Source organism: Pseudooceanicola marinus, from assembly GCF_002786295.1.
Classification (GTDB): Bacteria; Pseudomonadota; Alphaproteobacteria; order Rhodobacterales; family Rhodobacteraceae; genus Pseudooceanicola; species Pseudooceanicola marinus.
On the sequence record NZ_PGTC01000009.1, the window covers coordinates 109480 to 166360 of the forward strand.

Annotated in this window: 51 protein-coding genes (2 of these 51 running past the window's edge); 31 read left to right on the top strand and 20 right to left on the bottom strand. The window is 67.8% G+C overall.

The genetic code is table 11. The features are described 5' to 3' along the window. A protein-coding gene (locus CVM50_RS01790; protein ID WP_085886400.1) for a hypothetical protein crosses the window boundary here: on the top strand, positions 1–781 show its 3' portion. Its footprint begins 248 nt before the window's first position; the window shows 781 of its 1029 coding nt (coding positions 249–1029); its start codon lies beyond the left edge, outside the window; the stop codon is at positions 779–781. A gap of 85 nt (positions 782–866) precedes the next feature. On the opposite strand, the gene CVM50_RS01795 is transcribed toward CVM50_RS01790, so the two are convergent. Then, positions 867–1847, bottom strand: coding sequence for a polyprenyl synthetase family protein (locus tag CVM50_RS01795; RefSeq protein ID WP_085886399.1), 981 nt, complete (start codon positions 1845–1847; stop codon positions 867–869). 106 nt (positions 1848–1953) lie between these two features. On the opposite strand from CVM50_RS01795, the gene CVM50_RS01800 reads away from it, so the two are divergent. The 3 genes from CVM50_RS01800 to CVM50_RS01810 all read left to right on the top strand — a co-directional run bounded on the left by CVM50_RS01800 (position 1954) and on the right by CVM50_RS01810 (position 3280). Continuing rightward, on the top strand, positions 1954–2169 hold the full coding sequence (locus CVM50_RS01800) for a putative signal transducing protein (protein ID WP_085886398.1): 216 nt from the start codon (positions 1954–1956) through the stop codon (positions 2167–2169). Beyond that, entirely contained in the window at positions 2166–2954 is a 789-nt protein-coding gene (locus tag CVM50_RS01805) for a tRNA1(Val) (adenine(37)-N6)-methyltransferase (RefSeq protein ID WP_232618124.1), read from the top strand. The genes CVM50_RS01800 and CVM50_RS01805 overlap by 4 nt, the downstream gene beginning before the upstream one ends. A gap of 155 nt (positions 2955–3109) precedes the next feature. Further along, positions 3110–3280 (top strand): YdcH family protein, encoded by a 171-nt coding sequence (locus tag CVM50_RS01810; RefSeq protein ID WP_085886397.1) that lies wholly within the window; start codon positions 3110–3112, stop codon positions 3278–3280. Between the two features lie 242 nt (positions 3281–3522). Here the strand turns inward: CVM50_RS01810 and phbB are convergent, their stop codons facing one another. From phbB to CVM50_RS01825, 3 genes are all read right to left on the bottom strand, one after another. Continuing rightward, on the bottom strand, positions 3523–4245 hold the full coding sequence (gene phbB, locus CVM50_RS01815; RefSeq protein ID WP_085886396.1) for an acetoacetyl-CoA reductase: 723 nt from the start codon (positions 4243–4245) through the stop codon (positions 3523–3525). 185 nt (positions 4246–4430) lie between these two features. Beyond that, positions 4431–5606 (bottom strand): acetyl-CoA C-acetyltransferase, encoded by a 1176-nt coding sequence (locus CVM50_RS01820; protein WP_085886395.1) that lies wholly within the window; start codon positions 5604–5606, stop codon positions 4431–4433. A gap of 166 nt (positions 5607–5772) precedes the next feature. Then, a complete protein-coding gene (locus CVM50_RS01825) occupies positions 5773–6594 on the bottom strand; it encodes an EAL domain-containing protein (RefSeq protein ID WP_085886394.1) in 822 nt (273 codons plus the stop codon). Between the two features lie 62 nt (positions 6595–6656). Between CVM50_RS01825 and CVM50_RS01830 the strand changes: the two genes are divergently transcribed. From CVM50_RS01830 to CVM50_RS01885, 12 genes are all read left to right on the top strand, one after another. Beyond that, on the top strand, positions 6657–7244 hold the full coding sequence (locus CVM50_RS01830) for a DNA-3-methyladenine glycosylase I (RefSeq protein WP_085886393.1): 588 nt from the start codon (positions 6657–6659) through the stop codon (positions 7242–7244). Between the two features lie 152 nt (positions 7245–7396). Next, positions 7397–8782: an aspartate aminotransferase family protein gene (locus CVM50_RS01835; protein ID WP_085886392.1), complete on the top strand. Its 1386-nt coding sequence runs from the start codon at positions 7397–7399 to the stop codon at positions 8780–8782. A 516-nt stretch (positions 8783–9298) separates the two neighbouring features. After that, positions 9299–10996, top strand: coding sequence for a glucan biosynthesis protein (locus CVM50_RS01840; RefSeq protein ID WP_085886391.1), 1698 nt, complete (start codon positions 9299–9301; stop codon positions 10994–10996). Then, positions 10993–11190: a hypothetical protein gene (locus tag CVM50_RS01845; RefSeq protein ID WP_085886390.1), complete on the top strand. Its 198-nt coding sequence runs from the start codon at positions 10993–10995 to the stop codon at positions 11188–11190. Before CVM50_RS01840 ends, CVM50_RS01845 begins: the two co-directional genes overlap by 4 nt. Before the next feature lie 8 nt (positions 11191–11198). Then, the gene (gene mdoH / locus CVM50_RS01850) at positions 11199–13049 is read left to right on the top strand and encodes a glucans biosynthesis glucosyltransferase MdoH (RefSeq protein WP_085886389.1); all 1851 of its coding nucleotides are present in this window, start codon (positions 11199–11201) and stop codon (positions 13047–13049) included. An 87-nt stretch (positions 13050–13136) separates the two neighbouring features. Further along, the gene (locus tag CVM50_RS01855; RefSeq protein ID WP_085886388.1) at positions 13137–14036 is read left to right on the top strand and encodes an alpha/beta hydrolase; all 900 of its coding nucleotides are present in this window, start codon (positions 13137–13139) and stop codon (positions 14034–14036) included. A 136-nt stretch (positions 14037–14172) separates the two neighbouring features. Next, positions 14173–15327, top strand: a complete 1155-nt coding sequence (locus CVM50_RS01860) for an ABC transporter substrate-binding protein (protein ID WP_085886387.1) — start codon at positions 14173–14175, stop codon at positions 15325–15327. Positions 15328–15412: 85 nt separating this feature from the next. Further along, the gene (locus CVM50_RS01865; RefSeq protein ID WP_085886386.1) at positions 15413–16336 is read left to right on the top strand and encodes a branched-chain amino acid ABC transporter permease; all 924 of its coding nucleotides are present in this window, start codon (positions 15413–15415) and stop codon (positions 16334–16336) included. After that, a complete protein-coding gene (locus CVM50_RS01870) occupies positions 16333–17331 on the top strand; it encodes a branched-chain amino acid ABC transporter permease (RefSeq protein ID WP_085886385.1) in 999 nt (332 codons plus the stop codon). Before CVM50_RS01865 ends, CVM50_RS01870 begins: the two co-directional genes overlap by 4 nt. Next, positions 17324–18076, top strand: a complete 753-nt coding sequence (locus CVM50_RS01875; RefSeq protein ID WP_085886384.1) for an ABC transporter ATP-binding protein — start codon at positions 17324–17326, stop codon at positions 18074–18076. Before CVM50_RS01870 ends, CVM50_RS01875 begins: the two co-directional genes overlap by 8 nt. Further along, on the top strand, positions 18076–18768 hold the full coding sequence (locus tag CVM50_RS01880) for an ABC transporter ATP-binding protein (protein ID WP_085886383.1): 693 nt from the start codon (positions 18076–18078) through the stop codon (positions 18766–18768). The genes CVM50_RS01875 and CVM50_RS01880 overlap by 1 nt, the downstream gene beginning before the upstream one ends. 274 nt (positions 18769–19042) lie before the next feature. After that, complete coding sequence (locus CVM50_RS01885) at positions 19043–19282, top strand: Lrp/AsnC ligand binding domain-containing protein (protein WP_085886382.1); 240 nt, start codon at positions 19043–19045, stop codon at positions 19280–19282. Positions 19283–19483: 201 nt separating this feature from the next. Here the strand turns inward: CVM50_RS01885 and CVM50_RS22230 are convergent, their stop codons facing one another. After that, complete coding sequence (locus CVM50_RS22230; RefSeq protein ID WP_408634043.1) at positions 19484–19612, bottom strand: hypothetical protein; 129 nt, start codon at positions 19610–19612, stop codon at positions 19484–19486. Between the two features lie 208 nt (positions 19613–19820). Between CVM50_RS22230 and CVM50_RS01895 the strand changes: the two genes are divergently transcribed. From CVM50_RS01895 to CVM50_RS01950, 12 genes are all read left to right on the top strand, one after another. Further along, positions 19821–20756, top strand: coding sequence for a siderophore ABC transporter substrate-binding protein (locus CVM50_RS01895; protein WP_085886381.1), 936 nt, complete (start codon positions 19821–19823; stop codon positions 20754–20756). Between the two features lie 14 nt (positions 20757–20770). After that, positions 20771–21709, top strand: a complete 939-nt coding sequence (locus CVM50_RS01900; RefSeq protein WP_085886380.1) for an ABC transporter permease — start codon at positions 20771–20773, stop codon at positions 21707–21709. Then, positions 21702–22727, top strand: coding sequence for an iron chelate uptake ABC transporter family permease subunit (locus CVM50_RS01905; RefSeq protein ID WP_232618125.1), 1026 nt, complete (start codon positions 21702–21704; stop codon positions 22725–22727). Before CVM50_RS01900 ends, CVM50_RS01905 begins: the two co-directional genes overlap by 8 nt. Next, complete coding sequence (locus CVM50_RS01910; RefSeq protein ID WP_085886379.1) at positions 22724–23476, top strand: iron ABC transporter ATP-binding protein; 753 nt, start codon at positions 22724–22726, stop codon at positions 23474–23476. Before CVM50_RS01905 ends, CVM50_RS01910 begins: the two co-directional genes overlap by 4 nt. Before the next feature lie 323 nt (positions 23477–23799). Continuing rightward, a complete protein-coding gene (locus tag CVM50_RS01915) occupies positions 23800–24936 on the top strand; it encodes a MotA/TolQ/ExbB proton channel family protein (protein ID WP_232618126.1) in 1137 nt (378 codons plus the stop codon). 20 nt (positions 24937–24956) lie between these two features. Beyond that, positions 24957–25343, top strand: coding sequence for an ExbD/TolR family protein (locus CVM50_RS01920; protein WP_085886378.1), 387 nt, complete (start codon positions 24957–24959; stop codon positions 25341–25343). 4 nt (positions 25344–25347) lie between these two features. Next, positions 25348–25761, top strand: a complete 414-nt coding sequence (locus tag CVM50_RS01925; RefSeq protein ID WP_306372300.1) for an ExbD/TolR family protein — start codon at positions 25348–25350, stop codon at positions 25759–25761. Further along, the gene (locus CVM50_RS01930) at positions 25758–26762 is read left to right on the top strand and encodes an energy transducer TonB (protein WP_085886377.1); all 1005 of its coding nucleotides are present in this window, start codon (positions 25758–25760) and stop codon (positions 26760–26762) included. The genes CVM50_RS01925 and CVM50_RS01930 overlap by 4 nt, the downstream gene beginning before the upstream one ends. A 535-nt stretch (positions 26763–27297) precedes the next feature. Continuing rightward, complete coding sequence (locus CVM50_RS01935) at positions 27298–27798, top strand: type III secretion system chaperone family protein (RefSeq protein WP_085886376.1); 501 nt, start codon at positions 27298–27300, stop codon at positions 27796–27798. A gap of 38 nt (positions 27799–27836) precedes the next feature. Continuing rightward, positions 27837–28652 carry a pyrroline-5-carboxylate reductase gene (gene proC, locus CVM50_RS01940; RefSeq protein WP_085886375.1) on the top strand — a complete coding sequence of 272 codons (816 nt, stop codon included), beginning with the start codon at positions 27837–27839 and terminating at the stop codon, positions 28650–28652. After that, positions 28645–28986 carry a tRNA-binding protein gene (locus tag CVM50_RS01945; protein ID WP_085886374.1) on the top strand — a complete coding sequence of 114 codons (342 nt, stop codon included), beginning with the start codon at positions 28645–28647 and terminating at the stop codon, positions 28984–28986. The genes proC and CVM50_RS01945 overlap by 8 nt, the downstream gene beginning before the upstream one ends. Beyond that, positions 28986–29945 (top strand): 2-hydroxyacid dehydrogenase, encoded by a 960-nt coding sequence (locus tag CVM50_RS01950; protein ID WP_085886373.1) that lies wholly within the window; start codon positions 28986–28988, stop codon positions 29943–29945. The genes CVM50_RS01945 and CVM50_RS01950 overlap by 1 nt, the downstream gene beginning before the upstream one ends. Before the next feature lie 129 nt (positions 29946–30074). Here CVM50_RS01950 and CVM50_RS01955 read toward each other — a convergent pair whose 3' ends face one another. The 5 genes from CVM50_RS01955 to CVM50_RS01975 form a co-directional block, all read right to left on the bottom strand. Further along, a complete protein-coding gene (locus CVM50_RS01955; protein WP_157792116.1) occupies positions 30075–31136 on the bottom strand; it encodes an alpha/beta hydrolase in 1062 nt (353 codons plus the stop codon). A 100-nt stretch (positions 31137–31236) separates the two neighbouring features. Then, complete coding sequence (locus CVM50_RS01960) at positions 31237–31824, bottom strand: thymidine kinase (RefSeq protein WP_085886371.1); 588 nt, start codon at positions 31822–31824, stop codon at positions 31237–31239. A gap of 138 nt (positions 31825–31962) precedes the next feature. After that, complete coding sequence (locus CVM50_RS01965) at positions 31963–32442, bottom strand: pyridoxamine 5'-phosphate oxidase family protein (protein WP_085886370.1); 480 nt, start codon at positions 32440–32442, stop codon at positions 31963–31965. A 312-nt stretch (positions 32443–32754) separates the two neighbouring features. After that, the gene (gene carB / locus CVM50_RS01970) at positions 32755–36045 is read right to left on the bottom strand and encodes a carbamoyl-phosphate synthase large subunit (RefSeq protein WP_085886369.1); all 3291 of its coding nucleotides are present in this window, start codon (positions 36043–36045) and stop codon (positions 32755–32757) included. A 262-nt stretch (positions 36046–36307) separates the two neighbouring features. Continuing rightward, positions 36308–37591 carry an SAM-dependent methyltransferase gene (locus CVM50_RS01975; protein ID WP_085886368.1) on the bottom strand — a complete coding sequence of 428 codons (1284 nt, stop codon included), beginning with the start codon at positions 37589–37591 and terminating at the stop codon, positions 36308–36310. 593 nt (positions 37592–38184) lie between these two features. On the opposite strand from CVM50_RS01975, the gene aspS reads away from it, so the two are divergent. Then, positions 38185–39966: an aspartate--tRNA ligase gene (gene aspS / locus CVM50_RS01980; protein WP_085886367.1), complete on the top strand. Its 1782-nt coding sequence runs from the start codon at positions 38185–38187 to the stop codon at positions 39964–39966. A 325-nt stretch (positions 39967–40291) separates the two neighbouring features. Here aspS and CVM50_RS01985 read toward each other — a convergent pair whose 3' ends face one another. Further along, entirely contained in the window at positions 40292–41218 is a 927-nt protein-coding gene (locus CVM50_RS01985) for an electron transfer flavoprotein subunit alpha/FixB family protein (RefSeq protein WP_085886366.1), read from the bottom strand. Next, positions 41218–41976, bottom strand: coding sequence for an electron transfer flavoprotein subunit beta/FixA family protein (locus CVM50_RS01990; RefSeq protein ID WP_085886365.1), 759 nt, complete (start codon positions 41974–41976; stop codon positions 41218–41220). The genes CVM50_RS01985 and CVM50_RS01990 overlap by 1 nt, the downstream gene beginning before the upstream one ends. 381 nt (positions 41977–42357) lie before the next feature. Here CVM50_RS01990 and CVM50_RS01995 point away from each other — a divergent pair, with 381 nt between their 5' ends. Then, a complete protein-coding gene (locus tag CVM50_RS01995; RefSeq protein WP_085886364.1) occupies positions 42358–44853 on the top strand; it encodes a GcvT family protein in 2496 nt (831 codons plus the stop codon). 190 nt (positions 44854–45043) lie between these two features. Here CVM50_RS01995 and CVM50_RS02000 read toward each other — a convergent pair whose 3' ends face one another. The 8 genes from CVM50_RS02000 to CVM50_RS02035 all read right to left on the bottom strand — a co-directional run bounded on the left by CVM50_RS02000 (position 45044) and on the right by CVM50_RS02035 (position 55184). Then, the gene (locus tag CVM50_RS02000; protein ID WP_085886363.1) at positions 45044–46141 is read right to left on the bottom strand and encodes a BMP family ABC transporter substrate-binding protein; all 1098 of its coding nucleotides are present in this window, start codon (positions 46139–46141) and stop codon (positions 45044–45046) included. 56 nt (positions 46142–46197) lie between these two features. Continuing rightward, complete coding sequence (locus tag CVM50_RS02005) at positions 46198–47118, bottom strand: ABC transporter permease (protein ID WP_085886362.1); 921 nt, start codon at positions 47116–47118, stop codon at positions 46198–46200. After that, the gene (locus CVM50_RS02010; protein ID WP_085886361.1) at positions 47118–48200 is read right to left on the bottom strand and encodes an ABC transporter permease; all 1083 of its coding nucleotides are present in this window, start codon (positions 48198–48200) and stop codon (positions 47118–47120) included. The genes CVM50_RS02005 and CVM50_RS02010 overlap by 1 nt, the downstream gene beginning before the upstream one ends. Before the next feature lie 117 nt (positions 48201–48317). Beyond that, entirely contained in the window at positions 48318–49835 is a 1518-nt protein-coding gene (locus CVM50_RS02015; RefSeq protein ID WP_085886360.1) for an ABC transporter ATP-binding protein, read from the bottom strand. Continuing rightward, a complete protein-coding gene (gene xdhC / locus CVM50_RS02020) occupies positions 49832–50770 on the bottom strand; it encodes a xanthine dehydrogenase accessory protein XdhC (protein ID WP_085886359.1) in 939 nt (312 codons plus the stop codon). The genes CVM50_RS02015 and xdhC overlap by 4 nt, the downstream gene beginning before the upstream one ends. Next, a complete protein-coding gene (gene xdhB, locus CVM50_RS02025) occupies positions 50763–53198 on the bottom strand; it encodes a xanthine dehydrogenase molybdopterin binding subunit (protein WP_085886358.1) in 2436 nt (811 codons plus the stop codon). The genes xdhC and xdhB overlap by 8 nt, the downstream gene beginning before the upstream one ends. Continuing rightward, a complete protein-coding gene (gene xdhA / locus CVM50_RS02030) occupies positions 53195–54562 on the bottom strand; it encodes a xanthine dehydrogenase small subunit (RefSeq protein WP_085886640.1) in 1368 nt (455 codons plus the stop codon). Before xdhA ends, xdhB begins: the two co-directional genes overlap by 4 nt. Positions 54563–54719: 157 nt before the next feature. Continuing rightward, a complete protein-coding gene (locus tag CVM50_RS02035; protein ID WP_198431834.1) occupies positions 54720–55184 on the bottom strand; it encodes an SRPBCC family protein in 465 nt (154 codons plus the stop codon). Between the two features lie 100 nt (positions 55185–55284). Here CVM50_RS02035 and dnaE point away from each other — a divergent pair, with 100 nt between their 5' ends. Continuing rightward, positions 55285–56881, top strand: the 5' end (the start) of a protein-coding gene (gene dnaE / locus CVM50_RS02040) for a DNA polymerase III subunit alpha (RefSeq protein ID WP_085886357.1). 1916 nt of this gene lie beyond the right edge of the window; the window shows 1597 of its 3513 coding nt (coding positions 1–1597); it begins with the start codon at positions 55285–55287; its stop codon lies off the right edge, out of view.

Below are 56881 nucleotides of genomic sequence, written 5' to 3' on the forward strand. Positions count from 1 at the left end.
GGCCGCGCGTTCGGCCCGGGTCATGCGCGAGGAGAGCCTGCGGCTGCGCACCGCCATCGACGCGATCCGCCAGGCCTATGTCAGCCAGAACCAGAAGGGGGGCGACGCCTCGATCGCGCGCAAGCTCGACGAGATCGCCATGGCACAGCGCAAGACCGAGACGGCGCTGCTGACCTTCTCCTCGATCCGCGATCATTCCGCCCCGGCAGATGCCGCGCCGCAGCCGGCGCTGGCGACGCCCGCGCCCAGGCCGCAGGATGCGGACCAGGCGCCGCTTCCCCTGGGCACGCCGGAAGAGGCGCCGCAGGTGCCGGTGGTGAAGGACGATTTCGTCCGCGCCCTGAACTTCCCCGAAACGGCGGAGGACGAGGAAGGCTTCGCCGCGCTGCGCAAGGCGCTGAAGGACCGGCAGACGGCCCTGCTGATCCAGGCGGCGCAGGACGTGCTGACTCTGCTCAGCCAGGACGGCATCTACATGGATGACCTGCGCCCCGACACCGCGCGGTCGGAAATCTGGCGTCGCTTCGCCGCCGGGGAACGCGGCCGGCAGATCGCGGCCCTGGGTGGCATCCGCGACCGCAGCTCGCTGGCGCTGGCGGCGGGCCGGATGAAACAGGATCCGATCTTCCGCGATGCCGCGCATCATTTCCTGCGCCGCTTCGACAAGATGTTCGTGGAGTTCGAGAAGACCGGCAGCGACCAGGACATCCAGGACCTGGCCGACACCCGCACCGCCCGCGCCTTCATGCTGCTGGGACGGGTGGCCGGGATCTTCGACTGATCCCGCTTGCAGGAGACATGAAAAAGGCGCGTCCGGGACAGCCGGCGCGCCTTTTTCGCATCCTGTGGGCCGATCGCTCGCTGGCTCAGTTCAGCCGGGCGACCACATAGGCGGCGAGGTCCGACAGGGTGTCGCGCAGCTCGCTCTGCGGCAGGACCTGCAGGGCGCGTCGGGCTGTCTCGGACCAGTCCAGCGCGGTCTGGCGGGTGCTTTCCAGCGTGTCGTGCTTGGCGAACAGCGCCATGGCCTGATCCAGGTCGCCTTCGACCTGCTTGCCGCGGGCGATGGTGCGGGTCCAGAAGGCCATTTCCTCCTCATCCGCCGCCGCTATGGCGCGGATCACCGGCAGGGTCATCTTGCGTTCGCGGAAGTCGTCGCCGACGTTCTTGCCGGTCTGGCCGCTGTCGCCCAGGTAATCCAGCAGGTCGTCCGCCATCTGGAACGCGATGCCCAGGGCGTCGCCATAGGTATAAAGCGCCTCGATATGCTCTTCCGGCGCCTCCGCCAATACGGCGCCCGATTGCGTCGCCGCCGAGAACAGCGCGGCGGTCTTGCCGCGCACCACCGTCAGATAGGTCTCTTCGGTTGTCTTCAGTTCCTGCGCCACCGACAGCTGCAGCACCTCGCCCTCGGTGATGACCGCCGCGGACGACGACAGGATGTCGAGGACGCGCAGGTTGCCGGGCTCGACCATCATCTGGAAGGCACGGGCAAAGAGATAGTCGCCGACCAGCACCGAGGACTGGTTGTCCCACAGCAGGTTGGCCGTGGGCCGGCCGCGCCGCTGCTGGCTTTCGTCGACCACGTCGTCATGCAGCAGGGTGGCGGTGTGGATGAATTCCACCGTGGTGGCCAGATGGATGTGGTAGGGGCCGGTGTAGCCGCACATTTTGGCCGCAGCCAGCACCAGCATCGGGCGCAGGCGCTTGCCGCCGGCCTCGATCAGGTGCGCGGTGACCTCGGGGATGCGGGGGGCGTGTTTCGACGCCATGCGCTCCTTGATGAGGGTATTCACTGCGTCCAGCTCGGCCGACAGGGCGGCGGCCAGTGCGTCGTTGGGTTTCATCTCGGCTTGGCTCACCCAGGCTCTCCCGTCATTTCATGGCCCCGGTGGGGCGGCTGGCCCGTCAAGAAACTGGCGTTCGGCGCAGGGCTTCTGTAGGGCTGGGCGCATGAAAGAGCTTCTGCGCAGTACCGATCCGACACAAATGGCATTCGCCCAGGCCCTGCTTCAGGGGGAGGATATAGACTGCTTTGAAATGGACGTAAACATGAGCGTTCTGGATGGTTCGCTCGGCATTTTGCCGCGCCGTCTGATGGTGCGCGATGACGATTTTGACGCCGCGGCAGAGGTGATGCGGGACAACGGCCTGCCGGTCACGTCGTGAGCACGCCGGAGGCCGTCGCAGGGGGCTGGCCCGAGGCCGAACTGAGTGCCGACAAGTTCCTGGGCGGGCGGCTGGTGTTGCGCCAGCCCCGCAAGGGCTATCGCGCCGGGGCCGATCCGGTGCTGCTGGCGGCCGCGGTGCTGGCCCGGCCGGGCGAAAGCCTGCTGGACCTGGGCTGCGGCGCGGGCACGGCGGCGCTCTGTGCCGGAGCGCGAGTGCCGGGGCTGCGCCTGGCGGGGCTGGAACGTCAGCCCGCCTATGCCGAGCTGGCCCGGCGCAATGCCCGCGAGAACGGGCTGGAGATGACGGTGACCTGCGGTGACCTGACGGTGATGCCCGAGGCGCTGCGCCAGCAGCAGTTCCACCATGTCATCGCCAATCCCCCCTATTTCCGCCGCGACGCCTCTGTCCGCGCCCGGGCCGACGACCGCGAAGGCGCCCTGGGCGAGGAAACCCCGCTGGCCCTCTGGGTCGATGCCGCCGCGCGCCGCTGCCGGCCCGGAGGCACCGTCACCTTCATCCACCGGGCCGAACGATTGCCGGATCTGATGACGGCCTTCGCCGCGCGACTTGGCTCGCTGGAGCTGAAACCGCTGGTGCCGCGCGCAGGACGCGAAAGCCAGCTTGTGCTGCTGCGCGGGCGCAAGGGCGGGCGCGCCGCCTTCCGCCTGCACGCGGGTCTTCTGCTGCATGAGGGGGAGGCGCATTCGGAGCTGGGCAGCGATTACACGGATGAGGCGAGTCGCATCATGCGGGCTGCCGCGCCGCTGGAGTTCGCCGTCTAGGCGAAAAGATGCGGGCGATTTGCGCCTTTCCCCCGCCCAAACCCGCACATTTACGCCGGTTTAAGCGCTTGGGAAGGATGCTTCATCGTGGTGCGTGACAGAAATATGAAAATGTGCTGCACTGAAGATGTTCACCATAGAGAGGAGTGTCCCCAATGAGCCTGTCTTCCCATGTTGAGGAACTGAAGAAGAAACATGCCCACCTCTCGGCGGCCGTGGATGAAGCCCAACGGTCGCCCGGCGTCTCGTCTTCCGAGATCACCGCAATGAAGAAGCAGAAGCTTCGCCTGAAGGAAGAGATTACCCGCCTGGCCCCCGCGCACTGAGCGTGACCCGGGTGTGACGATCACCCTGACCGTCGTCGGCCAGGGTGCCACGACCGAACACCTTCCGAAAATCCCCCCAAGACCCAGGGCGGCGAGCATCAGGCTTCGCCGCCCTTTCATTTGCGGCAGCGCGCGGAGGCCCGAGGGGGCGCGGCGTCGGGGGGCACCGGCACGACAGCGGAGATGCGAAAAGGCGCCGGGGGTGCCGGCGCCTTTGAAGGGTGTTTGCGGTGTGTGCAGGCTCAGACGAAGAACTGTCCGCCGTTGGCGGTGATGGTTGAGCCATTGACGAAGGTTGCGTCATCGTCAGCCAGGAAGAGCACGCAGCGGGCGATCTCCTCCGGTTCGCCCAGGCGGCCGGTGGGGATCTGCGCGATGATCGACTCGCGCACCTTCTCCGGCACGGCCATGACCATCTCGGTCGCGATGTAGCCAGGGCAGATGGCGTTGGCGGTGATGCCGAAACGCGCGCCTTCCTGAGCCAGGGATTTCACGATGCCCAGATCGCCCGCCTTGGTGGCGGCATAGTTCACCTGCCCGAACTGGCCCTTCTGCCCGTTGATCGAAGAGATCACGATGACGCGGCCGAACTTGCGTTCGCGCATGCCGGGCCAGACGGGGTGCACGGTGTTGAAGACGCCGGTGAGGTTGGTGTTGACCACCTCGGACCACTGGTCGGGCCTCATCTTGTGGAAGGGCGCGTCACGGGTGATGCCTGCGTTGGCCACCACCACGTCGATCGGACCCAGGTCCGCCTCGACCTTTTCGATGCCGGCCTTGCTGTCCTCGTAGGAGGAGACATCCCACTTGTAGGTGTGAATGCCGGTTTCCTCGGTGAAGGCGGCGGCGGCGGCCTCATTGCCGGCGAAGGTCGCGGCCACCTGATAGCCCGCCCCCTTCAGCGCCTTGGAAATTGCCGCGCCGATGCCGCGCGTGCCGCCGGTGACGAGAGCTGTACGAGCCATGTTTTCCTCCCACTTAAAATACTTTGCTCAGTAATACGGTTACAAAACACAATTCCATGACGCAATAAAATTTCTCAACCGATTTCGGCTGTGCCGGGCGCCGGGGTACGTGTTTTCACGTATCTGAGACGATGAAGATCACAGATACAAGAAAGGCGCCCGTTGGGGCGCCTTTCTGTCGCAGGTCAGGGGCGTTCGAGGCACATGGCAACGCCCATGCCGCCACCGATGCAGAGCGTGGCGAGGCCCTTTTTCGCCTCGCGGCGCTTCATCTCGAACAGAAGCGTGTTGAGGATTCGGCACCCCGAGGCACCGATCGGGTGGCCGATGGCGATGGCGCCGCCGTTCACGTTCACGATCGACGGATCCCAGCCCATGTCCTTGTTCACGGCACAGGCCTGGGCGGCGAAGGCCTCGTTCGCCTCCACCAGGTCCAGGTCGCTGACGGCCCAGCCGGCCTTTTCCAGCGCCTTCTTCGACGCCGGGATCGGTCCGGTGCCCATGATCGACGGGTCGAGACCGGCGGTGGCGTAGGAGGCGATGCGGGCCAGCGGTTCCAGGCCGCGCTTTTCGGCTTCCTCGGCGGACATCAGCAACACGGCGGCAGCACCGTCGTTGATGCCGGAGGCGTTGGCCGCAGTGACCGAGCCGTCCTTGGTGAAGGCGGGGCGCAGCTTCTGCATCGCTTCCATCGTGGCGCCGTGGCGGATGTATTCATCCTGGTCGACCACGGTCTCGCCCTTGCGGGTCTTCACGGTGAAGGGAAGGATCTCATCCTTGAACTTGCCGGCGGCCTGCGCAGCCTCGGCCTTGTTCTGCGATGCGACGGCGAACTCGTCCTGCATGTCGCGGGAGATCTGCCACTGGTTGGCCACGTTCTCGGCGGTCTGGCCCATGTGGTAGCCGTTGAAGGCGTCCCACAACCCGTCGCGGATCATCGAGTCGATATAGGAGACGTCGCCCATCTTGGTGCCGGTGCGCAGGTGCGCCACATGGGGGGCCAGAGACATGTTCTCCTGGCCGCCGGCGGCGACGATGGCGGCATCCCCCAGCATAACGTGCTGGGCGCCCAGGGCCACGGCGCGCAGGCCCGAGCCACAGACCTGGTTGATGCCCCAGGCGGCCGATTCGATCGGCAGGCCGGCGTTGATATGGGCCTGGCGCGCGGGGTTCTGGCCCTGGCCCGCGGTCAGGACCTGGCCCAGGATGGTCTCGGAAACCTCGGACTTGTCGATGCCGGCGCGGGCGACGATTTCGCTCAGCACGGCGGCGCCCAGGTCATGGGCGGGCGTGGTCGCGAAAGAACCGAGGAAGGATCCGACGGGCGTCCGGGCCGCGGATACGATTACGACATTGGTCATGTAGGTCCTCCACCTGATGGGCCGAGGCTGTCCCCAGGCCCTTGCCTTGTGGATAGAACATCTGACGCCTTGCCTCAATGGTCCATACTGCGGCGCAGCGACGCCGGCAGTGGCCAGCCCAGCAGGGAAGGGGCGACCCGGGCGCGCTGCCGCCGGTCGCGCGGGGTCAGCTGTTGCTCTTGGCCCAGGACGGGTAGAGCGTGGGGGCGGCGAAGTAGAACCCCTGCAGGTACTCGATGTCGTTCTCGGCCATCCAGGCGGCATCCTCCTCCCGCTCCACCCCTTTGGCGACGGTGAACATGTCCAGTTGATGCGCGATGACCAGCAACGCCTTCACCAGGACCTGGTTGTCCGGGGTCTCGGCGATCCCGCGGGTGAAGCTGTCGTCGATCTTCAGGATGTCGAAATAGAAATCCTTCAGGTAGCGGAAGGAGGTGTAGCCGGACCCGAAATCGTCCAGTGCGAAGGAGACGCCGCGCGCCTGCAGGTCGCGCATGAAATAGGTGACCAGTTCCGGCACATGCATGGCCGACCGTTCGCTGATCTCCAGGATCAGTCGCTCCGCCACGGTGGGATCAGCCTCCAGGCCGCGCTGCAGGGTCAGCATCCAGTTGGGATAGCCGATGGACCGGGCGGACATGTTGACCGACAGGCGCAGGCCGGGCGTGTCCTTCAGCGCCGCCAGCCCGATTTCCAGCGACTGGCAATCCAGGATGCGGCCCAGTTCCAGCCCCTCGGTCTGGTTGATGAATTCGCGGGAGGGGATGATGCGGCCGGCGGGATCGAAGATGCGCAGCAGGCCCTCGTAGAAGGCGATCTGCCCGGTGTCGGCGCGCAGGATTGGCTGGTAGGCCAGCGCGACCTCCCCTGCTTCGGCGGCATGGGCGACGGTTTCCAGAAGGTTGGCGTCGCGCGTGGTGATGGCATAGGTCAGGGGATCCTCCCAACCCTTGGGCACCTCTGTCCAGTTCGACTTGTATCCCGCCATCACTTGATGCCTCCTGACCGCACGGGTGATAGCAGGACAGAGGTCAACAGGGGGTTAAGTCCATGGCGCAACAGGAACTGCAACGCTGCAACTGGGTCGGGTCCGATCCGATCTACCAAGCCTATCACGACGAGGAATGGGGCGTGCCCGAACGCGACAGTCGCGCGCTTTGGGAAAAGCTGGTGCTGGACGGCTTCCAGGCCGGGCTCAGCTGGATCACCATCCTCAAGAAGCGTGACAATTTCCGCAATGCCTTCAACGGCTTCGATCCCCATGTCATCGCCGGTTGGGGCGAGGCGGAGGTGCAGGCGCTGCTGGGCGATCCGGGCATCATCCGCCATCGCGGCAAGATCGAGGCGACCATCGGCAATGCCCGCGCCTGGATCGAGATCGAGGCGCGCGAGGGCTTCGACCAGTTCCTGTGGCGCTACGTCGACGGGGTGGCCCTGCAGCCCCGCTTCGCCACCCAGGCCGAGGTGCCTCCCTCGACGACCCTGTCGGAACAGGTGTCCAAGGATCTGCGCAAGGCCGGTTTCCGCTTCGTCGGCCCGACCATCGTCTATGCCTTCATGGAGGCCTGCGGCCTGGTCAACGACCATCTCGTGGGGTGCCATTGTCACGACCGCGTGGCGGCGATGAAGGCGGGCTGAGCTCGGCGCGCGACGGGATCGCCCGTGACGGCCTCCCTCTTGGAACGTCGCCGGGAAAGGGGGTTCTCAAGTGGGGTCTTGCTCAATATAATGAGCGCATATGCGCGCGGGTTCGCCCGGCCTCTTCACCCCAAGCCTACAGGAACAGCCCCATGAACGAGATCTCCAACTCGCTGGTCGCGGCCGACATCGCCCATTCCATGCACCCCTACACCAACATGCGCGCCCATGAGGAGCAAGGCCCGATGGTGATCGCGCGCGGCGAGGGCATCCGTGTCTTCGACGACAAGGGCAAGGAATACATCGAGGGCATGGCCGGCCTGTGGTCCGTCGCCGTCGGTTTCTCCGAGAGCCGGCTGAAGGATGCGGCGATGAAGCAGATGGAGCTTCTGCCCTACTACCACACCTTCGCCCACAAGGCGCATGAACCCTCGATCCGCCTGGCCGAGAAGCTGGCGGAGATGACCCCGGGCGATCTGAACCACTGCTTCTTCACCAACTCCGGGTCCGAGGCCAACGATACCGTCGTGAAGATGGTCTGGTTCATGAACAACGCCCTGGGCCGTCCGAACAAGAAGAAGTTCCTGGCGCGCAACAAGGGCTATCACGGCATTACCATCGCCTCCGGCTCTCTGACCGGCCTGCCGGCGAACCACGGCGATTTCGACCTGCCCGCGATTCCCGTCACCCACCTGACCACCCCGCATCACTGGCGCTTCGCCAACGAGGGCGAGGATGAGGCCGCCTTCTGCGCCCGCCTGCTGAAGGAACTGGAGGACACGATCGAGGCCGAGGGCGCCGACAACATCGCCGCCTTCATCGGCGAGCCGGTTATGGGCGCCGGCGGCGTCATGGTGCCGCCCGCGGGCTACTGGGAAGGTGTGTCGGAGATCTGCCGCAAGAACGACATCCTGGTCGTGGCGGACGAGGTGATCTGCGGCTTCGGGCGCTGCGGCACGACCTTCGCCTGTGAAAAATACGGCTTCCAGCCGGACATCCTGGTGCTGTCGAAGCAGATCAGTTCCTCCTACATGCCGCTGGCCGCGATCATGGTGTCGGATGCCGTCTACAACGCCATCGCCGACAATACCGCCAAGCTGGGCACCTTCGGTCACGGCTTCACCGGCTCGGGTCACCCCGTCGCCACCGCCGTCGGCTTGGAGAACCTGGCAATCATCGAGGAGAAGGGCCTGGTCGCCAATGCCGCCGCCCTGGAAGAGACCTTCCAGCAGGGGCTGCGCAAGGCTTTCGCCGATCACCCGCTGGTGGGCGAGGTGCGCGGCACCGGCCTGATCGCGGGGATCGAGCTGGTGGCGGCCAAGACCGTCGGCTCGGCCTTCGATCCGAAGAAGAAGGTGGGCGCGAAATGTGCCGACATCGCCGCCGAGGAAGGGCTGATCAGCCGCGCGGTGGGGGACACCATGGCGCTTTGCCCGCCGCTGATCGTCACCGAGGACGACATAGCCGAGATCATCACCCGCATGGGCCGGGCGCTGGATCGCACGCTGGAATGGTGCAAGGCCGAAGGTCTGGTCTGACCCGACCCGAACATCGGAAAATGACTGCGCGCGGGTCCCCTCGGGGGCCCGCGTTTTTCGTATGCCGTGGCGTCCGGATCTGCGCGTCGGGGGGGGGGCGGGGGTAGGGGCGTGCCGCCTGTCCGACGTGGTGCAGAGGGGCCTTGCGCGACCTGCCGCCGGAGGTGCGGCAACGACATGCGCATCGGGCGGGCCCGCCCCGCCGCGCTGCGGCGATCACTGGCGCCTTTTCGCCCATGGGATGTGGCGACCTTCACGATTCATCTAGCGCTTCTCGGGTGATTGGCGGTATTCTGCCGATCCGTAACCCCCCGGAGTCGCGGCATTAATCCTGCTGCACCCAAGAAAGACAGGCGCTTGCGAAATTGCCCGTGAACCATCGGCGGCTTTGCCGCGTTGCGGAAGGAACGTTCTGGCAGTCCCCTGCCGGAATCCGGGCACGGGATTGCCTTCTCGACCGCTGCGCGGGAGCTTTCGGTGACCCAACGGGAAAATGGTTTCATCAAGGGATATTGCATGCTGCCGAACATCTCCTCTGCTCGCCCCAAGGCGGGTACCCCTTCCTCGAAGACCTCTGTCACCAAGCTGGCCGCCCAGGCTGACACCGGACCCGGCGCGCTCCGCCGGCGCCAGATCTTGGGCCTTCTGGCTGGTAGCACGGCGCTGGTGGGCGCCGGTCTTGCCGGGGCCGCACGGGCCCAGGAGCAGGATGGCGCGACCGACGCGCAGGCGCCCGAGGCGCCGACTGCACCCGAGGCCCAGCCGTTCAGCTACGAGGCGCTGATCGAGACGATGCGCCAGCGCGCGGGCGAGGACTGGCAGGCCCCCCCGAAGGCCGAGGGCTTCTTCACCGAGCTGAGCTACGACGGCTACCAGCGCATCCAGTACGACCCCAAGCAGGCCAGGTGGAACGACGGGGGGCTCTTCCGTCTTCATGCCTTCCACCTGGGCTGGCTCTTCTCCGAGGCGGTGGGTCTCTTCGAGGTCACCGATGGCCAGGCGCGGCCCATGACCTTCTCCACCGACGATTTCATCTACCACGAACCGCTGGGCATCGAGGTGCCCGAGCATCGCCAGATGCCCGGCGTGGCGGGCTTCCGGCTGGCCGCGCCGCTGAACCGGGCCGATCTCTACGACGAGGTGCTGGCCTTCCTCGGGGCCTCCTACTTCCGCGCGCTCGGCCAGGGCTGCCGCTACGGGCTGTCGGCGCGCGGTCTGGCGGTGAACACCGGCCTGGCCCCGGGCGAGGAATTCCCCCGCTTCGAGAGCTTCTGGATGGAACGTCCCGCCGAGGGCGCGCAAAGCGTCACCGTCTACGCCGCGCTCAACAGCGAAAGCGTCACCGGCGCCTACCGTTTCATCGTCACCCCGGGCGACCCCACGCGGATGGAGGTCGATTGCCACCTCTTCCTGCGGCAGGAGGTCGAACAGCTGGGTATGGCGCCGCTGACCTCGATGTTCCTCTACGGGCCGGTGGATCAGGGCGACTTCGACGACTACCGCCCCGCGGTGCATGACAGCGAGGCCCTGCTGCTGGAGGTGGGTGGCCAGCGCATCTGGCGGCCGCTGAAGAACCCCGGACGGCTGGCGAACTCCTACTTCGAGGCCGACAACCCGCGCGCTTTCGGCCTGGTGCAGCGTCGGCGCGGGTTCGAACATTACCTCGACGCTGGCGCGCGCTACGATCTGCGCCCCTCGCTGATGATCCGCCCGCGGGGGGACTGGGGCAAGGGCCGGCTGCGGCTGGTCGAGATCCCGACCGAGCTGGAAACCAACGACAATATCGTCGCCTTCTGGGTGCCCGAAGGGGATTTCACTCCGGGCCGTGAAATCCACCTGGCCTACGACATGGACTGGGGCATCGGCCCGGGCGAAGTGCCCGCCCGCGTCGCCGGCGTTCGGCGAAGCCTTGCCGGCCATGGCGGCGTTTCGGGCACCGAACCGGCGACGGATCGCCGAAAATTCGTTGTCGATTTCGAAGGGGCGCTTTTGCGGGAACTTCCGGCTGAGGCCGAGGTTTCGCCAGTAGTGCAGGTCACGGGGGGTGAATTGCGCGAGGTGGTGCTGAGCCCGATAGAGGGCCGCGACATCTGGCGCCTCGTGGCCGAGGTCGCAGCAAATGGCGACGAAATTGCGGAAGTGACGGCCCATCTGGAGGGCTACGGCCAGGTCCTCAGTGAAACCTGGGCCTATCAATGGATGAGAGACGCATGAAACAGGACAATATCTTCGGGAACGGGAATACCACCAGCATGACCAGCGCCGAAGCGATCGAAGGGCCGCATTGGGCGCCGCCGGAGGCGCCGCTGGCCATGCCGCGCCAGGTGCTGGAACGTGACGGTGCCGAGGCGCAGGGGGCAGGGCAGAGCCTTCTGGCCCGGCTGCTTCAGCCCTCGCAGTGGGCCTGAGGTTCCCCATGGGTGAAAGACGCTGGGCGCGTGCCGACACTGCCACCCGCGTCACCCGGGCGGTGGCGCTGACCCTCGCAGCCGCAGCGGCGCTGACCGCTACCGGCTTCATGGCCGATGCGGCGCTGGCCGACGGGTTCGACTGGCTCGACGTGCTGCGCTCGGCCCTGGTCTGCGTGACCACGGCCTGGCTGGCCTGGGGGGCCGTGCAGGCGCTGACGGGGCTGGCGCCACGGCGCCGCGTTGAGCGGCGCGAGGCGACCCTGGACTCCCCAGGGGCAGACGCGGCCCAGCGGGTGCCCGGCGAAGGTTCGGAACGTGAACTGGTCCTCCTGGTGCCCATCTGCAACGAGGATCCGGTCGCCACTTTCTCGCGCATCGCGGCCATGGATGCCTCGCTGCACGAGGCCGGCGTCTCTGCCGATGTCGCGGTGCTGTCGGACACCCGCGACGAGGAGGCCGCCCGCGCGGAACGCGACGCCTTCGCCCGGCTGCTGGCGGAAACCGGGGCGGGCGGACGCATGTTCTATCGCCGCCGCCAGGACAACTGGGGCCGCAAGGCCGGCAACGTCGAGGATTTCATCCGCCGCTCCGGCGGGGCGTGGGATTACGCGCTGGTGCTGGACGCCGACAGCCTGATGGAGGGCCGTGCCGTCGCGCAGATGCTGGACCGGATGCGGGCGGAACCGGATCTCGGGCTGTTGCAGACCCTGCCGAACCTGCATTCCGCGCGCTCGGTCTTCGGTCGCGCGCTGCAGTTCTCCGCCGCCTTCTTCTCCCCCGTCTTCTCGCGCGGGCTGGCCCGGATGCAGGGCCGCACCGGCCCCTTCTGGGGCCACAACGCGATGATCCGCATCCGCGCCTTCGCCGAAAGCTGCGCCCTGCCGCCGCTGCGCGGGCGCCCGCCCTTCGGCGGCCCGATCCTCAGCCATGACTACGTCGAGGCCGCGCTGCTGGCCCGCGCCGGCTGGCGTGTGACGCTGGACGAGACGATCCCCGGCTCCTACGAGGAAGGCCCCGACAACATCCTGTCCTTCGCGCGCCGCGACCGCCGCTGGTGCCAGGGCAACCTGCAGCACATCCGCCTGCTGACCACGCCGGGGCTGCACCCCTGGTCGCGGTTCACCTTCCTGCAGGGCATCTTCAGCTACCTGGTGTCGCTGGTCTGGGGGCTGTTCCTGGTCACCTCGATCGCGGCCGCGATCTGGGCGCCCCTGCCGGACTATTTCCCCGATCCGCACCAGCTGTTCCCGGTCTTCCCCAGTGATCGCACGCGCCAGATCGTGGCGCTTGGCATCGGCGTTCTGGGGCTGCTGGTGCTACCGAAACTGGCGATCCTGGCCGGGGCGCTGATCTCTGGCCGGGCGCGGCAGGGCTTCGGCGGCTGGCGCGCCGCCCCGTCGATGCTGGCAGAGCTGCTGCTGTCGTCGATGCTGGCGCCGCTGCACCTGGCCTACCAGACCCGCGCGGTTCTGCAGGTCCTGTCTGGCGCCGATGGTGGCTGGCCCGCCAACCAGCGCGGCGAAGGGCAGCTGACCTTCGGCGAAAGCCTGGCGGCCGGCGCCTGGATCAGCGTCATCGGCGCGGCGGGTCTCGGCCTGGTGGCCTGGGTCGCCCCCGAATTGACGCTCTGGCTGCTGCCCGTGGGTGGGCCGATGCTGCTGGCGCCGCTGCTGATCTGGGCCAGTTCTTTGCCGCTGGACAACTGGCTGTTCCGCAGCCCGGAAGAGGCCGATCCGTCCCCCGTCATCACCCGCTGGCGCGAGATCCACGGCCGCTGGACCGGGGCGCCCGGGGCGGACCAGGCGCAGGCCGGCGCGGCCCGTGTAGTTGCCCCGACGGGCTTGCCCGCCGAGTAGGCCCGAGGGATCGGAAGGTCAGGTTTACTTCCCCGCGCGCGCCCGGCACTCTGCCCGGAAAGTTCCGGCATCAGAGGACGAGCAGGCATGGCGAGCAAGGCGCGCGCGGCGGTGGAATGTATTGAAAATACTGAGGAAAAATCGCCTGAGGGTGAGCTGGCCTCGATCCCCGCGACGGGAATCGACTGGGCGGACGCCTTCGACAACCGGGGCCATGTGCCCGGCGCAGCCGAGCTGCTGAAAAGCGGCCGCGAAGAGGCCGTCGCCTTCCGCGAATCCGTCTCCAACGCCGAGTTCGACGTGCCCTATGGCGAGGGGCCCCGGCAGGTGATGGACCTCTACTGGCCCAGCTGTGCGCCCCGCGGCCTTGCCGTCTTCCTGCACGGGGGCTACTGGCACAAGCTGTCGAAGGACGACTGGTCGCACATGGCTTCAGGCGCATTGGCACAGGGCTGGGCCATGGCGATCCCCTCCTACACGCTGGCGCCCAAGGCGCGGCTGTCGGACATGGTGCGCGAGGCCGCGCGCGCGGTGACGGCGGCGGCGCGGCGCGTCGAGGGGCCGATCCGGGTGGCGGGCCATTCCGCGGGCGGACACCTCGCCCTGCGCCTGGCCTGCGAGGATGCGCCGCTGGCGCCTGCCGTGGCGCGGCGCATCGCGCGGGTCGTCTCGATCTCGGGCCTGCATGATCTGCGCCCGCTGCGCCGCAGCCCGATGAACGACACCCTGAGCATCGACGCGGAGGAAGCCACCGCCGAAAGCCCCGCGCTGCTGGCCCCGCGTGCCGACACCGATGCGATCCTCTGGGTCGGCGGTGAGGAGCGGCCGGAGTTCCTGCGCCAGACCGCCCTGATGGCCGAGGCCTGGCAGGGCCGCATCGCCCGCCTGCGCCGGGTGATCGAGAACGGGCGCCATCATTTCGACGTGGTCGACGGCCTCTGCGTGCCGGGATCGCCACTTGGCGAGGCCTTTCTGGGGCGCAACTGAGGACGCCCCGCCCGGGCGCGTTGGCTGACCCGAGTTTTGCCTTGCACTGCGTCGCCCGGCCCGGTTTGATCGCCCCTGCCAGCGGGGATCCACCCCGTGAAGGGGCCGCAGCGGCCCTGCCAAAGGGAGAGTGAGAATGAACCGCACCAAGCTGGGCGCCGCCCTGATGCTGTCTGTCGCCATGGCCCCCGCCATGAGCGCTGCAGAGACCCTGAAGATCGGGATCCTGACCACCACCTCCGGCCCGCCGGCGGTTTTGGGCGAACACGCCCGCGATGGTGCCCTGTTGGCGGCCGAGCAGCTGGGCATGGTCGGCGGCATGGAGACCGAGATCCTGGTGGTCGACGCCGAGGGCAAGCCCGACGTGGCCGCCCAGAAGGCGCGGGAACTGGTGGAGCGTGACGAGGTCGATTTCGTCATCGGCCCGATCTTTTCCAACGTCATGGGCGCCATCGCGGGTCCGGTCACCGAAAGCGCCTTCCTGCTCAGCCCGAACGCCGGGCCGTCGGTCTTTGCCGGTGAGGGCTGCGATCCGAACCTCTTCGTCGTGGCCTACCAGAACGACCAGATGCCCACGGTGATCGCCAAGCACATGAACGACGAGGGCATCGGCGATGCCTTCATCCTGGCGCCCAACTACCAGGCCGGGAAGGACAGCCTGAACGGCTTCAAGTCCGTCTTCGAGGGCACCGTCACCTCCGAACTTTACGTGCAGCTGGGTCAGCTGGACTATCAGGCGGAACTGGCGCAGATCGCCGCGATGCAGCCCTCGGCCGTCTATGCCTTCCTGCCGGGCGGCATGGGCGTGAATTTCGTCAAGCAATACGATCAGGCGGGGCTGAAAAGCATCCCGCTGATGACCGCCTTCACCGTGGATGAAACCACGCTGCCCGCCGAACAGGACGCGGCCCTGGGCATGCTGTCGGGCACCAACTGGTCGCCCTCGCTGGACGTGCCGGAAAGCCTGGCCTTCGTCGAGGCGTTTGAGGCCAAGTACGACTATGTTCCCGCCCTGTACGCCGCCGGTGGCTATGACGCGATGATGCTGATCGACAGCGCGGTGAAGAAGGTGGGCAGCCTCGACGACATGGACGCCCTGCGCGCGGCTCTGGAAGAGGCCGATTTCGCTTCGGTGCGCGGCAAGTTCAGCTTCTCGCCCAACCACTTCCCCATCCAGAACTTCTACCTGGCCGAGGCGGTGCAGCGCGAGGATGGCAAATACGCCACCCAGATCGTCGAGACGGTCTGGGAAGACTACGCCGACACCTATGTCGACCAGTGCAAGATGTAAAACGCCCGTGACGGGCTGAACCGAGGGGCCGGGGGAACCCGGCCCCTTTCGCTGCCATCCCCCTGCCTGCCGGAGGCGCCATCCCGTGTTCAATCTTTTCCTGCTGCAGCTTCTGAACGGGGCGCAGTTCGGCATCCTGCTGTTCCTCGTCGCCGCCGGGCTGACGCTGGTCTTCGGCATCATGGACTTCATCAACCTGGCCCATGGCGTCCTCTACATGGTCGGCGCCTACCTGATGGCGACCTTCGCCGGGATGACTGGCAGCTATTGGTTCGGCTTGGCTCTGGCGCTGCCAGCGACGCTGGTCTTCGGGCTGGTGCTGGAGTTCCTGGTGTTCCGAAGGCTCTATGACCGCAGCCATCTGGATCAGGTGCTGGCGACTTTCGGGCTGATCCTGATGCTGTCGGAAGGGGTGAAGATCCTCTGGGGCTCGGCGCCGCTGAACGTGGACATGCCGGCGCTGCTGTCGGGGTCCGTGCCGCTGGCCGGGCCGCTGCAATACCCGGTCTATCGGATCGCCGTGATCGCTGCGGGGCTGGCCAGTGCGGTCGGCCTCTGGGCGCTGATCAACCACACGCGGGCCGGGATGCTGCTGCGGGCGGGTGCGTCGAACCGGCCCATGGTTGCGGCGCTTGGCGTCGACATCTCGCGCCTCTTCATGCTGGTCTTCGCGGGCGGCGCAATGCTGGCGGGGTTCGCGGGCGCCATCGTGGCGCCGATCCTGTCGGTGGATCCGGGCATGGGCGAGTCGATCCTGATCCTGACCTTCGTGGTGATTGTCATCGGCGGGGTGGGATCCATCCGGGGCGCCTTCCTGGCCGCGATCCTGGTGGGCGTCGTCGATACCGTGGGCCGCACCTTCGGGCCGATCTGGCTGCGCATGGTGATGGACCCGGCGGCGGCCTCGCAGACGGGCCGCATGGTGGCGCCGATGCTGGTCTACCTGCTGATGGCCGCGGTCCTCTTCTGGTCACCCACGGGCCTTTTCGGCCGCAAGGGGGCGAAATGAGCACCCCTGCCACCCGCACCCTGGCCCCGCGCCTGAGCGCCGCTCTGGCGATCTTCGTCGTCATGGCCGCCGTGCCGCCCCTGGCGCTGGCCCTGGACGACCCGTTCCTGATGGTCATCGCCAGCCGGATGCTGGTCTTTGCCATCGCCGCCCTGTCGCTGGATCTGATCCTGGGTTACGGCGCCATGGTCAGCTTCGGCCACGCCGCCTACCTTGGCATCGGCGCCTATGCGGTGGCCCTGGGCGCCCGCTGGGGGGTGACCGACCTCCTGGCGCAGATCCTGCTGGGCATGGGGATGTCCGCCGCCTTTGCCACGGTGACCGGGGCGATCAGCCTGCGCACCCGGGGCGTTTATTTCATCATGATCACCCTGGCCTTCGCGCAGATGGCCTATTTCTTCTTCGTGGCGCAGTCCTCGCTGGGGGGCGACGACGGGGTGGCCCTGCAGGCGCGGTCCACCCTGCTGGGCCTGCCGCTGGAGGGGGATCAGACGCTTTACTACACCATCCTCGGCGCGCTGGTGGCGATCTACGCGGGGCTTTACCGGCTGACCCTGTCGCGCTTTGGCCGGGTGCTGAAGGGCACGCGGGAAAACGCGCTGCGCATGCAGGCCATCGGCTATCGCCCCTTCCGCTATCAACTGGTGGCCTATGTCATCGCCGCCTGCCTGTGTTCCGTGGCAGGCGTGCTGCTGGCAAACCTCACTGAATACGTCTCGCCCGCCTACATGAGCTGGCACCGCTCGGGCGAGCTGATCGTGATGCTGGTCTTCGGCGGCATCGGCACGCTGACCGGGGCCGTGGCGGGGGCGCTGGTGGCCGTGGGGCTGGAAGAGCTGCTGGCGGTCTTCTCCGAGCACTGGCGCCTGGGCTTCGGCCTGATCCTGGTGCTGGTGGTGCTGTTCTCGCCCGACGGTCTGACCGGGCTGATGCGGCGCCTCGGGCTGCGGGCGCCCGGCCTGCGCAACGATGGGGAGGGGCGCGGCGATGACTGACCTTCTGGAGGTGCGCGACCTGCGCAAGAATTTCGGCGCGCTGGCGGTGACCGATGGCGTCGACATGCGCGTGGCGGAGGGAGAGCTGCACGCCGTCATCGGCCCCAATGGCGCGGGCAAGACGACGCTGATCGCGCAGCTGTCGGGGCAACTGGCGCCCGACAGTGGCCGGGTGATCTATGCCGGGCGCGACATCACCCGCGCCGACATGGCCGCCCGGGTCGAGGCCGGGTTGGCGCGGTCCTTCCAGATCACCGCGTTGCTTCCGGGCATGACGGTGCTGGAAAATGTTGCGCTGGCGGTGCAGGCGCGCTCCGGCTCCTCCTTCCGGTTCTGGCGCGATGCCGGGTCGGAGGAAATCACCAATGCCCAGGCCCGCATGGCGCTGGACGAGGTCGGGCTGGCCGACCGCGCAGGCGCGCTGGCCTCTGCGCTTTCCCATGGCGAGCAGCGGCAGCTGGAACTGGCCGTGGCCCTGGCCACCAAGCCGCGCCTGTTGCTGCTGGACGAGCCGCTGGCGGGCACCGGCGGGGCCGAGGCGGAGCGGCTGATCGCGTTGATGCAGCGGCTGAAGAAGCGGCTGACGCTGGTGCTGATCGAACATGACATGGACGCGGTGTTCCAGCTGGCCGACCGGATCTCGGTGCTGGTCTACGGGCGCATCGTCGCCTCCGGCCCGCCCGCGGCGGTGCGTGCGGACCCGGCGGTGCGGGCAGCCTATCTCGGCGAAGAGGAGGGCGCGTGATGCTGCGGATCGAGGGGTTGCGGGCCGGCTATGGCGAGGCGCAGGTGCTGCACGGCGTGGACCTCAGCGTCGGTGCGGGGGAGGTGGTCACCCTGATGGGCCGCAATGGCATGGGCAAGACCACGACGATCTCGACCCTGTTCGGCCTGCTGCCCGCGCGCGGCGGCGTGGTGAGCATCGACGGGCGGGACATGACCGGTGCCGGGCCGCATAGGGTGGCACGGGCCGGGCTGGGCCTTGTGCCCGAGGGGCGGCAGGTTTTCCCCAACCTGACGGTGGAGGAAAACCTGGTGGCCACCGCGCGCGGCCGCGGCCCCTGGTCGCTGCAGGCCGTCTGGGATCTGTTCCCCCGGTTGAAGGAACGGCGGCGCAACATGGGCGATCAGCTGTCGGGCGGCGAACAGCAGATGCTGGCCGTGGCGCGTGCGCTGATGACCAACCCCCGGCTGGTGGTGCTGGACGAGGCCACCGAGGGGCTGGCGCCGCTGGTCCGGGAGGAGATCTGGGCCTGCCTGGCGCGCATCCGCGCCGAGGGCGCCGCGATTCTGGTGATCGACAAGAATGCCGATGCGCTGAGCCGTTTTGCCGATCGGCATTACGTGCTGGAGAAGGGCCAGGTGGTCTGGACGGGCAGCAACGCCGACCTGCTGGCTGACGTGGGCGGGGTGAAGGAGCGCTGGCTGCACGTGTGAGGCGGGCCGCGCCTGCCCGGCGTGTCGGGGCCGGGAGGTTCCGGTTCAGAGGTCTCGCCCGGCGGGCGCGGTCCGCCGGGCCTCAACGGGGCATTGCAGCCTGACCGCCGGGGGCGCTGCCCCCGGACCCCCGGAGTATTTTTAGCTGTCGGATAACAGCGGCGCGGCGCGGGATGGGCGACGGGGCGCGAGGGGGGGCAGGGCGTCGCGCGCTCTTGCACCCGGGCGCCGCCCGGCGCATCTTGCCGCCCGAGGAGACCGAAAAGGACAGTTCATGAGCACCCCCCTGATCATCCAGATCCGCTGCCGCCCCGGCACCACCTATGATGTCGCGGGCAAGATCGTCCTGCGGGAGTTCCACTCCGAGCTCTATTCCACCTCCGGCGAGTTCGACCTGCTGCTGAAGGTCTACCCGCCCGAGGATGCCGACGTGGGCCTGTTCGTCGATGAGTGCTTCAAGGGGATCGAGGGGATCGAGCGGACCTTGACCACGCTGACCTTCAAGGCGTTCTGACGCGCCCGCTGGCGATGGCCTGGGCGTGAGGGCGGTCCCGGCGGGGCCGCCTTTTGCATGCGGGGACGGGGGCGTGCAGGGGCGGGCGCCGTTCAGGCCAGTGCCAGCCGAGGCTTTCCGGGGCCTTGCGGAAGGCGAACGTCACCAGGTCGGTTACGACGATGTGTCTGGCCTGCGCCAGGCCGGCGTCATCTTCGGCGCTCACATGCATGTGAAGCCTGTCGGCATCCGCGCGCGGGGGCGCCGGACCGGGAGCAGGGCGGCACGACCCTCGGTCGCAGTGACGTCCACTTCGACCTTGTGGGCAAAGTGATCGCACAGCTTTTGCAGGTATTTGGATCTGTGGGCGGTGGTGTCCCGGGCCTGGGCTGCGGGACTTGGAAAAGTCTTCTCTGATTATTTCTCTAAGGTATGTTCTTGACCACTTGCGGACGACGCGATAGCCCGAAGCCGATGCCGTCAGCCCACTCCCGCCGCGCGTATCCACGCGCACCGGGGACCAGCCAATCGGCGGGACCCCGAGCCCCAGGAGTTATGCATGACCCTTTTCGAGCGTGTTGCCGCGCATCTTCCGCGCCCTGCCGCCCTCTGTGCCGCCGCTGCCCTGATGGCCGGTGCTGCCCACGCCCAGCCCGTCACCTTCGAGACCGCCGAGGGCGCGATGGAGTTGCCCACGGTGCCCGAGACCATCGTCGCCTATGAATTGGCCTCGGTCGACACCCTGGCCGCCCTGGGCCATGTGCCCGCCGGTGTGCCGGGCCCGATCTACGTGCCGCATATCGCCGAGCAGGCCGCAGATGCGGAAACCGTCGGCACCCTGTTCGAGCCCGATTTCGAGGCCGTGGCCGCCATGCAGCCCGACCTCATCGTCGTCGGCCTGCGCTCGCTGAAACAGAAGGACGCGCTGGAGCGGATCGCGCCGGTGGCCGACATGTCCGTGGGACCCGATGCCGTCACCGACGGCCTGGCCCGCCTGGAGGCCTTCGGTGCCCTGCTGGGCGAAGAGGAGAAGGCTGACGAGCTGGCCGCCCAGGTCGAGGAGAAACTGGCCGCCGCCCGGGACGCCGTGGCCGAGCTGGGGGGCAACGCCCTGATCGTGCTGACCAACGGCCCCAAGGTGTCGGCCTATGGCGAAGGCTCGCGCTTCGGCTGGATCCACAGCCAGCTGAACTGGCCCGCCGCCGCCGACTATATCGACGCCACCACCCATGGGGAGGCGATTTCCTTCGAGTATATCGCCGAGGTGAACCCCGATACGCTGATCGTCGTCGATCGCGGCGCGGCCATCCAGGCCGACACGCAAAGCGGGCTGACCACGCTGGACAACGAGCTGGTCCATTCCACCACCGCCTGGAAGGAGGGGCGCGTCCTCTTCGTGCCGGCGGCGGAGATGTACATCTCCTCGGGCGGGGTGCAGTCGCTGATGACCGTGCTGGACGCCATCACCGAGGGTCTTGCGGAGACCGCGTCCTGAAACTGCCGCTAGCCATGCAGGCCCTGGCCGTGCTGGGGCCTCTCGCCATCCTGTCCCTGTTCATCGGTGCCGTGCCGGTGAGCCTGGGGGATTTCCTGCATGATCCGGACAGCCAGCGGCTGCTCCTGATCTCGCGCCTGCCGCGCACCTTCGCCGCGATGCTGGCCGGGGCCGCCCTGGCCGTCAGCGGGCAGATCATGCAGATCCTGGCCCGGAACCGCTTCGTCGAGCCGATGACGGCCGGCGCGGGCCAGTCCGCGGCCCTGGGCGTGCTGATCGCCGCCATGCTGTTTCCCGCTACCGCCATCTGGGCGAAGATGTCCATCGCGGCGCTGACCACGCTGATCGGCTCGGCGGGGCTGCTGCTGATCCTGCGCCCACTGCCGCCGACCCAGCCCCTGCTGGTGCCTCTGGTGGCGCTGATCTACGGCGGGCTGATTGGGGCCGTCGTCACATTCATCGCCTATCAGGGCGACATGCTGCAGTTCATCGGTGTCTGGTTGACCGGCGAGCTATCGGGCGTGCTGGCGGGCCGGTACGAGCTGCTTTGGATCGCTGGCGTCGCCGCTGCCGCCACCTGGCTGATCGCCGACCGGCTGACGGTACTGGCCCTGGGCACGGATGCGGCGCGCGGGCTGGGCCTGAACGTGCAGGCGATCACCGCCGCCGGCCTGGCCGCGCTGTCGGTGACCACGGCCATGGTCGTGGTGACCCTGGGCGCCATCCCCTTTGTCGGGCTGATCGTGCCCAACATCATCGCCCGCCGCATGGGCGACAACCTGCGCCGCGCCATTCCCGTCTCCGCCTTCACCGGCGCTGCCCTGGTGCTGGCCGCCGACATCCTGGGCCGCGTGCTGCGCGCGCCCTACGAGATCCCGGTGGCCACATTGGTGGGCGTCGTAGGGGCCGGTGTCTTCCTCTACCTTCTTTACAACGAGCCGCGTCATGGCTGAGCTGACCGGCAATACCACCGCGCCGCGCGCGAAGGCCGGGGCGGAGGGGGCGCGGGCCGCGCGGCCGCCCGCCATGGGGCGCCGACTGATCTGGCTGGCCGTGGCGGTCGCCTTGGCCTCTGCCGTCTACATGGTCTACGGCGCGAAGGGGGCCTGGGGGTTCATCCTGCCCTTCCGGGGGCAGAAACTGGCGGCGATGCTGCTGGTGGCCAGCTGCCTGTCGGTGGCGACGATTCTGTTCCAGACCATCACCGGCAACCGCATCCTGACGCCCTCGCTTCTGGGGTTCGACGCGCTGTACGTGATGATCCTGGCGCTGCTGGTGCATCTCTTCGGGGCCACGGGCTACATCGCCCTGCCGACGGGGCTGCTGTTTGCGCTGAACACCGCGATGATGTCCCTGCTGGGGCTTGGTCTGTTCGTCGTCCTGCGCCGTGGCGCGCGGGGGGAGATGATGCGGCTGGTCCTGACGGGCATCATCTTTGGCGTCTTCCTGCGCTCGGCCACGGAATTCGTGCAGCGGCTGATCGACCCGGCGGAGTTTTCGGTCGTCACCTCGGTCAGCTACGCGCGGTTCAACACGGTGGATCCGGTGTTGCTGCCGCTGACCGCCGCCGTCACCCTGCCGGTCCTGTGGCTGGCCTGGCGGATGCGGCACCGGCTGGACGTGCTGGGCCTGGGCGATACCGTGGCGCTGAGCCTGGGGGAGCCACCGCGCCGGGGACAGTCCATCGTGCTGGTGCTGATCTGCGTGCTGGTGGCCGCGGCGACGGCACTGGTCGGGCCCATGGCGGCCTTCTTCGGCCTGATCGTCTCGGCCCTGGCCCATACCGTCACCCCCACCGAACGCCATGCTATCCTGCTACCCTCGGCGGCCCTGACGGGATGCGTGGTGCTGGTCGGCGGCCAGACCGTTCTGGAACGCGTCCTGGCCCTGACCACCCCCATTGCCGTGGTGATCGAAGCCCTGGGCGGGGCGCTGTTCCTGGCCCTCCTGCTGAAGAGGAAACGCGCATGATCCGCGTGAGCAACGTGAGCCATTCCATCGGCGGCGCGCCGATCCTGCACGACATCTCGGTCGAGATCCCCAAGGGCGGCATCACCGCGCTGATCGGCCCCAATGGCGCGGGCAAGTCGACGCTGCTGTCGCTGATCGCCCGGCTGTCGTCCCTGAAGACGGGGGAGATCGAGGTCGACGGCTTGCAGATCGGCCAGGTCAGTGACCGCGAACTGGCCCGCCACCTGGCGATCATGGCGCAGTCGACCCATGTCTCCGCCCGGCTGCGGGTCGAGGAACTGGTTGGCTTCGGCCGCTATCCCTGGCATCGCGGACGGCCGGGACCCGAGGATCATGCCATCGTCGAAAGCGCCATCGCCCGTTTCGGGCTGGGCACCATGCGGCATCGCTTCCTCGACGAGATTTCCGGCGGTCAGCGCCAGCGCGCCTTCGTCGCCATGGCCTTTGCCCAGGACACCGATTACCTGCTGCTCGACGAGCCGCTGAACAACCTCGACATCGCGGGCGCGCGCAGCCTTATGCGCCTGCTGCGGCAGATGGCCGACGAGGACGGCAAGACCATCGTCATCGTCCTGCATGACATCAACTACGCCGCCCGTTTCGCCGACCGGATCATCGCCCTGCACGAGGGCCGTGTGGCCGCCATGGGCGCCCCGCAAGAGATTGTGACCCAGGACCTGCTGACCGATGTCTTCGGCACCGATGCCGAGATTTCCCACCAGGACGGGCGGCCCGTGGTCCTGGTCTGATCCTGCTGATCCGGCAGGCATCCGCGGGCTCGGTCCGGGGCGAAAGCGACCGGAGGCGGCACCGGACGGGCAGGGGCCTTGCCTTCCCCGGCGTGACAGGGAATGTTGACAGTAATTGTCGGTTATCTTACTTCCGGCGCAACGCCAGCAATCACGCGCCCCATGGCCGCTTTGCCAGCCAAGATGGCGCGCCACCACCCAAGGGGTTCTCAGTCCCCCGGCAGGGTCGGGTGGCGCGCGAAACATTTGCCCTGGCTGTGGGGCAACGGGTATGGGCAAGGAGCCCGATCGCAAACGCCCGGAGCTTGAAAGGGAGCATTACAATGGCAATTCGGCAGGCACGACAGGCCCTGATCCTCTCGGCGGCGATGGCCGCGCTGCTCTCCGCCACGCCGGGGATCGCGCAGGAGGCCCCGACGGCCCCCGCAGGGGACACCGCCCCGCAGGTCTCGGGCGACATGGCGCCTACCATGGGCAGCCCCGAGGCGGGCAGCGTCGTGACGGACGAGGCACCGACGGTGCCCACCACGGACAGCGCCCCCGCCGAGACGACTACCGCCCCGGCGCCAAGCGCCCCGGAAGCGGTCGCCGAAAGCACGACCGCCGAGGGTACGGAGCAGACGGCGGAGACCGACACGGTCGACCCCGAAACCGATGCCGCCGCTGAGACCTCCACCGCGACGGAGGCCACGCCGGCCACCGACGGTGCCACGACCCTGGCCGAAACCGCCGCCGAGGAGCTGGCCCCCGATCTGGACGCCGCCGCCCCGGCGCCGGCTCCCGAGGCTGGCCTGGCCGGCGCCTGGGCCCGCACCCAGGACTTCCTGGTCAACGGCGGCCCGGCGATCTGGGCCATCGCGGCCCTGTCGGTCGTCACCGTCGCGCTGATCCTGTGGAAGATCTGGCGCCTGGTCCTGGCCGGCGCCTGGTCGCGCCGCACCTCCCGCAAGGCCGTCGAGGCCTGGGAGAACGGCGAGGCCGGTGTCGCCATGGAAACGATCGAGGGCCGCAAGGGCGTCCGCTCGCGCCTGACCCGCGCCGCCATGCGCGCCCGCCTGACCCTGTCGGACGAGGCCGCCCGCGAGGAGACCAGCCGTGTCGCCCGCCGCCTGCTGGCCGGGCAGGGGTCTGCCCTGCGCGCGCTGGAACTGATCTCGACCATCGCACCCCTGCTGGGTCTTCTGGGCACGGTGATGGGCATGATCTCTGCCTTCCAGGCCCTGCAGGAAGCGGGCAGCCGGGCCGATCCGTCGATGCTGGCGGGCGGCATCTGGGAGGCGCTGCTGACCACCGCCGCCGGTATGGCCGTGGCCATCCCGGCCTCCGCCGCGCTGACCTGGTTCGAGGCGGTGCTGGACAACCTGCGCGCCGACCTGGAGGATATCTCCGCCCGGATCTTCGTGGCTGATCTGCCCGGCGACGGCATGGGCGAGAACATCACCAAGCTGGCCGCGCAGTAAGCCTGCGCCGGGAAATCCCGATGTCCTTCCTCGACCATACCCCGCGCCCGCGCCGGAAGCCCTCGCTCACCCCGATGATCGACGTGGTCTTCCTGCTGCTGGTCTTCTTCATGCTGGCCTCGCGCTTCGGCGCTGACGAGGTGCTGCCCTTGCCGCTGGCCTCGTCCCAGGGGGGCAGCGCCTATGCCGGGCCGCCCCGCCTGGTGGACGTGGGGCCCGAGGGGCTGACCCTGAACGGCCGCGAGACGACGGCGGAGGCCCTGGCCGAACGCCTGGGCGCGCTGACCGAGCGACCCTCGGACACGATCATCCTGCGCGGTCGCGACGGCGCGCCCCTGCAACGGGTCGTGGACGTGGCCAGCGCCCTGCGCGCCGCGGGCTTTACCAACCTCGTGCTGGTGGAGTGATCCGATGGCAAAGTCGCCCATGACCATGAGCTTCACCCCGCCGCCGCGCAGGCCGAAGGGCGAAAGCATCGTGCCTATGATCAACGTGGTCTTCCTGCTGCTGATCTTCTTCCTGATGACCTCGCGCCTGGCGCCGCCGGAACCTTTCGAGGTGGAGCCGCCGCGCGCCGAGGAGGGCGCCGAGGCTGTGGAGACCCCCGTCCTCTACCTCTCGCCCGAGGGCGAGGCGGGGTTCGAGGGGGCGCGGGGTGAGGCGGCCATCGCGGCCTTCGCCACCCGGGCGCAGGCGGCGCCGGGCGCTGAGGCGCCGCAGTTGCGCGCCGATGCCCAGACGGAGGCGGCCGAGGTCGCCCGCGTGCTGAAGGCGCTGACGGAGGCGGGCCTTTCCGAGGTGTCGCTGGTGGTGGCGCCGCGATGAAACGCCTTGCCGAAGCCCTGGCCTTCGTGGCCCTGGCCTTGGGCCTGCACCTGGCCCTTGCGATCCGCGTGCCCGCGTCGGGCAGCGAATCCGGTGGCGCCGGGGGCGAGGCCATGGTCACCCTGCAGGGCGCGCCCGAGGGGATGGAAGAGATGATCCGCGCCTGGGAAACCCCGCCCGAGGCGGAGGTGGACCCCGAGGCGCCGGAGCCGGTGGAACCCGAGGCGGTGGAGGAGATCGCCCGCCCGGTGATCGAGGAGACCCCGCCGCCCAGCATGCCCAGCCTCGACGTGGCCGAGGCCAGCACCGACACCGTCAGCGTGCCCAGCTTCGACACCGAGGTGCCGCCGCCCCCGCAGCCCCCCGAGGAGGTGCCGCAGGAGGTCCCCGAGATGCAGCCCGAGCCGGAGCCCACCCCGGCCGAGGAGCAGCCCGAGGTGGTCGAGGACGCGGCGCCGGCGCTGGCCCCCGCGGCCAGCCTGCGCCCGATGACCCGCCCCGAACGCGCCGCGCCCCGGGTCGAGGCGGCCCCGCCGCCCCCGCCGGAGCCGCAGCCCGCCCCGGAACCGACGCCCGAGGCTCGCCCCGCCGATCGTACCCAGCAGGCCCGCCAGGGCGGCGCGGGGGGCGTGACGCAACGTGCCGCCGGGTCGGGCGGCGCCTCGCAGGCCGGCAATGCCGGCAGCGCCCAGGTGCGCACCGGCAACGCCCAGCAGGAAGCCAAGTTGCAGGCGGTCTGGGGCGCCAAGATCCGCTCGCGCATCGAGCGCCGTAAACGCTTCCCCAACGGGATGCGGGGCCAGACCGGGCGCGTGGTGATGCGCATCACCGTGGGGCGCGACGGGACGATCCTGGGTGCCTCCATCGCGCGGTCGTCGGGCCAGGCGGCGTTCGACCAGGCAGCGGTGCAGGCGGTGCAGCGGGCCGGGCGCCTGCCCTCGGCGCCGAACGGGCTGACCCAGTCGAGCTATACCTTCACCTTGCCGATGGATTTCTCCTGAGGCGTTGAGCCAAGCTGTCAACAGGGGAGAGTGCCAGCTTAACCGGCGCCCGGCGCGCGGCCAGGCCGTCAGCTGCGACATCGTCCCCTTGTCCCGAGGACCGTGCCAACGACGGTGGTCGATGGGGGCTCTGCCCCCGTCGCGCGGCGCCGCGACACCCGCGGGGTATTTTCGGCAAAAAGAAGAGGCGGGCGTGGTCGGCTATCCAAGGCCGCGACCGCGCCAGGGCTCGCTCGCGGGCCGTCGGATCCGCCGGACCCGGGCCTTGGGAGTGTCTGACAGTCGCTTCAAGGCCGACCGGTACGGGGGCGTCGCGGGCAAATCCCGGGCACCTGGGCTTTGGTCCACTTTTTGGGGTTTCCCCAGAGCTTTCCACAACAAATCGTAGTTGTCCCCAAGTTTAGGCTTTACAGAGGGTCGCCCCGGCCACACCATATCTTGTAAGGAGCGGCGGAAATCGCCCCGCTTCTAGAGCAGGCACCTAGCGCTTGGGGCGCTGCCAGCCCCTCGCGCTACCATAAAATGAGGTGGCGTCATGGCATTGTCCGAATCCTTCATTTCCGACGAACTGCACCCGATCGACATCGTCGAGACCCTGGCCGAGCACCACGCCTGGGATTTCGACCGGATCGGCGACGACCAGATCGCCATGGCGGTCGAGGGGCAATGGCGCACCTATTCCATCACCCTGGCCTGGTCGGCCTATGACGAAACGCTGCGGCTGGTCTGCACCTTCGAGATGGAGCCCCCCGCCGAGGCGCTGCCGGGGCTTTACGAGCTGCTGAACCACGTCAATGACCAGTGCTGGGCCGGGGCCTTCACCTATTGGGCCGAGCATCAGCTGATGGTCTACCGGTACGGGCTGCTGCTGACCGGCGAACAGATGGCCAGCGCCGATCAGATCTCCACCCTGATCTCCGCCGCCGTGCTGTCGGCCGAACGCTATTACCCGGCGTTCCAGCTGAACGTCTACGGTGGCAAGTCCCCGCGCGCCGCGCTGGAGGTCGCCATTGCAGAGGCCTACGGCCGCGCGTAACACTGGCCCCCGACGCGAGATTAGCTGAGGGGGAACACATGTCCTTGGACAAGGTGGCCGAACGCGGCCTGGTGCTGCTGGGATGCGGCAAGATGGGATCCGCCATGCTGGCGGGCTGGCTGAAACGCGGTCTGCCCGCGACATCTGTCTGGGTTCTGGACCCGAACCCCTCCGACTGGCTGCAGTCGACCGGCGTGCATTTGAACGACGGCCTGCCCGAGGCGCCCGCCGTGGCGCTGATCGCGGTGAAACCGCAGATGATGGGCGATGCCCTGCCCGGGCTCGCGGCGCTTGGCAACGGGTCGACCCTGTTCCTGTCGGTCGCCGCCGGCACGCCGATCGCGGCCTTCGAGGCGGCCTTCGGCGCCCAAAGCCCGGTGATCCGCGCGATGCCCAACACGCCTGCCGCCGTCGGCCGGGGCATCACGGCCATCATTGGCAACCTCCACACCAGCGAGGCCGACCTGGACCTGGCGGACGAGCTGCTGTCGGCCGTGGGTCAGGTGGTGCGCCTCGACGACGAAAGCCAGATCGACGCGGTCACCGGCGTCTCGGGCTCCGGCCCCGCCTATGTCTTCCACCTGATCGAGACCCTGGCGGCGGCGGGCGAGGCCCAGGGCCTGGCGCCCGAGCTGGCGATGCAGCTGGCCAAGGCCACCGTGGCCGGGGCCGGCGCCCTGGCTGAGGAGGCCGAGGAAGACCCGGCGCAGCTGCGGGTCAATGTGACCAGCCCGAACGGCACCACCCAGGCCGCGTTGGAGGTGCTGATGGATGAGCAGACAGGCTTCCCGCCGCTGCTGAAACGCGCGGTGAAGGCCGCTGCGGACCGGGGACGGGAGCTGGCCAATGGCTGAGGAAATCACCTTCGACGACTTCCTGAAGGTCGACATCCGCGCCGGCCGGGTGGTCCGCGCCGAACCTTTCCCGGAGGCGCGCAAGCCTGCGCTGAAGCTGTGGATCGATTTCGGCCCCGAGATCGGGGAGAAGAAGACCTCGGCCCAGATCACGGCGCATTACACGCCGGAGTCCCTGGTGGGGAAGATGGTCATGGCGGTGGTGAACTTCCCGCCGCGGCAGATCGGGCCGGTGCGGTCGGAAGTGCTGACCCTGGGTGTCGCCGATGACGAGGGCGGCGTGGTGCTGGTCACCCCCGACCAGGACGTGACCCCTGGCCAGAGGATGCACTGATGAGCAAGCGGATCCTGCTGTCCCGCCCGATGCCCCCCGGCACGATCGAGGCGGCCTCGGCGCTGTTCGACGTCGAGGTGCGTGACAGCACTCGGCCCATGTCCGCCGCCGAGTTGCGCGCGGGCCTGGCGGTCTACGACGGGATGATGGTGACCCTGGGCGACCAGGTCACGGCGGAGGTCCTGCAGGATTTCGGCCGTCCGCGCTGCAAGATCCTGGCGAACTTCGGCGTGGGCTATAACCACATCGATACCGAAGCCTGCCGCTCTCATGGGGTGACGGTGACCAACACGCCGGGGGCGGTGACAGATGCCACTGCCGACGTGGCCATGACCCTGATCCTGATGACCTCGCGCCGCGCGGGCGAGGCCGAGCGGCTGGTGCGCGCGGGCCAGTGGGAAGGGTGGCACCCGACCCAGATGCTGGGCCAGCATGTCACCGGCGCCAAGCTGGGCGTGATCGGCATGGGCCGCATCGGCCAGGCCATCGCGCGGCGTTGCCACTACGGCTTCGGCATGGAGGTGGGTTATTTCAACCGCTCCGAGAAGGAGACGGAGATGCCCGCCACCCGCTACGAGACGCTGGAGGAACTGGCGGCCTGGGCCGACATCGTCGTGGTCGCCACCCCGGCCAGCCCCGAGACCCATCACCTGGTGGGCCGCCCGGTCTTCAAGGCGATGCAGCCCCATGCCCGGCTGATCAACATCGCCCGCGGCGATATCGTGGACGAGACGGCGCTGATCGCCGCGCTGGAGGCGGGCGAGATCGGCGGCGTGGGTCTCGATGTCTACGAGTACGAGCCGGAGGTGCCCGAGGCGCTGCTGATCCACGAAAACGCCGTGCTGTTGCCGCATCTGGGCACCGCCTGTCTGGAGGTGCGCGAGGACATGGGCGCCATGGCGGTGGAAAACCTGCGCGCCTTCTTCGCCGGCGAGGACTGCCCCAACCGGGTGAACTGACCTTCCCTCCGGGCGCGGCCTTCTTTCCTATCCGATCGCCGAAAATACTCCGGGGGAGGCCGCCGCAGGCGGACGGGGGCGGCGCCCCAGACCCCATGAGGCTGGGCGTCCGGCCTCGTCTGGCCGCGCCTAAGGGGCTACCAGAGAGCGCGACAGCGCATCGAAGATGAAGGCGCCGGGCAGGCGCAACTCGGGAGGGGCCTCCAACTGCCGGGTGTAAAGCTCCGCCATGCGGATGTAGCGCAGGTGGCGCATGGGGTCCGCTTCCAGCTCCGATATGTCGATGATCTGGATATTGGCGCGCCGTGCGGCCTCGGCCACCAGCGGCGAGTTGGCGGGCAGGGCGCCGAGGCGCGGGCGGCCCCCCGCCAGGCGCGAAGACAGGGCCAGGGCCCGGTCGTCGGGGGAGGACAGGATCACCATGGGGGCGGAGAGCGGCCCCACCTCCTGCATCAGCCGGATGAAGGTGAAGACATCGATGTCAGGCGCCGCCAGCACCACGTCGAGCCGCGCCAGCACGTCCTCCTGACCCGTCAGTTTCAGCGTGCGCAGGCTTTCCATCGTCAGGAAGGCCCCCATGGAATGGCCGAAGACCATCAGCCGCCGGTTGCCGGCGGTCAGGTCGGTGATCAGGTCGGCCAGTTCCTGGCGGGAGAACAGCGCCGCCTGGCGGTCGGCCTCGTATTCCAGCGGCCGGCTGGTCGAGGGCCAGGAGAAGAGCACCGGCGCCACGCCCGCGTCGGCCTCCACCGCGATCTGCGCCAGGCGAAACAGCGCCTCCTGGAAGCGGGTGTTGTAGCCGTGGATGTAGAGGCCGGCCTCGCTGTCCGGGCCGGTGCCGGCGCCCCGGGTGGCGGCGAGGAAGGCGGGACGGGTCAGCACGCCGCTGTCCAGCACCACGTAGCTGCGGGTGGGATCCGGCCTGTCGCCCTCGGGATAGGCGATCTGTGCCCCCGGCGCCTCGTCCGGCACGGCAATATCGTAGTAGCGGTAGGTCGTGGCGAAGGCTGGCAGGTTCTCGTAGCCGTTGACGGCGGCGCGGTTGCTGGCCGCGTAGACGCGGATCACGCGGTCGGGATCGGCGGCCTCGGCCACCTCCGGATGGGGGATCAGCACGGCGGGGTCCGGCCGGGCCGAACAACCACTCAGCAGAAGACCCGCCAGGACCAGCAGGAGGACGGATCGGAGCACGGGCAGCCTGCCTTCTGTCGAAAAGCCTGAGGCGGAGAAAGCACCTCCGCCGGCCAAGGTCAACCGCAGCCAGGGTCACCTTGGGACCGACGCGCGTCCGTCAGGGTGCGGCCTCGCCCATTTCCTCGCGCCAGTGACGGCGGCAGAGCGAGATATAGGTTTCATTCCCGCCGATCTGGATCTGGGCGCCCTCGTGCAGCGCCGTGCCGTCGGCCCCGCGCCGCACCACCATCGTGGCCTTCTTGCCGCAATGGCAGATGGTGCGCACCTCGCGCATCTCGTCGGCCAGGGCCAGCAGGGCGGCGGAACCGGGGAACAGCTCGCCACGGAAGTCGACGCGCAGGCCGTAGCACATCACCGGCACCCGCAGGTCATCCACCACCCGGGCCAGCTGCCAGACCTGGGCACGGGTCAGGAACTGTGCCTCGTCGATGAACACGCAGGCGAAGGGCGCGGCGGCGCGGCGCGCCTCGATCCGGGCGAAGAGGTCATCGCCGTCAGCGAAGGTGTCCGCCTCGTCCCCGATACCGATGCGCGAACCGATCCGGCCCTCGCCGGCGCGATTGTCGAATTGCGCCGTCAGCAGGTAGGTGTCCATGCCGCGTTCGCGGTAGTTGTGCGAGGCTTGCAGCAGGATCGTCGACTTGCCCGCGTTCATGGTGGAGTAGTGGAAATAGAGCTTGGCCATGGCGGTAGATAGGCCGGGCGCGGGCTAGGGGGCAAGGTGGTAAACCGCCCCGCTGAGGCCCGCCTGCGCGGCCGTGCAGAAACACGACGAGCGCCCCAAGGGGCGCCCGCCATGCTGCTTCGCTTCGCAGCGATCGGATCAGAAGGTGATGACCTCATGCTCGCCCAGGTCGGGGGTCTTGCCGCTGGTGTGGGCACGGGCGATCTCGTAGAGGAACTTGGCCCCGCCCTCGGTCAACCAGACCTCGGCATGGGTAGGACGCAGGCACAGCAGGCGCACGTCCGGGTCGTCGCGGCCGTCCTCGAACCAGGCCCCTGCGGCGCGGCTCCACAGCTCGTCCAGCTTGCCCGGCTTGTTCACCTCATGCAGGGTGCCGCGCACATCGGCGTAGAGCTTGGCGCCGCTGTCCGCGATCAGGTAGTTCACGTTCCGCTTCTCGATCGCGGCCTGGTCGGCAGCCGTGCCCTTGGCGGTGATGAACCAGATCACGCCCTCTTCGGCGTCGGCATAGTGGCTCATCGGGATGTGATGGTCGTCGCCGGTCATCAGCATGCCGGCGGTTACGTCGCCCATGCGGTCGAAGAATTTCTCTGCGGTTTCGCTGTGAAGGTCTTTCATAGGATGTCTCCCTTGCGTCTGGAGTTGCCGGACCAACGACCTGACGGGTGGAGAAGTTCCATGCCGTCTGCAGGCGCCGCTGCGCTCGCCCGGAAAGGCGCGCCGGTGCGGGACGGGTGCAGATGAAGGGCGGGCGCGGGCGGGGCAGGCCGCTGAGGGGCCACGAAAAACCCCCGCCGATCGCTCGGCGGGGGCTGTTGAGGAGGGGCCTGTGACGCCTGTCGCGTCAGATCAGCGGCACAAGCGGGACGCCGCCGCAGCCGACAAGCGCCAGCAGCGCCGCCCCTGCCGCCAGGCGGAACGCGCTGCTGGTCATTCCTGCAGAGCCGTGACGTGGATCTCACCTTCGACCCGCGACTGCATTGCCTGGGCCGCGGCCTGGGCGCCGGCCGCGGTGGTGAAGTAGGGGATCTTGTCATAGAGCGCGACCGAGCGGATCTCGCGGCTGTCTTCGACCGACTGGGCGCCTTCGGTGGTGTTCAGCACCAGCGAAATGCCCCCGTCCTTCAGCATGTCGACGATGTTCGGACGGCCCTCGTAGACCTTGTTCACCGTCTCGCAGGCCAGGCCTGCCTCGGTCAGCCAGTTGGCCGTGCCGCGCGTCGCCACCAGGCGGAAGCCCAGGTCGGCCAGGATCTGCGCCGCTTCCAGCATCTCGGGCGTCTTGTCCAGATCGCGGATCGAGATGAAGACGCGGCCCTCGGTCGGCAGCACGGTGCCGGCGCCCAGCTGGGCCTTCAGGAAGGCGCGGGGGAAGGTGGTGTCATAGCCCATCACCTCGCCGGTAGAACGCATTTCCGGCCCCAGCAGGGTGTCGACGCCGGGGAAGCGGGCGAAGGGCAGGACGGCTTCCTTGACGGCGAAGCCGTCGATCTGCGGATCGACCAGATCGAAGGTCGCCAGCTTCTCGCCAGCCATGACGCGGGCGGCGATGGAGGCGATCGGGCTGTTCACGGCCTTGGCGACGAAGGGCACGGTGCGTGAGGCACGCGGGTTCACCTCGATGAGGTAGATGACTTCCTTGCCGTCTTCCTTCTTCACCGCGAACTGCACGTTCATCAGGCCGACCACGCCCAGCTCCAGCGCCAGCGCGCGGGACTGGCGCTTCAGCTCGGCCATGACCTCATCCGACAGCGAATAGGGGGGCAGCGAGCAGGCGCTGTCGCCGGAGTGTACGCCGGCCTCCTCGATGTGCTGCATGATGCCCGCCACGTGCACGTCCTCACCGTCGCAGAGCGCGTCCACGTCGATCTCGGTCGCGCCCGACAGGTAGCTGTCCAGCAGCACGGGGCTGTCGCCCGACACCACCACGGCGTCGCGGATGTAGCGTTTCAGCCCTTCCATCTCGCGCACGATTTCCATCGCGCGGCCGCCCAGCACGTAGGAGGGGCGGATGACCAGCGGGAAGCCGATTTCCTCGGCCAGGGCCAGGGCTTCCTCGTCGGAATGGGCGATGGCGTTCTTCGGCTGCTTCAGGCCGAGGCGGTTCACCAGATCCTGGAAGCGTTCGCGGTCCTCGGCCAGGTCGATGGCGTCGGGCGTGGTGCCCAGGATCGGGATCCCGGCCTCTTCCAGCGCATTGGCCAGTTTCAGCGGCGTCTGGCCACCGAACTGCACGATCACGCCGTGCAGCGAGCCGTTGGACTGTTCCACGCGCAGGATTTCCATCACGTGTTCGAAGGTCAGCGGCTCGAAGTACAGACGGTCCGAGGTGTCGTAGTCGGTCGAGACCGTCTCGGGGTTGCAGTTGACCATGACGGTTTCATAGCCCGCGTCGGTCAGGCTGAAACAGGCGTGGCAGCAGCAGTAGTCGAACTCGATCCCCTGGCCGATCCGGTTCGGACCGCCGCCGAGGATGACGACCTTCTTGCGGTCGCTGGGACGCGCCTCGCATTCCACCTCGCCCATCATGGGCGCCTCGTAGGTAGAGTACATGTAGGGGGTCTGGGCCTCGAATTCGGCGGCGCAGGTGTCGATCCGCTTGAACACGGCCGTGACGCCCAGGTTGTGCCGCGCGCGGCGCACCTGGTCCTCGTCCCGGGCCGACAGCATCGCCAGGCGGGCGTCGGAGAAGCCCATCATCTTCAGATTGCGCAGGCCTTCCTCGGTCACCGGCAGGCCCTTGGCGGAGACCTCGGCCTCGGCCTCGACGATCTCGCGGATGCGGGCCAGGAACCACGGGTCGAAGGAGGTGACGCCCTGGATCTCGTCGTTGGTCAGCCCGTGGCGCATCGCCTGGGCGATGACGCGGATCCGGTCGGGGGTCTGCACCGACAGGGCCTTCACGATGGCGGCCTTGTCGGGCGTGTCGCCGTCGGCGCCGGGGATCTCGATCTCGTCCAGGCCGCTGAGGCCGGTCTCCATCGAGGCCAGGGCCTTCTGCAGCGATTCGTGGAAGGTCCGGCCGATGGCCATGACCTCGCCCACGGATTTCATCGCGGTGGTCAGCAGCGGTTCGGAGCCCTGGAACTTCTCGAAGGCGAAGCGCGGGATCTTGGTGACGACATAGTCGATGGTCGGCTCGAAGGAGGCGGGCGTCACCTTGGTGATATCGTTGTCCAGCTCATCCAGGGTGTAGCCCACGGCCAGCTTCGCGGCGATCTTGGCAATCGGGAAGCCGGTGGCCTTGGACGCCAGTGCCGAAGAGCGGCTGACACGCGGGTTCATCTCGATCACGACCATGCGACCGTCCTCGGGGTTGATGGCCCACTGCACGTTCGACCCGCCGGTCTCCACGCCAATCTCGCGCAGCACGGCGATCGAGGCGGCGCGCATCGCCTGGTATTCCTTGTCGGTCAGCGTCAGCGCGGGCGCCACGGTGATCGAATCGCCCGTGTGCACACCCATCGGGTCCACGTTCTCGATGGAGCAGACGATGATGGCGTTGTCGGCGCGGTCCCGCACGACCTCCATCTCGTATTCCTTCCAGCCCAGGAGCGACTCGTCGACCAGGATCTGGCCGACCGGCGAGGCTTCCATGCCGGAGCGGCAGTAGTATTCGTAATCGTCGCGGTTGTAGGCCACGCCGCCGCCGGTGCCACCCAGGGTGAAGGCGGGACGGATGATCGCCGGAAGGCCGATATGTTCGAGCGCCTCCATGGCGTCCTTCATGCCGGCGGCGATGTCGCGCTTGCCGTTGTCCATCTTCGGCGAGGTGACGATGGTGGCCTTGGGGTTCTCCAGGCCGATGCGGTCCATCGCGTCGCGGAACAGCTTGCGATCTTCGGCCATTTCAATGGCATCGCGGTTGGCGCCGATCAGCTCGACCCCGAATTTCTCCAGTACGCCCTGGTCGTCGAGGGCCAGCGCGGTGTTCAGGCCGGTCTGGCCGCCCATCGTCGGCAGCAGCGCGTCGGGGCGCTCCTTCTCGATGATCTTGGCGACGACTTCGGGGGTGATCGGCTCGATGTAGGTGGCATCGGCCATGTTGGGATCGGTCATGATCGTGGCGGGGTTCGAGTTCACCAGGATCACCCGGTAGCCCTCTTCGCGCAGCGCCTTGCAGGCCTGGGCGCCCGAGTAGTCGAATTCACAGGCTTGGCCGATGATGATGGGCCCCGCGCCGATGATCATGATTGAGTTGATATCGGTTCTTTTTGGCATGGGAGGGACCTCGTGACAGCGGACAGGGAAGGGCAAACAGCCCCGCGCAAAATTGTCTGCGTTATAGTCAGCGCGCGTTGGGGTTCAACCCCTCATCGCCATCCGGTTGACCGCGGGGAATAGCGGGCCGACGCGGGCAGGCCCGACGGGACGCCCGGCGGAAGGGGCGGTCTGCGGCCACTATGGCGGAACGGGGCAGGGGGAGTGCGGAACGCGCCAGGCGCGAGGGAGGCGTCCCGGGTCGTGCCCGGAACGCGCGGGATCATTCGGCGGCGCGCACCGGGGCGCTGGCGACCTGGCTGGTCTCTTCCAGCGGGGCCTTCAACACGTCGGGACGGTCGGGCGTGTAGAGGTAGTCGCGCGTCAGCGGCACGGCTTCCTGGTCGCGGGCCAGCTGGAACTGGAATACCACCTGGTCGTTCATGCGGAAGGTCATCTCGCAGGCGATCAGGTAGAGGCGCCACATGCGCACGAACTGCGCATCATACAGGGCTTCGGCCTTGTCGACGTTTTCCATGAACCGGTCATACCAGTGTTTCAGCGTCTCGGCGTAGTGCAGGCGCCAGACCTCGACATCGGTGGTCACCAGCCGTTCCTTCTCGATGGCCGCGCTGGCCTCGGACAGGGCGGGGACGTAGCCACCGGGGAAGATGTACTTGGTGATGAAGGCCGCTGTGGTGCCCGGCGGGTCGGACCGGCCGATGGTGTGGATCAGTGCCACGCCGTTCGGCGCCAGCAGCTTCTTCACATGGCGGAAATACTCGCGGTAGTGCGGCACGCCGACGTGTTCGAACATGCCGACCGAGACGATGCGGTCGAAGGTCTCTTCCACATGGCGGTAATCCTGCAGGCGGAATTCGACCTGACCGTCCAGGCCGGCGTCCCTGGCGCGCTTCACGGCGAGGGCATGCTGTTCCTTGGAAAGGGTCACGCCGACAACCTGCACGCCGTAGTCCTTCGCCAGGGTCAACGCCATGCCGCCCCAGCCACAGCCGATGTCCAGCACCCGCATCCCCGGCTTCAGCAGCAGCTTGCCGGCGATGTGTTGTTTCTTGGCCTCCTGGGCCTCTTCCAGCGTCATGTCCAGGCGGGGCCAGTAGCCGCAGGAATACTGACGGTCCTCGTCGAGGAACAGGTCGTAGAGCTCGCCCGACAGGTCGTAGTGGTGCGCCACGTTTTCCTGCGCCTTGCCGACCGGGTTGAACTGCGCCATCCGGCGCAACAGCTTGCGGCTGCCCGCCACCAGCTTGTGAATGGTGCCCCGATGGGCGCCTTCGCCGCGCAGGTTCAGCATGGCCAGCACGACGACTCCGTAGATGTCCTCGTTCTCGATCTCCAGCCGGCCGTCCATGTAGGCCTCGCTGAAGCCCAGCTCGATGTCCGAGATCATCTTGCGCGCCAGGGCGGGGTCGTTGATCTTGACGGCCACCTCGGGCCCGTCGACGCCGGTGCCGTAGCTTTCCGTCGTGCCGTCGGCAAAGGTCACGGTCAGCCGACCCTTTCGGATCGCCCGGGCGAGGTATGCCTTAAGTAGATTTTCCCACATGCCTTTCTCTCCCTCGGAAGGGTCCAATCAGCGCGGCGGTCACATAGGATTGGGTCACGACAGCCAGAGTGCGGGACGCGCTCAGGAAACTGCAATCGGGGCCGTGGCCCGGACCGTTCGCTTACCCCCGACAATGGCAGGGATTCATAATAGATGTAAATGTCATGAATGCGGATAGATTGTGTATGACTGCACAAATGATTGGGCTGAGCGTGGGGTTGCTGCGTTCCTGCGCAGATCTATTGTCCGTGAGGACGAAAATCCGGGCCGGGCAGGGTGTTGGCCCGAAAACCGTCGCCAGCCCGGCGCTCCGCCTGCGGTGACACGGCGGCTCGTCCCGCGGCCCATCTTGCGGTGCGCCCGGGTGGGAGCAGGCCGGCAGATCCGCCCCCCCGCGCGCCCCTCGGGCAGGCCGCCCGGGTCTTCCGGAGCCGAGGTCACATGGCCCGCGATGGGCCTGTCCTCAGGGGGGCGGGGCGCCTTTGCACGCCTGTCCGACTTGACTTTCCGCGCGCTTCCGTGTGAACCGGCGCTGGCCCAAGATGCGGGGCATGCCGCGCCCCATCCAGCCCGAGAGACGAAGAGGACACGAGATGCATTCCTATCGCAGCCACACCTGCGCCGACCTGACCAAGGCCAACGTGGGCGACACCGTTCGCCTGTCCGGCTGGGTGCACCGGGTGCGAGATCACGGCGGGATCCTCTTCATCGACCTGCGCGACCACTACGGCACCACCCAGGTTCTGTGCGACCCGGACAGCGCGGCCTTTGCCGAGGTCGAGAAGGTCCGGTCCGAATGGTGCATCCGCATCGACGGCGAGGTAAAGGCCCGCGACCCCGAGCTGGTGAACCCCAAGCTGCCGACGGGCGAGATCGAGGTCTTCGTGCGCGACATCGAGGTGCTGGGCGCCTCGAAGGAACTGCCGCTGATGGTCTTCGGCGATCAGGAATACCCCGAGGAAACCCGCCTGCGCTATCGGTACCTGGACCTGCGCCGCGAGCAGATGCAGAAGAACATGGTGCTGCGCTCCGACGTGGTCAGCTCGATCCGTCGCCGCATGTGGGACCTGAAGTTCAAGGAATTCCAGACGCCGATCATCACCGCGTCCAGCCCGGAAGGCGCGCGCGACTTCCTGGTGCCCTCGCGTCTGCACCCGGGCAAGTTCTACGCGCTGCCCCAGGCGCCGCAGCAGTTCAAGCAGCTGCTGATGGTCTCGGGCTTCGACAAGTATTTCCAGATCGCGCCCTGCTTCCGCGACGAGGACCCGCGCGCCGACCGCTCGCCCACCGACTTCTACCAGCTGGACATGGAGATGTCCTTCGTCACCCAGCAGGACGTCTTCGACACGATCAGCCCCGTTCTGGCCGGCATCTTCGAGGAATTCGGCGGCGACAAGAAGGTGGATGACCCGGCGACCTGGCCGCAGATCTCCTACAAGGATGCGGCACTTAAATACGGCTCCGACAAGCCCGACCTCAGGAACCCGATCGAGATGCAGGTCGTCTCTGAGCATTTCGCCGGCTCCGGTTTCGCGATCTTCGCCAAGCTGCTGGAGCAGGAGGGCACCGAGATCCGCGCCATCCCCGCCCCCACGGGCGGCTCGCGCAAGTTCTGCGACCGCATGAACGCCTTCGCCCAGAAGGAAGGTCTGCCCGGCATGGGCTACATCTTCTGGCGCGACAAGGACGGCGAGATGGAAGCCGCCGGTCCCCTGGCCAAGAACATCGGCCCGGAACGTACCGAGGCGATCCGCCAGCAACTGGGCCTGGGCGTCGGCGACGCGGCCTTCTTCCTGGGGGGCAAGCCGAAGTCCTTCGAGGCCGTCGCGGGCCGCGCCCGTAACGTCATCGGCGAAGAGCTGGGCCTGACCGACAAGGACCGTTTCGCCTTTGCCTGGATCGTCGATTTCCCGATCTACGAGAAGGACGAGGAAACCGGCAAGCTGGACTTCGAGCATAACCCCTTCTCCATGCCCCAGGGCGGGATGGAGGCGCTGGAAGGCGACCCGCTGGACGTGCGCGGCTACCAGTATGACCTGGCCTGCAACGGCTACGAGCTGGTCTCGGGCGCGATCCGGAACCACAAGCCGGAGATCATGTTCAAGGCCTTCGAGATCGCGGGCTACCCGAAGGAAGAAGTGCTGAAACGCTTCGGCGGCATGGTCAACGCCTTCCAGTACGGCGCGCCGCCGCACGGCGGCTGCGCGGCGGGCATCGACCGGATCGTCATGCTGCTGGCCGAGGAAAGCAACATCCGCGAGGTCATCCTCTTCCCGATGAACCAGCGCGCGGAGGACCTGATGATGGACGCCCCCTCCGAGCCGACGGCTGAACAGCTGATGGAGCTGAACCTGCGGGTCATCCCGCAGGAGTGATCTGGGCGCCTTCGGGCGCACACCGCGAAAGATCCGACACCCGGGCCGACAGGTCCGGGTGTTTTGCGTTCAGGCGCCGGTCCGCGCATTCTTCGGGCGAAGACGAGAGACCGGCGGCCTCTGCGGGGCCCCCTCGGCGCCATCGAGGCGCCTCGGCGGCGGGGCGCGCGCGCGCCCGGCACCCCGTCCCGCCTGTTCGGCCATCTGCGTGCAGCCGTCAGGACTAGGCAGCAGGGCAGGGCACGAGATCAGAGCGCCCACGAAAAAGGCCCGCCGAAGCGGGCCTTTCCGATCTCGCGCGGCGGGAGAGAGCTCCGCCTGCCGCTCAGAGCTTTTCCAGCAGCTCGGGCACGGCGTCGAAGAGATCCGCGACCAGGCCGTAGTCTGCCACCTGGAAGATCGGCGCCTCTTCGTCCTTGTTGATCGCCACGATGACCTTCGAATCCTTCATCCCCGCAAGGTGCTGGATCGCCCCGGAGATGCCCACGGCCACGTAAAGCTCGGGCGCCACGACCTTGCCGGTCTGACCCACCTGCCAGTCGTTGGGCGCAAAGCCCGAGTCGACCGCGGCACGCGAGGCACCCACGGCGGCGCCCAGCTTGTCCGCCAGCTTCTCGATCAGCTCGAAGTTCTCTTCCGAACCGACGCCACGGCCGCCGGAGACGACGATGCCGGCCGAGGTCAGCTCGGGGCGGTCGCTTTCTGCCAGCTTGTCCTCGACCCAGGACGACAGCGCCGGATCTTCGGCCGTGTCGGTGGCCTCGACCGCGGCGGATCCGCCGTCACCGGCGGCGTCGAAGGTCGAGGTACGGAAGGTGATGACCTTCTTCGGATCCAGCGACTTGACGGTCTGCACGGCGTTGCCGGCGTAGATCGGACGCTCGAAGGTGTCGGCGTCGACGACGGCGGTGACATCGGTCAGGATCATCACGTCCAGCAGCGCGGCAACACGCGGCAGGATGTTCTTGGCGTCCGTCGTGGCGGGCGCGACGATGTGGTCGTAGTCGGCGCCCAGCTTGGCGACCAGCGCCGAGACGGGTTCCGCCAGGCGGTGGCCGTAAAGGGCATCCTCGGCGACCAGCACCTTGGCGACACCGTCGATCTTGGCGGCGTCCTCGGCGGCGCCCTGGGCGCTTTCGCCGACGCACAGGACGGTCACGTCGCCCAGTTTCGCGGCGGCCGACACGGCCTTGGCGGTGGCGTCCAGCGCCAGCGTGCCCTCGGAGATTTCAGCAAGCAGAAGAACGGCCATTACACGATCCCCTTCTCTTTGAGTTTCGCCACCAGCTCATCGACCGAGCCGACCATCTCGCCGGCCTGACGGGCCTCGGGCTCGGAGGTCTTCACCACTTCCAGCCGCGGCGACGGATCGACGCCCAGATCCGCCGGCGTCTTCTCGTCCAGCGGCTTCTTCTTGGCCTTCATGATGTTGGGCAGCGAGGCATAGCGCGGCTCGTTCAGGCGCAGGTCGGTGGTGACGATGGCGGGCAGGGTGACCTTGATGGTCTGCAGACCGCCGTCGACTTCCCGGGTGACCAGGGCGGCGCCGTCCTCGACCTTCAGCTCGTTGGCGAAGGTGGCCTGGGACCAGCCCAGCAGGGCCGCGAGCATCTGGCCGGTGGCGTTCATGTCGTTGTCGATCGCCTGCTTGCCGGCGATGACCAGCTGCGGCTCTTCCTCGTCGATGATCGCCTTCAGCATCTTGGCGACGGCCAGCGGTTCGATGTCCTGGTGGACATCTTCGGCGGCGGTCACCAGGATCGCGCGGTCGGCGCCCATGGCCAGCGCGGTACGCAGGGTTTCCTGCGACTGTTTCACACCGATCGACACGGCGACCACCTCGGTGGCCACGCCGGCTTCCTTCAGCCGGATCGCCTCTTCAACGGCGATCTCGTCGAACGGGTTCATCGACATCTTCACATTCGCAAGATCGACACCCGAACCGTCCGCTTTCACGCGAACTTTCACGTTGTAGTCGATCACGCGTTTGACAGGCACCAGCACCTTCATCGGCGGTCACTCCCTTTGCAACTGCGGCCCAGCTGGATTCGGCAAGGGCCATACTTCTCCCCGGAGTTGATATAGGCTCGTTCCCCGCGTTGACAGGCAAAAAGGGACGCTCTTCGACACGGCAACGTCACGTTTTTTCCGCAATGCGGCGGTTGTTCCGCAGGTCGGTGGGGCTATGAGGCCCGGGAACCGGGACCATGCATCCGGCTCATGAGATCCGCACGGCCCTGCACGGTGCCGGGGCCGGGGCGGAAAAACGAAGCGGAATCGACGCGAGGTCGCATTCGGACGACTTTGCGTCGGCTGGACCCTTCGGAATCTGCCCGTGCTGCTAAAGCTGGGCCAGATAGCGTTCAGGCCGTGCTTCAGGGAAAGGTCATCATGAAAACCAACGTCAAAGCTCTCGTCGTCGGCGGTGGTGCCGTCGGCACTTCCATCGCCTACCATCTGGCCAAGGCCGGCTGGCAGGACGTGATGCTGCTGGAGCGGGACGAGCTGACCTCCGGCTCGACCTGGCACGCCGCCGGCCTGCTGCCGCTCTTCAACATGAGCTATGCCACCACCCACATCCACAAGTACTCGGTCGATTTCTACAAGACCCTGGAAGAAGAGACCGGGCTGAACGCCGGTTTCTCGGTCGTGGGCAACCTGCGCATGGCGCAGACCCAGGCCCGCATGGACGAATACATGGTCTATGCCACCACTGCCGAAACCTGCGACGTGCCCTACGAATGGATGACCCCGGCGCAGATCAAGGAGCGCTGGCCGCTGGTCAATGTCGAGGGGCTGAAGGGTGCGATCTTCCACCCCACCGACGGCTACATCAACCCCGCCGATGTCACCATGGCCATGGCCAAGGGCGCCCGCCAGCGCGGCGTGATGATCGAGCGGAAGTGGCAGGTGGACGGCTATCACTGGACCGGTGAGGCCTGGGAAGTGACCTGCACAAAGATGGTGGAGAAGGGCGGCAACCTGGTGCCTTCTGAGGAGCAGATCGTCATCACCGCCGAGCATTTGGTCACCGCCACGGGCAACCACGCACAGCGCACCGCGCGCCTGCTGGGCATCAAGACGCCCGCGATCCCGGTCGAACACCAGTTCATCGTCACCGAACCCGACCCCGCCCTGGTCGAGTACCGCAAGCAGGGTGGCGAAGAGCACCCGGTGCTGCGCGATGCCGATGCCAAGTGGTACGTGCGCGAGGAACGGGGCGGCTGGATCCTCGGCCCCTATGAACTCAACGCGCCCTCGCGCTTCCGCTTCGGGGTGCCCGACAGCTTCCGCGCCGACCTGTTCCCGCTGGATCTGGAGCGGATCGAGGAAGAATACATGTCGATGATCCATCGTCTGCCGTCTTCCGAAACCGTCGGCCTGAAGGACGATTTCAACGGGCCGATCTGTTACACCCCCGACGGCAACCCGCTGGTCGGCCCGGCGCCGGGGCTGCGCAACATGTGGCTGGCCGAGGGCTTCTCCTTCGGGATCACCGCAGCGGGCGGTACCGGCTACTACCTGGCGCAGATGATGGTCGAGGGCGAGGCCGAGATCGACATGGCGTCGCTCGACCCGAAACGCTACGGCGACTGGCAGACCAACGACTGGGCGGCGGCCAAGAACGAAGAGTCCTACGAGCACGTCTTCATCCTGCACCACCCCGACGAGGAACGCGAAGCGGCCCGCCCGCTGCGCACCTCGCCCGCCTATGACCGCCAGAAGGCCGCCGGCGCGCAGTTCGGCTCCGTCAACGGCTGGGAACGCCCCAACTACTACGCGCCCGAAGGCTTCGACGATCATGCCTCGCGCAGCTTCCGCCGTGGTGGCTGGTGGCAATACGCCGTGGAGGAGGCCAAGGCCGTGCGCGAGGGCGTGGGCCTGATCGACGCCACCGCCTTCACCAAGCATACGGTGACCGGCAATGGCGCGACCGAGTTCCTCGATCGTTTCACCTGCAACAAGCTGCCCAAGGTTGGCCGTATCAACCTGACCTACGCGCTGACCACCGCCGGCACCACGCGCACCGAATACACCATCGTGCGCAACGGCGAGGACAATTACTACCTCGTCTCCGCCGGGGCCTGGGCGGCCTATGACCGCGACTACCTGCTGAAGGCGGCCGAGGATTTCATGGCCGAGACCGGCAAGCTGGTCATCGTGCAGGACGTCACGACCCAATGGGGCGTCTTCGCCATCGCCGGGCCGAAGTCGCGGGACGTGCTGAAGAAGCTGATCCGCGACGCCGAGCCGGAAACCGCGCTGTCTAACAAGCGGTTCCCCTGGCTGTCCGCGCGCCAGATCGAACTGGGCATGGTGCCGGTGAACGCCATCCGTGTCGCCTATACCGGTGAGTTGGGCTGGGAGTTGCATCACCCGATCGAGATGCAGAACCACCTCTGGGATGCGCTGGTCGCCGCCGGGGCCGAGTTCGACATGAAGCTCGTGGGCGCCCGCGCCCAGAACTGGCTGCGCCAGGAGAAGAGCTATCGCGCCTTCGGCAACGAGCTGGGCCGCGACGCGACCCCGGCCGAGGCCGATCTGCCGCGCTTCATCGACAGTTCGAAGGAGTTCTTCGGCAAGGCGGCGATGGAGGCCAAGGGCATCCGCTCGAAATGCGTCACCCTGCTGATCGACGGGCCCGAGGATGCCGATCCCTGGGGGCGTGAGGCGCTGTACCTCGATGGCACCAAGGTCGGACGTCTGACCTCGGGCGGCTATTCGGTGGCCTTCGGCAAGTCCATCGGCATGGGCTACGTCAAACCGGAGCAGGCGGTCGTGGGCCAGAAGCTGAAGGTGAAGATGTTCGACCAGTTGTGGGATGCGGAGATCGTGGAGGACAGCCCCTACGATCCGAAGAACGCCACCATCCGCATGGACGGCTGACGACGGCGCCCAGGTTTCGGCCTTCGGGCCGATGCCTCCGGCGGGCGTCTTTTGAGCTTTCGGATATGAAAAACGCGCGCGGGCAACCGGGCGCGTCTTTTCGTTTCGGGGCTTCTGCGCGGGCGGCGGAGATGAAAACGCCCCGGCGGAGGGATCCACCGGGGCGTTGCTGTCTGTCAGGCGGGGGCGTTTATTGCGGGACCGAGCCTTCGATGCCTTCGACGTAGAACATCATGCCGGCCAGGGTGCCGTCATCGGCCACTTCGCCTTCTTCCAGCCAGACGGAGCCGTCCTGCTTTTTGATCGGACCGGTGAAGGGGTGGTACTCGCCCGAGGCAATCGCATCCTTGATGGCCAGGGCCTCGGCCTTCACGTCCTCGGGGACCGCCTCGGTGATCTCGCCGATACCGACCATGCCGGTGTCGATACCTTCCCAGACGTTGTGGCTTTCCCAGGTGCCGTCCATGACCGCCTCGACGCGCTCGATGTAGTAGGGCGCCCAGTTGTCGATGATCGAGGAGACGCGGGGGGAGGGGGCGTATTCGGCCATGTCACCCGCCTGGCCGAAGCCGATCACGCCACCGGCTTCCTGCGCGGCCGCCAGCGGCGCGGTGGAATCGGTGTGCTGCAGGATGACGTCGGCGCCCTGTTCGATCAGGGTGCGCGCCGCGTCGGCCTCTTTCGCCGGGTCCATCCAAGTGTAGAGCCAGATGATCTTGAACTCGACATCCGGGTTCACCTTCTTGGCGTGCAGGTAGGCGGAGTTGATGCCGCGCACGACCTCGGGGATCGGCACGGAGGCGATGTAGCCGATCACGTTCGACTTGGTCATGTGGCCGGCGATGGTACCCTGCACGGCGCGGCCTTCGTAGAAGCGCGCGGAATAGGCGGCCATGTTGTCGCCGGTCTTGTAGCCGGTGGCATGCTCGAACTTCACGTCAGGGAACTTGGCCGCGACGTTCACCGTCGGGTCCATGTAGCCGAAGGAGGTGGAGAAGATGATGTCGGCGCCGTTCAGGGCCATCTGGGTCATCGCGCGTTCGGCATCGGGGCCTTCGGGCACGTTTTCCTGGTAGACCAGCTCGACCTTGTCCGAGCCGATCTCCTCGACCATCTTCATCGCGGATTCATGGTGGTGCTGGGTCCAGCCGCCGTCATTGATCGGGCCGACGTAGACGAAGCCCACCTTGGTCACGTCGTCCTGTGCGAAGGCGGCCCCGGTGGACAGGGCGGTCATCGCGGCGGCCGTGGCGGCCCCGGCGAGGAAACTCCGTTTTTTCAGAAGCATTACAATCTCCCATTGCTTGGTTGGTTGGCCCCTTGGGGGCGCGATTTTGCCAGGCCTCACTGCGAGGCGTGGAAGGTGCGACCGAGGGAGGCAGGTGCCCCGCTGCGGTCGAAGGACATCAGGACCAGCACCACGATGGTGATCAGGTATGGGGACATGGAAAGGTATTCTGCGGGAATCGCAACCCCCGCCGCCTGCAGGTTCAGCTGCAGCACGGTGACCCCCCCGAAGAGGTAGGCGCCCAAAAGGACGCGCCAGGGTTTCCAGCTGGCGAAGACCACCAGCGCCAGGGCAATCCAGCCAACCCCGCCGGTCATCCCTTCGGTCCATTGCGGCACGCGGATCAGGCTGATGTAGGCGCCCCCCAGCCCCGCGCAGGCGCCGCCGAAGAGGATCGCCAGGATGCGGATGCGGATCACCTTGTAGCCAAGCGCATGGGCCGCGTCGTGGTTTTCCCCCACGGCCTTCAGGATCAGCCCGGCCCGGGTGTATTTCAGGAAGGCCCAGGTCAGCGCCACCAGGATCAGCCCGGCGTAGACCATCGGATCGTGGTTGAACAGGATCGGCCCGACGACCGGCAGATCGCTGAGCGGGCCGAAGTCGAGGCGCGGCGTTGGCGGCGGTCGGATGCCCACGTAATTCTGCCCGATCAGCGACGACAGCCCCAGCCCGAACAGCGTCAGTGCCAGGCCCGAGGCGACCTGGTTGGCCAGGGCGAACTGTGTCAGGACGGCAAAGAGGAAGGATAGCACGGCGCCGCCGCCCGCCGCAGCCAGGAAGCCCAGGAAGGGCGAGCCGGTGCCCACGGCCACGGCGAAGCCGCAGACCGCGCCGGTGATCATCATCCCTTCGACCCCGAGGTTCAGCACACCGGCCTTTTCGGTGATCAGCTCGCCGATGGCGGCGATCATCACGGCGGTGGCCGCGACCATCAGCGAGGCGATGAGCAGGGCGGGATTGATCGCAGAGAAATCCATCAGGCGGTCTCCCCCAGGGTGATGCGGATACGGAAGTTGGTCAGCACGTCGACGGCCAGCAGGAAGAACAGCAGCATCCCCTGGAAGACCTGGATGGCAGCGGCCGGAAGCTGCAGCGCGCTTTGCGCCGCCTCGCCGCCGATGTAGGTCAGCGCCATCAGCAGACCCGCCAGCACGATGCCGATGGGATGCAGGCGCCCGAGGAAGGCCACGATGATCGCGGTGAAGCCGTAGCCCACGTTGAATCCGGTGGTGATCTGGCCGGCGGGGCCCGCGACCTCGAACATGCCCGCAAGGCCCGCCAGCGCGCCGGCGGTGCCCATGCAGAACAGCACCAGGCGGGCCGGTTTCACGCCGGAGAAGCGCGCGGCGCGCGGCGCCTCCCCGGTCAGGCGGATCTGGAAGCCCAGCAGGTGCCGGTTCAGCAGCACATAGGCCAGGATGGCGGCGATGAAGGCCGCGGCCACGCCCCAGTGCATGCCCGATCCGGCAATGATCTCGGTGTTATGGGCCGAAGGGTACTGTTGCAGATTGCGCGAGCCGGGAAAGCCGAAGCCCTCGGGGTTCTTCATCGCGCCGATGGCCATGGCGGACAGGAAGTTTTCGGCCACGTAGACCAGCATCAGCGAGACAAGGATCTCATTGGTGCCGAACTTCACCTTCAGCAGGGCCGGGATCATCGCCCAGGCCCAACCGCCGAGCGCACCCGCGAGGATCATCAGCGGGAAGATCCACCAGGCCTCCAGCGGGTAAAGGGCCAGCGCCACGCCGGCGCCCGCGATGGCGCCCATGATGTATTGCCCCTCGGCGCCGATGTTCCAGATCCCCGCCTTGAAGCCCAGTGACAGGCCAAGCGCGATGAGGATCAGCGGCCCGCCCTTCACCAGAAGCTGCGGGCGGTAGTAGAAGGCGAACTCGCCAAACAGCGGATCCCAGAAGATGATGCGGATCGCCGCCACCGGGTCCTTGCCGAGGATCGCAAACAGCAGCCCGCCGGCGACCATGGTGATCAGCACCGCCAGCACGGGCGTGATGTAGGACAGCGTCTTGGAGGGCTGCGGCCTCTTTTCCAGGAAGATCATGCGCGGCTCCCCCCGCAGGTGGACGCGCGGCCCATCCCCTTCATCTCGTTCCAAATACTCATGCGACGGCCCGACAGGGGCGGGCGTTCGAAGGATTGGCGATCAGACGGTTGCCGATCAGACATGGGCCACCTCCATCCCGTGGGCGCCGCCCATCATCAGGCCAATCTCTTCCATCGTCAGACCCTTGGCGGGCTTGATCTCCGACAGGCGGCCCTCGTTCAGGGCGGCGAAATTGTCGGAGACCTCCATCAGCTCATCCAGGTCCTGCGAAATGACGATTACGGCCGTGCCGCCGGCGGCCAGGTCGAGGATCGCCTGGCGGATGGTGGCGGCGGCGGCGGCGTCGACGCCCCAGGTGGGCTGGTTGACGACCAGCACCTCGGGGCGCTGCATCACCTCGCGGCCGATGACGAATTTCTGCAGGTTGCCGCCCGACAGGGCGCGGGCCACCGTTTCTGTGCCCGGGGTGCGCACGTCAAAGCGGTCGATGATCGCCTCGGCAAAGCTTTTCGCCTTGCCCCACTTGAGGAAGCCGTTGGACATCAGCCCCTCGCGTTCCGCCCCGGTCAGCAGGGCGTTCTCGGTCAGGGTCATGTTGGGGGCGGCGGCATGGCCCAGCCGTTCCTCGGGCCCGGTCAGCAGGCCCATGCGGCGACGGGGGCCGGGGCCCTTGGCGCCGATCTCGGTCCCATCCAGCACGACCATGCCGGGCGCGTTGGTGATCTCGCCTGACAGCGCGGCCAGAAGTTCGTCCTGCCCGTTGCCGGCGACACCGGCCAGGCCCAGGACCTCGCCCGCGCGGACCTCCAGCGTGATGTTCTTCAGCGAGGTGCCGAACTGGCTGGGGGAGGCGACCGACAGGTCCTTCAGCGCCAGCCGCACATCGCCCGGCGTCGTGGGTTCGCGTTCGGGGCGGTGCAGCTCGTTGCCCACCATCATCTCGGCCATCTGCGCCGCCGTCACCTCGCGCGGGGTACAGGTGCCCACCTTCTTGCCCAGGCGCAGGATCGTCGCCTCGTCGCACAGTGCGCGGATCTCTTCCAGCTTGTGCGAGATGTAGAGGATCGAGGTCCCCTCTGACTTCAGCTTGCGCAGGGTGGCGAACAGGATCTCCACCTCCTGCGGGGTCAGCACGCTGGTCGGTTCGTCCATGATCAGCAGTTTCGGGTCCTGCAGCAGGCAGCGGATGATCTCCACCCGCTGGCGTTCGCCGGCCGAGAGGTCGCCGACCAGGCGCCAGGGGTCCAGCGGCAGCCCGTATTGTTCCGAGACGGTGCGGATACGCTCGGCCAGCTCGCGGGTCTTCGGCGGCTCGGCCATGCCAAGGGCCACGTTCTCGGCCACGTTCAGCGCATCGAAGAGCGAGAAGTGCTGGAACACCATGGCGACGCCGCGCGCCCGCGCTTCCTGCGGCTCGGACGGCTCATAGGCGGTGCCCTTGAAGGCCATGTCGCCACTGTCGGGCTTCACCAGCCCGTAGATCATCTTCACCAGGGTCGACTTGCCCGCGCCATTTTCCCCCAGCAGGGCGTGCACCTCGCCCTCCTGGATGTTGAAGGACACGTCGTCATTGGCGACCACCCCCGGGTAGGCCTTTGTCAGGCCCACGATTTTCAACAGCGTCCCCGTCACGCGGTTCTCCCCCTCTTGGCGTCTTGTCGCGCCGTCTGTCCCAGTATCTCGGCGGCGACGCCGACCGCAATCTCCTGCGGGTGCTTCCCGAAGGAAGGTTGACCAATTGGACAGGAAATGCCCGCAATCCGGGCAGGCTCATGTCCAAGGGCGGCCAGGCGTTTGCGGAACCGGGCCCATTTGCTGGCCGAGCCGATCAGCCCGCAGGCGGCGAAGCCGCGACGCAGCAGGGCATCGCATAGCGCCAGGTCCAGCGCATGGGAATAGGTCAGGATCAGATGTTCGCCCGTGACCGGCACATGGGGCACCAGAAGCGCCGGATCGGCGGCGGGCAGCATCGTCACCCCCTCGGGGATCTGCTCGGGGAAGCGGTCGCGGGCGGTATCCACCCAAGTCACCTCGATCCCCGGCAGCGGGGCCAAAGTGGCGACAATGGCGCGGCCCACATGGCCGGCGCCCCAGACCCAGAGCGGGCGGGCGGCGCGCGCCAGCGGCTCGATCATCCAGCCCTCGCGCATCTGTGCCTCGGGGGGCGTGCCCTGGGCGCGGGCCTCGGCCAGCAGGCGCTTGACGGCAAAGGGCATCTCGGGCGTGCTGTCGGGCAGGGGGCGGGCATGCAGGTCGCCCTGCAGCGCCTCCAGCCGCGTGGCATCCCAGATCTCGTAGAGCAGGGTGACAGCCCCGCCGCAGCACTGCCCCAGGTCGGGGCCAAGTGCGCGCCGGTCCAACTGGTCCGCGCGCAGGCCTTGCGCCCGCCGGATCGCCTCATGCTCCAGCGTGCCGCCGCCGATGGTGCCGTCCAGAAGGCCCGCGGGGCCGACGATCATCGCCGCCCCCACCTCGCGCGGGACCGAGCCGCGGGTGTCCGCGACGACGACCCGCACCACCCGGGGGACCTGCGCAAGCGCGCGCGCGAGGGCCGCGCGGTCAAGCATTCTTCACCCGGTCGATGGCATCCAGCACCCGTTCCGGCGTCGCCGGGGCATCGAGACAGGGATAGGTGGTGCCGCAGGCCGCCACCGCATCCGACAGGGCCAGCAGGGCGGAAATGCCCAGCATGAAGGGCGGCTCGCCCACGGCCTTGGAACGATAGATGGTGGCCGCCGGGTTCGGCTCGTCCCAAAGCGCCACGTTGAAGACGCGGGGCCGGTCGGAACAGGCGGGGATCTTGTAGGTCGAGGGCGCATGCGTCCGCAGCCGCCCCTTGCCGTCCCAGACCAGTTCCTCGGTGGTCAGCCAGCCCGCGCCTTGCACGTAGCCGCCTTCCACCTGGCCGATGTCCAGCGCCGGGTTCAGCGAGGCGCCCGCGTCATGCAGGATATCGGTGCGCAGGATGCGATACTCGCCGGTCAGCGTATCGACGACCACTTCGGTCAGCGCGGCGCCATGGGCGAAGTAGAAGAAGGGCCGCCCGACGCCCTTGAGGCGATCCCAGTTCAGTTCGGGTGTCTTGTAGAACCCGGTGGCCGAGAGGCTGACCTGCGCCTCGTAGGTCAGCTGCGCCGCCTTGGCGAAGGGCATCTCGTTGCTGCCCGCGCGCACCATGCCGTCGGCAAAGCTCACCTCCTCGACGGCCACCTGGTGCAGTTCGGCCACCACGCCGGCGATGCGGTCGCGGATCGTGTCACAAGCGGCCTTCACCGCCATGCCGTTCAGGTCGGACCCGGACGAGGCCGCCGTGGCCGAGGTGTTGGGCACCTTGGCGGTGTCGGTGGCGGTGATGCGCACGTCTTCCATCCCGATGCCGAAGCGCGAGGCGGCCACCTGGGCCACCTTCTGGAACAGGCCCTGGCCCATTTCCGTGCCGCCGTGGTTCAGGTGCACCGACCCGTCCTGGTAGACATGCACCAGCGCGCCGGCCTGGTTCAGGTGGCTCAGCGTAAAGGAGATGCCGAATTTCACCGGGCTGAAGCCCAATCCCTTCTTCAGCACCGGGTTGTTTGCGTTCCAGGCCTCGATTGCCGCCTTGCGCGCCGCGTAGTCGGAGCTCTCCAGCAGCTTTGCGGTCAGCCGGTGCAGGACGAAATCCTCCACCTTCATGCCATAGGGCGTGGTCTGACCATCGGTTGCCGCCTCGGGGGTGCCCTCCACGGGGAAGGCGCCCGCCGCCCCGCGCGAGGCTACATCCATTTCCTGGCCGGAAATATCCCGGGGGGTGGTGGCCGCAGGCCGGGGGGCGACGCCCCCTTCCGACGGCGCTGCATCCAGCGGACGGTCGGCATAGTAGTTCACCCGCCGCACCTCGACCGGGTCGAGCCGCAGGTCATGGGCGATATGGTCGATGACGCGCTCGATGCCCACCACGCCCTGCGGGCCGCCGAAGCCGCGATAGGCGGTGGCGGAACACATGTTGGTGCGCAGCCGATGGCTCTCGATCCGGGCGTGCGGCAGCAGGTAGGCGTTGTCGGCGTGCAGCATGGCCCGGTCGGCCACCGCCAGGGTCAGATCCTGGGACCAGCCGGCGCGGGTGTACTGGCGGAAATCGACGCCCAGGATGCGGCCCGTGTCATCGACGCCGACGGTGTAGTCGATGCGGAAATCATGGCGCTTGCCGGTGATCTGCATGTCGTCGTCGCGGTCGTAGCGCATCTTGGCGGGCCGCCCGGTCAGGCTGGCCACGACGGCGCAGGCCACGGCCAGCGCATTGCCCTGGCTTTCCTTCCCGCCGAAGCCCCCGCCCATGCGGCGGCTTTCGACGCGCACCGCATGCATGGGGCGCCCGATGGCCTCGGCCACCTTGTGCTGGATCTCGGTCGGGTGCTGGGTCGAGGAATTGACGATCACGTCGCCGTTTTCCTGCGGCAGGGCCAGAGCCGCCTGGCCTTCGAGATAGAAATGCTCCTGCCCGCCCATCTCGATCCGGCCCTCGATGATGCGGGGGGCGGATTTGATCGCCGCCTCGGCATCGCCCTTGGACCAGACCAGCGGCGGGTATTCGATGTAGCTCTCGGCCTCCAGCGCCTCTTCCACGGTCAGGATCGGCGTCTCTTCCGCGATCTCCACCTTGGCGCGGGCCGCGGCATGGCGCGCGGCATGGTGCGAGGTGGCGGCGACCAGGAAGATCGGCTGGCCCACGTAGTTCACGCGGCCGGTCGACAGCAGCGGCTCGTCGTGGACGGGGGCCGAGGCCACGTCGTTGGCGAAGGGCAGATCGGCGGCCTCGTAGACGGCGACGACGCCCGGCGCGGCGCGCACCGCGTTCAGGTCGATCGCGGTGATCTGGCCGCGCGCCACGGCGGAGATGCCGAAGGCCAGGTGCAGCGTGTTCGCCGGCAGCGGGATGTCGTCGATGTAGCGGGCGCGGCCCGTGACATGCAGCGGGCCGGAATCATGGGGCAGGGGCTTGCGGACTTGTTCGGTCATGCCTCGATCTCCAGCACGTCAACGCTCTGGCCCAGGTCGGCCAGCAGGTAGCGGGTCAGCATGTTGCGGGCCGCAGTCAGCCGGTAGCGGGCCGAGGCGCGCATGTCGGACATGGGCGTGAAATCCGTCTCCCATTCCCCGGCGATGGCCACCAGCGTGTCCTGGGTCCAGGGTTTGCCCAGCAGGGCGGTTTCGACGTTACGGGCGCGTTTCGGGATGCCGGCCATGCCGCCGAAGGCGATACGCGCGGCGGTGACGATTTCGTCCTCCACCGTGATGCTGAAACAGCCGCAGACGGCGGAGATGTCCTGGTCGAACCGTTTCGACAGCTTGTAGCAGGCCAGCCGGTCGGGCTGACGCGGGATCGTCACGGCCTCAACGAACTCGCCCGGCGCGCGGTCCTGGCGGCCGTAGTCGAGGAAGAACTCCTCCAGCGGGATCGCGCGGCGGGTGTCGCCCTGGCGCAGGTGCAGCGTGGCGTCCAGCGCGATCAGCGCGGGCGGGCCGTCCCCGATGGGGGAGCCGTTGGCGATATTGCCGCCCACGGTTGCGGCATTGCGCACCTGGACGGAGGCAAAGCGGCGCAGCATTGCGGCGAGGCCCGGATGGTAGGGCGCGATCTCGGGCAGAAGCTCGGCCCAGGTGACCATGGCGCCGATGCGGATCTCCTCGTCGGTGACCGTCACGCCCTTCAAGTCCGCACAGCGGTTGAGGAAGGCGACCTCGCCCAGGTCGCGCATCAGCTTGGTGACATGCAGGCCCAGGTCCGTGGCGCCCGCGACCAGGGTGGCCTCGGGGTGGTCGACGTACCAGGCGGCCAGTTGGTCGGCGGTCTCCGGCTGGAAGGCGGGGCCGGGGGCGTCCACCGGCATCTTGAAGGTTGTCGGCAGGTGATCGGGCGCGGGTTTCGCCGCTGCCTCCTCCGCCGCGCGGATGATCGGCGCATAGCCGGTGCAACGGCAGAGGTTGCCGGCCAGGGTCAGGTCGTGATCGGTCTCGCCGGTCAGCTGCGCCGTGGCCATGGAAACCGTGAAGCCCGGGGTGCAGAAACCGCATTGCGAGCCGTGGTGATCCACCATCGCCTGCTGCACGGGATGCAGCCCGCCCGAGGGCGGCGCCAGCCCTTCGACCGTGGTCACGGCCTTGCCCTGCAACTGCGGCAGGAACAGGATGCAGGCATTCAGCGCACGCGGCCCGCTTTCATCCGTCACCATGACGGTGCAGGCGCCGCAATCGCCTTCGTTGCAGCCTTCCTTGGTGCCTGTCAGGCCGCGCTCGATACGCAGCCAGTCGAGCAGCGTCATCGTGGGCTCGGCCCCTGTCAGGTCCACCCGGTCTCCGTTCAGGTGAAAGGAGAGTGTCATATTGGTCATCACCGCCGCATTACCGTTGCGCCGTTCGTGCCTCTCCGATGCGGCGTAGGAGTGGCGGCGTTCCCCGTGTTGCAGCCCAGAAAAGCGGCGATGGCGCGGCTTGGCAAGCAATTACCGCCTGTATACTGCTGCTTTTTCGGGCGGCTGCCTAGGGTTTGATCTTTGCCGCAAGTGTCGCGAGCTGGTCCGTCGCCGCGCCCCAGCCCTCGTGAAACCCCATGTCGAGATGGCGCTGGCGCGCGTCGGGCGTGGCATGCAGCACGGTGGCCGAATAGCGCGTGCCGCCCTCGATCTGCGTGAGGGAGATGATGGCCGTCATGAACCCCTCGGCCGTGGGGCGGAAGCCGGAGCCGAGCGCATCGGTGAAGGCCAGCATCTGCCCGGGTGCGGCGGCCAGAACGCAGCCTTCGGAGGCGACCTCCTCACCCTCGGGCAATCGCATCCGGGTGAAGAAGCGCCCGCCGGCGCGGGCCTCGATCACCGCTTCGACCGTTTCCACGGGTGCCGGCGCGAACCACTGGCACAGCAGGTGCGGTTCGGTCCAGCAACGCCAGATCGCGCCCGGCGGGGCGGCGATGTCCCGGCGCAGGGAGAGGTCTCGGGTCTCGTCCATCAGGGGCCTCCGGTTGGCTGCCCGGCAACTATGGCGGGCCGGGGCGCACGGGGCAAGCACGGCTCTTGTTGGCCCCGTCCGCCGCGCCTAGAACTGGGGGATGAGCGATCCCCGATTCATCCACCTCCGCGTCCATACCGAATATTCCCTGCTGGAAGGGGCCGTGCGGCTGAAGAAGCTGCCGGGCCTGTGCCAGAAGATGGAAATGCCCGCCGTCGCCGTGACGGATACCAACAACTGCTTTGCGGCGCTGGAATTTTCCGTGACCGCCAGCGGGCAGGGGGTGCAGCCGATCATCGGCTGCCAGGTCTCCGTCGCCTGGCATGAACCGCAGCCGGGGGAGCGGGTGCAGCCCCCGGGCCCGGTCGTCCTGCTGGCGCAGAACGAACGCGGCTACCAGAACATCATGAAGCTGAACTCGTGCCTCTACGTTGACAAGCACGGGGCGCTGCCCACCGTATCCTTGGCGGAGTTGGAGCAGCACTCCGAGGGCCTGATCTGCCTGACGGGCGGCCCCGACGGCCCCGTGGGCGCGCTGTTGCAGACCGGGCACCGCCCCGAGGCGCAGGCGATGATGGATCGCTTCGCGCGGGCCTTCCCCGACCGTCTTTACGTCGAGCTGCAGCGCCACCCCGAGGACGGCGGCCTGCCGCAGGCCGAGCAGCTGACCGAGCGCGGCTTCGTCGAAATGGCCTATGCCATGGATCTGCCGCTGGTCGCCACCAACGACGTCTACTTCCCGACGACGGACATGTACGAGGCGCATGATGCGCTGATCTGTATCGCCGAGGGCGCCTATGTCGACCAGGCGGAGCCGCGCCGCCGGCTGACGCCGCAGCATTACTTCAAGTCGCCGCAGGAGATGGCGACGCTGTTCGCGGATCTGCCCGAGGCGATCGAGAACACCGTCGAGATCGCGAAACGCTGTGCCTTCATGGCCTACCGCCGCGACCCGATCCTGCCGAAGTTCGCCGACGACGAGGTGGAGGAACTGCGCCGCCAGGCCAACGAGGGTCTGAAGAACCGGCTGGAGGTGATCCCCCACGCGGTGCCGGTCGAGGAGTACCAGAAGCGGCTGGATTTCGAGCTGGGCATCATCGAGGGGATGGGCTTCCCCGGCTACTTCCTGATCGTTGCCGATTTCATCAAATGGGCCAAGGACCACGACATCCCGGTGGGACCGGGGCGGGGCTCGGGCGCCGGTTCGCTGGTGGCCTATGCGCTGACCATCACCGACCTTGACCCGCTGCGCTACAGCCTGCTGTTCGAACGCTTCCTGAACCCGGAACGTGTGTCGATGCCCGACTTCGACATCGACTTCTGCATGGACCGCCGCGAAGAGGTGATCCGCTACGTGCAGGAGAAGTACGGCCGCGACAAGGTGGGGCAGATCATCACCTTCGGTGCGCTGCTGTCGAAGGCCGCGGTGCGCGACGTCGGCCGGGTTCTGCAGCTGCCCTACGGGCAGGTCGACCGGCTGTCGAAGCTGATCCCGGTGGAGGGGGTGAAACCCGTTTCCATCGAACAGGCGCTGCGGGACGAACCGCGCCTGGCCGAGGAGGCCCGCAACGAGGAGGTGGTGAACCGCCTGCTGACCTACGGCCAACAGGTCGAGGGGCTTTTGCGGAACGCCTCCACCCACGCCGCCGGTGTGGTCATCGCCGACCGGCCCACGGATGAGCTGGTGCCGCTCTACC

Bases quoted from the DNA above. Each gene is read 5' to 3' on its own strand.
- CVM50_RS01960 (WP_085886371.1), bottom strand. From the start codon at position 31,824: ATGGCCAAGCTCTATTTCCACTACTCCACCATGAACGCGGGCAAGTCG.
- CVM50_RS01810 (WP_085886397.1), top strand. From the start codon at position 3,110: ATGAGCCTGTCTTCCCATGTTGAGGAACTGAAGAAGAAACATGCCCAC.
- CVM50_RS01840 (WP_085886391.1), top strand. From the start codon at position 9,299: ATGCTGCCGAACATCTCCTCTGCTCGCCCCAAGGCGGGTACCCCTTCC.
- xdhA (WP_085886640.1), bottom strand. From the start codon at position 54,562: ATGACACTCTCCTTTCACCTGAACGGAGACCGGGTGGACCTGACAGGG.
- CVM50_RS01860 (WP_085886387.1), top strand. From the start codon at position 14,173: ATGAACCGCACCAAGCTGGGCGCCGCCCTGATGCTGTCTGTCGCCATG.
- CVM50_RS01925 (WP_306372300.1), top strand. From the start codon at position 25,348: ATGGCAAAGTCGCCCATGACCATGAGCTTCACCCCGCCGCCGCGCAGG.
- CVM50_RS02000 (WP_085886363.1), bottom strand. From the start codon at position 46,141: ATGCTTCTGAAAAAACGGAGTTTCCTCGCCGGGGCCGCCACGGCCGCC.
- CVM50_RS01995 (WP_085886364.1), top strand. From the start codon at position 42,358: ATGAAAACCAACGTCAAAGCTCTCGTCGTCGGCGGTGGTGCCGTCGGC.
- CVM50_RS01905 (WP_232618125.1), top strand. From the start codon at position 21,702: ATGGCTGAGCTGACCGGCAATACCACCGCGCCGCGCGCGAAGGCCGGG.
- CVM50_RS02035 (WP_198431834.1), bottom strand. From the start codon at position 55,184: ATGGACGAGACCCGAGACCTCTCCCTGCGCCGGGACATCGCCGCCCCG.
- aspS (WP_085886367.1), top strand. From the start codon at position 38,185: ATGCATTCCTATCGCAGCCACACCTGCGCCGACCTGACCAAGGCCAAC.
- CVM50_RS01885 (WP_085886382.1), top strand. From the start codon at position 19,043: ATGAGCACCCCCCTGATCATCCAGATCCGCTGCCGCCCCGGCACCACC.
- CVM50_RS01825 (WP_085886394.1), bottom strand. From the start codon at position 6,594: ATGGCGGGATACAAGTCGAACTGGACAGAGGTGCCCAAGGGTTGGGAG.
- CVM50_RS01845 (WP_085886390.1), top strand. From the start codon at position 10,993: ATGAAACAGGACAATATCTTCGGGAACGGGAATACCACCAGCATGACC.
- CVM50_RS01820 (WP_085886395.1), bottom strand. From the start codon at position 5,606: ATGACCAATGTCGTAATCGTATCCGCGGCCCGGACGCCCGTCGGATCC.
- phbB (WP_085886396.1), bottom strand. From the start codon at position 4,245: ATGGCTCGTACAGCTCTCGTCACCGGCGGCACGCGCGGCATCGGCGCG.
- CVM50_RS01830 (WP_085886393.1), top strand. From the start codon at position 6,657: ATGGCGCAACAGGAACTGCAACGCTGCAACTGGGTCGGGTCCGATCCG.
- CVM50_RS01900 (WP_085886380.1), top strand. From the start codon at position 20,771: ATGCAGGCCCTGGCCGTGCTGGGGCCTCTCGCCATCCTGTCCCTGTTC.
- CVM50_RS01915 (WP_232618126.1), top strand. From the start codon at position 23,800: ATGGCAATTCGGCAGGCACGACAGGCCCTGATCCTCTCGGCGGCGATG.
- CVM50_RS01945 (WP_085886374.1), top strand. From the start codon at position 28,645: ATGGCTGAGGAAATCACCTTCGACGACTTCCTGAAGGTCGACATCCGC.
- CVM50_RS01895 (WP_085886381.1), top strand. From the start codon at position 19,821: ATGACCCTTTTCGAGCGTGTTGCCGCGCATCTTCCGCGCCCTGCCGCC.
- CVM50_RS01920 (WP_085886378.1), top strand. From the start codon at position 24,957: ATGTCCTTCCTCGACCATACCCCGCGCCCGCGCCGGAAGCCCTCGCTC.
- carB (WP_085886369.1), bottom strand. From the start codon at position 36,045: ATGCCAAAAAGAACCGATATCAACTCAATCATGATCATCGGCGCGGGG.
- CVM50_RS01950 (WP_085886373.1), top strand. From the start codon at position 28,986: ATGAGCAAGCGGATCCTGCTGTCCCGCCCGATGCCCCCCGGCACGATC.
- CVM50_RS01835 (WP_085886392.1), top strand. From the start codon at position 7,397: ATGAACGAGATCTCCAACTCGCTGGTCGCGGCCGACATCGCCCATTCC.
- xdhB (WP_085886358.1), bottom strand. From the start codon at position 53,198: ATGACCGAACAAGTCCGCAAGCCCCTGCCCCATGATTCCGGCCCGCTG.
- CVM50_RS01880 (WP_085886383.1), top strand. From the start codon at position 18,076: ATGCTGCGGATCGAGGGGTTGCGGGCCGGCTATGGCGAGGCGCAGGTG.
- CVM50_RS01795 (WP_085886399.1), bottom strand. From the start codon at position 1,847: ATGAAACCCAACGACGCACTGGCCGCCGCCCTGTCGGCCGAGCTGGAC.
- CVM50_RS01930 (WP_085886377.1), top strand. From the start codon at position 25,758: ATGAAACGCCTTGCCGAAGCCCTGGCCTTCGTGGCCCTGGCCTTGGGC.
- CVM50_RS02005 (WP_085886362.1), bottom strand. From the start codon at position 47,118: ATGGATTTCTCTGCGATCAATCCCGCCCTGCTCATCGCCTCGCTGATG.
- CVM50_RS01935 (WP_085886376.1), top strand. From the start codon at position 27,298: ATGGCATTGTCCGAATCCTTCATTTCCGACGAACTGCACCCGATCGAC.
- CVM50_RS01965 (WP_085886370.1), bottom strand. From the start codon at position 32,442: ATGAAAGACCTTCACAGCGAAACCGCAGAGAAATTCTTCGACCGCATG.
- CVM50_RS01855 (WP_085886388.1), top strand. From the start codon at position 13,137: ATGGCGAGCAAGGCGCGCGCGGCGGTGGAATGTATTGAAAATACTGAG.
- mdoH (WP_085886389.1), top strand. From the start codon at position 11,199: ATGGGTGAAAGACGCTGGGCGCGTGCCGACACTGCCACCCGCGTCACC.
- CVM50_RS02010 (WP_085886361.1), bottom strand. From the start codon at position 48,200: ATGATCTTCCTGGAAAAGAGGCCGCAGCCCTCCAAGACGCTGTCCTAC.
- CVM50_RS01990 (WP_085886365.1), bottom strand. From the start codon at position 41,976: ATGAAGGTGCTGGTGCCTGTCAAACGCGTGATCGACTACAACGTGAAA.
- proC (WP_085886375.1), top strand. From the start codon at position 27,837: ATGTCCTTGGACAAGGTGGCCGAACGCGGCCTGGTGCTGCTGGGATGC.
- CVM50_RS01975 (WP_085886368.1), bottom strand. From the start codon at position 37,591: ATGTGGGAAAATCTACTTAAGGCATACCTCGCCCGGGCGATCCGAAAG.
- CVM50_RS01985 (WP_085886366.1), bottom strand. From the start codon at position 41,218: ATGGCCGTTCTTCTGCTTGCTGAAATCTCCGAGGGCACGCTGGCGCTG.
- CVM50_RS01870 (WP_085886385.1), top strand. From the start codon at position 16,333: ATGAGCACCCCTGCCACCCGCACCCTGGCCCCGCGCCTGAGCGCCGCT.
- xdhC (WP_085886359.1), bottom strand. From the start codon at position 50,770: ATGCTTGACCGCGCGGCCCTCGCGCGCGCGCTTGCGCAGGTCCCCCGG.
- CVM50_RS01910 (WP_085886379.1), top strand. From the start codon at position 22,724: ATGATCCGCGTGAGCAACGTGAGCCATTCCATCGGCGGCGCGCCGATC.
- CVM50_RS01875 (WP_085886384.1), top strand. From the start codon at position 17,324: ATGACTGACCTTCTGGAGGTGCGCGACCTGCGCAAGAATTTCGGCGCG.
- CVM50_RS01800 (WP_085886398.1), top strand. From the start codon at position 1,954: ATGAAAGAGCTTCTGCGCAGTACCGATCCGACACAAATGGCATTCGCC.